This is a genomic window from Arcticibacter svalbardensis MN12-7, from assembly GCF_000403135.1.
GTDB classification, from domain to species: domain Bacteria; phylum Bacteroidota; class Bacteroidia; order Sphingobacteriales; family Sphingobacteriaceae; genus Arcticibacter; species Arcticibacter svalbardensis.
Genome location: NZ_AQPN01000145.1, coordinates 1 through 57671, shown reverse-complemented (window position 1 = coordinate 57671; position 57671 = coordinate 1). Strand labels below are relative to the sequence as shown.

General features: G+C 39.0%; 56 protein-coding genes, 1 tRNA gene and 2 pseudogenes (1 of these 59 running past the window's edge). 28 read left to right on the top strand and 31 right to left on the bottom strand.

All coding sequences use genetic code 11. The annotated features are described in order from the left end of the window. Positions 1-1071: the 5' portion of a DUF4861 family protein gene (locus ADIARSV_RS19380; RefSeq protein ID WP_016197378.1), read on the bottom strand. It extends 60 nt beyond the left edge of the window; the window shows 1071 of its 1131 coding nt (coding positions 1-1071); it begins with the start codon at positions 1069-1071; its stop codon lies off the left edge, out of view. A 321-nt stretch (positions 1072-1392) separates the two neighbouring features. On the opposite strand from ADIARSV_RS19380, the gene ADIARSV_RS19375 reads away from it, so the two are divergent. Together ADIARSV_RS19375 and ADIARSV_RS19370 are read left to right on the top strand one after the other, a co-directional pair. Continuing rightward, positions 1393-1686, top strand: coding sequence for a hypothetical protein (locus ADIARSV_RS19375; RefSeq protein WP_016197377.1), 294 nt, complete (start codon positions 1393-1395; stop codon positions 1684-1686). A gap of 162 nt (positions 1687-1848) precedes the next feature. Next, on the top strand, positions 1849-2148 hold the full coding sequence (locus ADIARSV_RS19370; RefSeq protein WP_040300716.1) for a hypothetical protein: 300 nt from the start codon (positions 1849-1851) through the stop codon (positions 2146-2148). A 113-nt stretch (positions 2149-2261) separates the two neighbouring features. Here ADIARSV_RS19370 and ADIARSV_RS19365 read toward each other — a convergent pair whose 3' ends face one another. From ADIARSV_RS19365 to ADIARSV_RS19340, 8 genes are all read right to left on the bottom strand, one after another. Continuing rightward, on the bottom strand, positions 2262-3095 hold the full coding sequence (locus tag ADIARSV_RS19365; protein ID WP_016197374.1) for an alpha/beta hydrolase: 834 nt from the start codon (positions 3093-3095) through the stop codon (positions 2262-2264). 172 nt (positions 3096-3267) lie between these two features. Then, complete coding sequence (locus ADIARSV_RS19355; protein ID WP_016197373.1) at positions 3268-3603, bottom strand: hypothetical protein; 336 nt, start codon at positions 3601-3603, stop codon at positions 3268-3270. A gap of 88 nt (positions 3604-3691) precedes the next feature. Continuing rightward, positions 3692-3829 carry a hypothetical protein gene (locus ADIARSV_RS22010; RefSeq protein WP_016197372.1) on the bottom strand — a complete coding sequence of 46 codons (138 nt, stop codon included), beginning with the start codon at positions 3827-3829 and terminating at the stop codon, positions 3692-3694. Next, positions 3808-3933: a transposase gene (locus ADIARSV_RS23275; protein ID WP_394331158.1), complete on the bottom strand. Its 126-nt coding sequence runs from the start codon at positions 3931-3933 to the stop codon at positions 3808-3810. The genes ADIARSV_RS22010 and ADIARSV_RS23275 overlap by 22 nt, the downstream gene beginning before the upstream one ends. Positions 3934-4375: 442 nt before the next feature. Then, positions 4376-4537, bottom strand: coding sequence for a hypothetical protein (locus tag ADIARSV_RS23095; protein ID WP_016197371.1), 162 nt, complete (start codon positions 4535-4537; stop codon positions 4376-4378). Between the two features lie 65 nt (positions 4538-4602). Next, on the bottom strand, positions 4603-4905 hold the full coding sequence (locus ADIARSV_RS23090; RefSeq protein ID WP_016197370.1) for an RrF2 family transcriptional regulator: 303 nt from the start codon (positions 4903-4905) through the stop codon (positions 4603-4605). A gap of 53 nt (positions 4906-4958) precedes the next feature. Then, complete coding sequence (locus ADIARSV_RS19345; protein WP_016197369.1) at positions 4959-5651, bottom strand: precorrin-2 dehydrogenase/sirohydrochlorin ferrochelatase family protein; 693 nt, start codon at positions 5649-5651, stop codon at positions 4959-4961. A gap of 3 nt (positions 5652-5654) precedes the next feature. Beyond that, positions 5655-7748, bottom strand: a complete 2094-nt coding sequence (locus tag ADIARSV_RS19340; protein WP_016197368.1) for a HEPN domain-containing protein — start codon at positions 7746-7748, stop codon at positions 5655-5657. Positions 7749-7895: 147 nt separating this feature from the next. On the opposite strand from ADIARSV_RS19340, the gene ADIARSV_RS19335 reads away from it, so the two are divergent. Continuing rightward, entirely contained in the window at positions 7896-8858 is a 963-nt protein-coding gene (locus ADIARSV_RS19335; RefSeq protein ID WP_016197367.1) for an isopenicillin N synthase family dioxygenase, read from the top strand. 220 nt (positions 8859-9078) lie between these two features. On the opposite strand, the gene ADIARSV_RS19330 is transcribed toward ADIARSV_RS19335, so the two are convergent. The 4 genes from ADIARSV_RS19330 to tilS all read right to left on the bottom strand — a co-directional run bounded on the left by ADIARSV_RS19330 (position 9079) and on the right by tilS (position 12778). Beyond that, complete coding sequence (locus tag ADIARSV_RS19330) at positions 9079-9885, bottom strand: hypothetical protein (RefSeq protein ID WP_016197366.1); 807 nt, start codon at positions 9883-9885, stop codon at positions 9079-9081. A gap of 28 nt (positions 9886-9913) precedes the next feature. Continuing rightward, a complete protein-coding gene (locus ADIARSV_RS19325) occupies positions 9914-10708 on the bottom strand; it encodes a hypothetical protein (RefSeq protein WP_016197365.1) in 795 nt (264 codons plus the stop codon). Between the two features lie 250 nt (positions 10709-10958). Next, positions 10959-11441: a hypothetical protein gene (locus ADIARSV_RS19320; protein WP_016197364.1), complete on the bottom strand. Its 483-nt coding sequence runs from the start codon at positions 11439-11441 to the stop codon at positions 10959-10961. Beyond that, a complete protein-coding gene (gene tilS / locus ADIARSV_RS19315; protein WP_016197363.1) occupies positions 11438-12778 on the bottom strand; it encodes a tRNA lysidine(34) synthetase TilS in 1341 nt (446 codons plus the stop codon). The genes ADIARSV_RS19320 and tilS overlap by 4 nt, the downstream gene beginning before the upstream one ends. A gap of 81 nt (positions 12779-12859) precedes the next feature. Here tilS and ADIARSV_RS19310 point away from each other — a divergent pair, with 81 nt between their 5' ends. Then, entirely contained in the window at positions 12860-15208 is a 2349-nt protein-coding gene (locus ADIARSV_RS19310) for an OstA-like protein (RefSeq protein ID WP_052017060.1), read from the top strand. 81 nt (positions 15209-15289) lie between these two features. On the opposite strand, the gene rdgB is transcribed toward ADIARSV_RS19310, so the two are convergent. Next, positions 15290-15865 carry an RdgB/HAM1 family non-canonical purine NTP pyrophosphatase gene (rdgB, locus tag ADIARSV_RS19305; protein WP_016197361.1) on the bottom strand — a complete coding sequence of 192 codons (576 nt, stop codon included), beginning with the start codon at positions 15863-15865 and terminating at the stop codon, positions 15290-15292. After that, positions 15865-16362 carry a hypothetical protein gene (locus ADIARSV_RS19300; RefSeq protein ID WP_016197360.1) on the bottom strand — a complete coding sequence of 166 codons (498 nt, stop codon included), beginning with the start codon at positions 16360-16362 and terminating at the stop codon, positions 15865-15867. The genes rdgB and ADIARSV_RS19300 overlap by 1 nt, the downstream gene beginning before the upstream one ends. A gap of 219 nt (positions 16363-16581) precedes the next feature. Here ADIARSV_RS19300 and ADIARSV_RS19295 point away from each other — a divergent pair, with 219 nt between their 5' ends. The 3 genes from ADIARSV_RS19295 to ADIARSV_RS19285 all read left to right on the top strand — a co-directional run bounded on the left by ADIARSV_RS19295 (position 16582) and on the right by ADIARSV_RS19285 (position 20181). After that, positions 16582-17949: a peptidylprolyl isomerase gene (locus ADIARSV_RS19295; protein WP_016197359.1), complete on the top strand. Its 1368-nt coding sequence runs from the start codon at positions 16582-16584 to the stop codon at positions 17947-17949. After that, the gene (locus tag ADIARSV_RS19290) at positions 17946-18908 is read left to right on the top strand and encodes an AAA family ATPase (protein WP_016197358.1); all 963 of its coding nucleotides are present in this window, start codon (positions 17946-17948) and stop codon (positions 18906-18908) included. The genes ADIARSV_RS19295 and ADIARSV_RS19290 overlap by 4 nt, the downstream gene beginning before the upstream one ends. A gap of 115 nt (positions 18909-19023) precedes the next feature. Next, a complete protein-coding gene (locus ADIARSV_RS19285) occupies positions 19024-20181 on the top strand; it encodes an iron-containing alcohol dehydrogenase (protein WP_016197357.1) in 1158 nt (385 codons plus the stop codon). A gap of 80 nt (positions 20182-20261) precedes the next feature. On the opposite strand, the gene ADIARSV_RS19280 is transcribed toward ADIARSV_RS19285, so the two are convergent. Genes ADIARSV_RS19280 through mutL form a run of 6 tightly spaced genes read right to left on the bottom strand, consistent with a single transcriptional unit; the run spans position 20262 to position 27210 of the window. Then, positions 20262-21113 (bottom strand): Cif family virulence factor, encoded by an 852-nt coding sequence (locus ADIARSV_RS19280; protein WP_016197356.1) that lies wholly within the window; start codon positions 21111-21113, stop codon positions 20262-20264. Positions 21114-21152: 39 nt separating this feature from the next. Then, the gene (cysS, locus tag ADIARSV_RS19275; protein WP_016197355.1) at positions 21153-22613 is read right to left on the bottom strand and encodes a cysteine--tRNA ligase; all 1461 of its coding nucleotides are present in this window, start codon (positions 22611-22613) and stop codon (positions 21153-21155) included. A 26-nt stretch (positions 22614-22639) separates the two neighbouring features. Then, positions 22640-23764, bottom strand: a complete 1125-nt coding sequence (locus ADIARSV_RS19270; protein ID WP_016197354.1) for an endonuclease/exonuclease/phosphatase family protein — start codon at positions 23762-23764, stop codon at positions 22640-22642. Continuing rightward, positions 23761-24615: a rhomboid family intramembrane serine protease gene (locus ADIARSV_RS19265; protein WP_040300712.1), complete on the bottom strand. Its 855-nt coding sequence runs from the start codon at positions 24613-24615 to the stop codon at positions 23761-23763. Before ADIARSV_RS19265 ends, ADIARSV_RS19270 begins: the two co-directional genes overlap by 4 nt. Then, positions 24612-25334: a rhomboid family intramembrane serine protease gene (locus ADIARSV_RS19260; RefSeq protein ID WP_016197352.1), complete on the bottom strand. Its 723-nt coding sequence runs from the start codon at positions 25332-25334 to the stop codon at positions 24612-24614. Before ADIARSV_RS19260 ends, ADIARSV_RS19265 begins: the two co-directional genes overlap by 4 nt. Before the next feature lie 22 nt (positions 25335-25356). Beyond that, on the bottom strand, positions 25357-27210 hold the full coding sequence (mutL, locus tag ADIARSV_RS19255; RefSeq protein WP_016197351.1) for a DNA mismatch repair endonuclease MutL: 1854 nt from the start codon (positions 27208-27210) through the stop codon (positions 25357-25359). Positions 27211-27439: 229 nt separating this feature from the next. Between mutL and ADIARSV_RS19250 the strand changes: the two genes are divergently transcribed. Further along, on the top strand, positions 27440-29380 hold the full coding sequence (locus tag ADIARSV_RS19250) for a serine hydrolase domain-containing protein (RefSeq protein WP_016197350.1): 1941 nt from the start codon (positions 27440-27442) through the stop codon (positions 29378-29380). A gap of 91 nt (positions 29381-29471) precedes the next feature. Further along, positions 29472-30611 (top strand): N-acetyl-alpha-D-glucosaminyl L-malate synthase BshA, encoded by a 1140-nt coding sequence (gene bshA / locus ADIARSV_RS19245; RefSeq protein ID WP_016197349.1) that lies wholly within the window; start codon positions 29472-29474, stop codon positions 30609-30611. 118 nt (positions 30612-30729) lie between these two features. Here the strand turns inward: bshA and ADIARSV_RS19240 are convergent, their stop codons facing one another. Continuing rightward, positions 30730-31848, bottom strand: a complete 1119-nt coding sequence (locus ADIARSV_RS19240; RefSeq protein WP_016197348.1) for a lactonase family protein — start codon at positions 31846-31848, stop codon at positions 30730-30732. Positions 31849-32088: 240 nt separating this feature from the next. Next, positions 32089-33918 (bottom strand): pseudouridine synthase, encoded by a 1830-nt coding sequence (locus tag ADIARSV_RS20865; protein WP_083936620.1) that lies wholly within the window; start codon positions 33916-33918, stop codon positions 32089-32091. Between the two features lie 211 nt (positions 33919-34129). Here ADIARSV_RS20865 and ADIARSV_RS19230 point away from each other — a divergent pair, with 211 nt between their 5' ends. The 3 genes and pseudogenes from ADIARSV_RS19230 (at position 34130) to ADIARSV_RS19220 (ending at position 39458) form a co-directional block, all read left to right on the top strand. After that, a complete protein-coding gene (locus ADIARSV_RS19230) occupies positions 34130-34966 on the top strand; it encodes a lytic transglycosylase domain-containing protein (protein WP_152439954.1) in 837 nt (278 codons plus the stop codon). 143 nt (positions 34967-35109) lie between these two features. Continuing rightward, positions 35110-37954 (top strand): annotated as a pseudogene (uvrA, locus tag ADIARSV_RS19225) (excinuclease ABC subunit UvrA). A 10-nt stretch (positions 37955-37964) separates the two neighbouring features. Further along, on the top strand, positions 37965-39458 hold the full coding sequence (locus ADIARSV_RS19220; protein ID WP_016197342.1) for a bifunctional ADP-dependent NAD(P)H-hydrate dehydratase/NAD(P)H-hydrate epimerase: 1494 nt from the start codon (positions 37965-37967) through the stop codon (positions 39456-39458). Between the two features lie 31 nt (positions 39459-39489). Here the strand turns inward: ADIARSV_RS19220 and lipA are convergent, their stop codons facing one another. The 4 genes from lipA to ADIARSV_RS19200 all read right to left on the bottom strand — a co-directional run bounded on the left by lipA (position 39490) and on the right by ADIARSV_RS19200 (position 42239). Then, on the bottom strand, positions 39490-40374 hold the full coding sequence (gene lipA, locus ADIARSV_RS19215) for a lipoyl synthase (RefSeq protein ID WP_016197341.1): 885 nt from the start codon (positions 40372-40374) through the stop codon (positions 39490-39492). A gap of 111 nt (positions 40375-40485) precedes the next feature. Continuing rightward, complete coding sequence (ytxJ, locus tag ADIARSV_RS19210; RefSeq protein ID WP_040300711.1) at positions 40486-40815, bottom strand: bacillithiol system redox-active protein YtxJ; 330 nt, start codon at positions 40813-40815, stop codon at positions 40486-40488. Between the two features lie 192 nt (positions 40816-41007). Beyond that, positions 41008-41499 (bottom strand): 6,7-dimethyl-8-ribityllumazine synthase, encoded by a 492-nt coding sequence (gene ribH, locus ADIARSV_RS19205; protein ID WP_016197339.1) that lies wholly within the window; start codon positions 41497-41499, stop codon positions 41008-41010. A 62-nt stretch (positions 41500-41561) separates the two neighbouring features. Then, positions 41562-42239, bottom strand: coding sequence for a tetratricopeptide repeat protein (locus ADIARSV_RS19200; protein WP_016197338.1), 678 nt, complete (start codon positions 42237-42239; stop codon positions 41562-41564). 110 nt (positions 42240-42349) lie between these two features. Between ADIARSV_RS19200 and recF the strand changes: the two genes are divergently transcribed. Then, complete coding sequence (gene recF, locus ADIARSV_RS19195; RefSeq protein WP_016197337.1) at positions 42350-43462, top strand: DNA replication/repair protein RecF; 1113 nt, start codon at positions 42350-42352, stop codon at positions 43460-43462. Beyond that, positions 43446-43736: a DUF721 domain-containing protein gene (locus ADIARSV_RS19190; protein ID WP_016197336.1), complete on the top strand. Its 291-nt coding sequence runs from the start codon at positions 43446-43448 to the stop codon at positions 43734-43736. Before recF ends, ADIARSV_RS19190 begins: the two co-directional genes overlap by 17 nt. Positions 43737-43776: 40 nt before the next feature. On the opposite strand, the gene ADIARSV_RS19185 is transcribed toward ADIARSV_RS19190, so the two are convergent. After that, positions 43777-44196 (bottom strand): nucleoside-diphosphate kinase, encoded by a 420-nt coding sequence (locus ADIARSV_RS19185; RefSeq protein WP_016197335.1) that lies wholly within the window; start codon positions 44194-44196, stop codon positions 43777-43779. A 150-nt stretch (positions 44197-44346) separates the two neighbouring features. Here ADIARSV_RS19185 and ADIARSV_RS19180 point away from each other — a divergent pair, with 150 nt between their 5' ends. The 9 genes from ADIARSV_RS19180 (at position 44347) to ADIARSV_RS23270 (ending at position 52803) form a co-directional block, all read left to right on the top strand. Then, positions 44347-45357 carry a DHH family phosphoesterase gene (locus tag ADIARSV_RS19180; protein WP_016197334.1) on the top strand — a complete coding sequence of 337 codons (1011 nt, stop codon included), beginning with the start codon at positions 44347-44349 and terminating at the stop codon, positions 45355-45357. A 14-nt stretch (positions 45358-45371) separates the two neighbouring features. After that, the gene (locus tag ADIARSV_RS19175) at positions 45372-46343 is read left to right on the top strand and encodes an FKBP-type peptidyl-prolyl cis-trans isomerase (RefSeq protein WP_040300710.1); all 972 of its coding nucleotides are present in this window, start codon (positions 45372-45374) and stop codon (positions 46341-46343) included. Positions 46344-46420: 77 nt separating this feature from the next. Further along, positions 46421-47464, top strand: a complete 1044-nt coding sequence (locus tag ADIARSV_RS19170) for an FKBP-type peptidyl-prolyl cis-trans isomerase (RefSeq protein WP_040300709.1) — start codon at positions 46421-46423, stop codon at positions 47462-47464. A 145-nt stretch (positions 47465-47609) separates the two neighbouring features. After that, positions 47610-49520 (top strand): molecular chaperone DnaK, encoded by a 1911-nt coding sequence (gene dnaK, locus ADIARSV_RS19165; protein ID WP_016197329.1) that lies wholly within the window; start codon positions 47610-47612, stop codon positions 49518-49520. Positions 49521-49600: 80 nt separating this feature from the next. Continuing rightward, entirely contained in the window at positions 49601-50365 is a 765-nt protein-coding gene (locus tag ADIARSV_RS19160) for a TatD family hydrolase (RefSeq protein WP_016197328.1), read from the top strand. Positions 50366-50415: 50 nt separating this feature from the next. Continuing rightward, positions 50416-51462, top strand: coding sequence for an asparaginase (locus ADIARSV_RS19155; RefSeq protein ID WP_016197327.1), 1047 nt, complete (start codon positions 50416-50418; stop codon positions 51460-51462). Positions 51463-51523: 61 nt separating this feature from the next. Next, positions 51524-51611 (top strand) — tRNA-Ser (locus ADIARSV_RS19150). A 581-nt stretch (positions 51612-52192) separates the two neighbouring features. Beyond that, positions 52193-52324: a hypothetical protein gene (locus tag ADIARSV_RS22955; protein WP_016197326.1), complete on the top strand. Its 132-nt coding sequence runs from the start codon at positions 52193-52195 to the stop codon at positions 52322-52324. Between the two features lie 140 nt (positions 52325-52464). After that, a complete protein-coding gene (locus ADIARSV_RS23270) occupies positions 52465-52803 on the top strand; it encodes a transposase (RefSeq protein ID WP_016197325.1) in 339 nt (112 codons plus the stop codon). A 23-nt stretch (positions 52804-52826) separates the two neighbouring features. Here ADIARSV_RS23270 and ADIARSV_RS19135 read toward each other — a convergent pair whose 3' ends face one another. From ADIARSV_RS19135 to ADIARSV_RS19130, 3 genes are all read right to left on the bottom strand, one after another. Continuing rightward, positions 52827-53822, bottom strand: a complete 996-nt coding sequence (locus ADIARSV_RS19135) for a LacI family DNA-binding transcriptional regulator (protein ID WP_016197324.1) — start codon at positions 53820-53822, stop codon at positions 52827-52829. 691 nt (positions 53823-54513) lie between these two features. Next, a complete protein-coding gene (locus ADIARSV_RS21340; protein WP_316929521.1) occupies positions 54514-54663 on the bottom strand; it encodes a transposase in 150 nt (49 codons plus the stop codon). 22 nt (positions 54664-54685) lie between these two features. Next, positions 54686-54967 (bottom strand): hypothetical protein, encoded by a 282-nt coding sequence (locus ADIARSV_RS19130; RefSeq protein ID WP_040300705.1) that lies wholly within the window; start codon positions 54965-54967, stop codon positions 54686-54688. 275 nt (positions 54968-55242) lie between these two features. Here ADIARSV_RS19130 and ADIARSV_RS23265 point away from each other — a divergent pair, with 275 nt between their 5' ends. The 5 genes and pseudogenes from ADIARSV_RS23265 to ADIARSV_RS19115 all read left to right on the top strand — a co-directional run. After that, positions 55243-55344, top strand: a complete 102-nt coding sequence (locus ADIARSV_RS23265) for a transposase (RefSeq protein WP_394331157.1) — start codon at positions 55243-55245, stop codon at positions 55342-55344. Positions 55345-55429: 85 nt separating this feature from the next. Further along, on the top strand, positions 55430-55651 hold the full coding sequence (locus tag ADIARSV_RS20860; RefSeq protein ID WP_016197321.1) for a hypothetical protein: 222 nt from the start codon (positions 55430-55432) through the stop codon (positions 55649-55651). A 15-nt stretch (positions 55652-55666) separates the two neighbouring features. Next, positions 55667-55855: pseudogene (locus ADIARSV_RS21335) on the top strand (transposase); the annotation flags it as partial. Positions 55856-56385: 530 nt separating this feature from the next. Then, positions 56386-57273, top strand: coding sequence for an inositol oxygenase family protein (locus tag ADIARSV_RS19120; RefSeq protein WP_016197318.1), 888 nt, complete (start codon positions 56386-56388; stop codon positions 57271-57273). A 23-nt stretch (positions 57274-57296) separates the two neighbouring features. Beyond that, the coding region (locus tag ADIARSV_RS19115) for a carboxypeptidase-like regulatory domain-containing protein (RefSeq protein ID WP_040300704.1) at positions 57297-57671 on the top strand (375 nt) is incomplete at its 3' end.

Sequence of the window (57671 nt, the reverse complement as noted above, 5' to 3'; positions counted from 1 at the left end):
ATATTTTACCCATGCGTTGTTATTGGTAAAAGTGCTTTGCCGGTTCCAAGTTGCACCAGAGTAATAAGTAATTGCTCCTTGTTCATCGGTTTTTGCAAATGTTAGAAGTTGCCCTTTAATTTCTGCCATTTTTTGAACTGCAGAAGGGAATAGGCATGATAAGGCAGTAACACCATCTGGGCCATGTTGTGGTTCCCAATAGCTCATAATTCCATTTTGTTCGTTAAAATATTTTACACCAGGTTCCGGGCGGCCAATAATACCTGCCACCACTGGTAAATTTTTAACATTGCTCCCCGAATAATTTACCTCAATCTTGTTTAACCAATCTCCAGCATCTAATGAGAATGTTTTGGTAACTTTAACTTTCTGATCACCAACTTGCCATTCGTTATAAAATAATTGGAATGAAGTACGTAGTGGCCCATTATCTAATACTTTATATTCTACATAGTTTTTAGAGTAATAAATAGAATCGTTTAAATAGGGCATCATATTACCGGCCCCCAGGGTGAAACCTACATGGTAATAATCCATCCCATCTCCATGGTCTATATGGTAATCACCTCTTTTGTACCTTTCGTTCAAAATCAGTCTGTCAGTACGCTTAACCCATACATCCATTCCATAAGCGTTGTCTTTGGGCGTAGTTTCTAGTGCTTTTCCGTACATACGATATGCTATCTTATCGTTTTCCCATGCAAAATCGTCTAATCTTTCTGGTACGTATCTACCATAGGTTTTACTAGCAAATTTTTCTCTTTGCCCGGTAGTAATTAAAATGTTTTTATTTTGATAAGAATTTAAAGAAATCTGAATCAATAGATTTACTACATTTGAAGTGCCCTTTTTTTCTAGTTGAAAAGGGATTTGCATTTTTGTGTCCGATTCAATCACAATCAACTTAGCAGTGTCAATTTTGTTTATTGTTTTCCATGGAACTTCAATAACCTTATCAAAATAAGTTAAGCTGCTAGGATTGCTAATTTGTAAAGTAGTAGTGGTTTGTGCATTAGCAGTTAAAAGATTCCCTGCACACAAAATGAGTAAAAAGAAGTTCGAAAATCTCATAATTTGGTTTCCTTAATTTTTATTCTAAGCTATCGTTTCGGTTTTTTTTTGGATAGAATAGGAAAGGTTATATTCAGCTAAATAACTAATAAAATATTTAAAAACCAACAACTAATTATAGATCCAAACGATTTGATACGATATTTGAAGCTTTCAATTGTCGTATCTATTGCCTTTAATCATTTTAACACTTTATATAAAAAAATTATTTGGTTAACGTGTTGTGCGATTAAAAAAAGAGTATATAATGAATAAAAAGGTTGTGCATAATAGTGCAAATCTGTATTTTAAAGAGGGGTTACGACTAAGTAATTCCTCTCTATGCACAACCTTTCGACCAATTTTAATCAATTCTTAGAAATAACCAAATCTGTTTTTAAATCCACTATCAATAAGGATAATGACTTTATATTTTATCTTGGAAAGTCTAAACTATCTGATTGTGAGCTTATTGCCTTGGTTTTAACCGCTGAATCTTTAGGTATTGACTCAGAAAATTACTTGTTTGGGAAACTTAAAAGCGATTATTCATCTGAATTTCCACAGTTAATACATCGTTGCAATTTTAACCGGGAGAAGAAAAGTAATCTTTCCCTGGTTGCAGCAGCTCAATGACACCTGGCCAGACAAATGAATGAAGGTGAAAATGTATTTATTGTGGATTCTATTCCTGTTCCAATCTGTAAAATCGTTCGGGAAAAATCCTCAAAGATAGGCAGGGAAAACTTCGATAAAGCTCCTGATAAAGGATATACCTGACCTCATCTTACGATAGTCTTGCAGGCGAACAGCTGCCAGCAAGACTATCCCGCGGCAATTATTCAGCAAGTATCTTCTGTTGTTAATGGTAAACCGGTCCTAAGCGTTGTCAATGTACTGTTGCTTCTTGTCCTGTTCATTCCGTATACCTCATATAAATTGATAGCTGAGTTGTCACCAATACAGGCAGCGGTTATACCATTGCACCCACAACAATTGCAACCATTGGTGGTAGTAAGTACAACAGTAGCAACTATTGGCACAACCATTATAGGTGGAAAGATAACTTCTTTAATCATGAGTAACCCTGGCGGATAACTACCCATAATATATCAGGTACCCCATTGATGGCTATTTCACTTATCAGCTACTAATGGATGGGGCAAAAATAGAATTAGAGTTAGGCGAAAAACCCAACTCAAATTGGTGAACTACTCCTTAGGCTTTAAGTAACCTAAAGATTGTAAAAATAGATCAGCGAAATTAACAGTGCTGGTATAGTTTTCTTTACTGGTTGATTGGTTAAAAAAGCCATGTTCGGCATTAGGGTATAAATGTAATTCGCATCGGCTACCTATTTTTTCCATCACCAATTTATAATATTCCATAGCCACAGTTGGGATATGTTTATCCTTAGTCCCTAAAAATATAATGGTTGGTGGCGCTCCTTTTTTAATGTTATGTAGTGGAGAAAAGCTTTTATAAGCGTCACCAATTCTTTCATAACCATAACCTGCTGGTCCATTGTCAATAACGGGATTAAAAAGAACCAAGGCATCAGGTTTGCAACTGATCGTTAAATCATCTGTTTTTTCGTTATAATCATCAATTAAAGCAGTTGCAGCAGCCAAATGCCCACCGGCAGAACCACCCGATCCGATGATTTTATCGGGGTCAATCCCAAATTTAACTGCGTTTTTACGAATATAACGCATGGCTGATTTTGCATCTTTTACACATTCAAAAGGAGTGGTTTTATTTTTATTTTTTGTTCGATAATCAACCAGAAAACACACCAATCCTCTTTCCGAAAAATATTTTGCTTGATCTAAAAACTGGGAGGTAGTGCCACCAACCCATCCTCCACCAAAAAAGAAGACCATGGCAGGCTTCGGTTTTGAAGCATCAGCGTGTTTTGGGTAATAAATATCGATAAATAATTTTGTGGTATCTATTTGTTTGTAAAGTACCTTTTCTTGAGCGAAGCCATTAGATATGCCTAATGTGATGCTCAAAAAAAAGATGTAGAGAAATGTTTGTTTCATAAATTTAGTTTAAAATTTCTTTTACCTGGTTCCACTCCAAACCAATGTGACATTTTTTGTTTTACTTCTGGAGTACTACGACCATCTATAATATATTTTTTAATAAAGCTTTTAGTTCCGTTACTTTTTGTGGATTTGAAGCTTCCAGATTTTTGGTTTCTGAAGGGTCGCTTTATATATTGTATAATTGGATGCAAAGTAAGCCTGCTTCTAGTTTGCTCCCCAGGTATTGGATCGCTCCAGCCGCCAGAACCTGGGCAAATTTATAGCATCCAGTCGCCTTTTCTGATAGAGAAACTACCATCAATAGAATGGTGAACAAACTGTCCTCACCTTCATTGTCTGCCAATTTATAATTGGCGACAGCGGCAGCAGGTGCAAAAAAATCGGTTGTGCAAATTACTTCACCATTTAAGCTTCCTTTTTTAATTTTTGCGGGCCATTTTGGGTTGGTAATTGAATTGAAATTTTCAATAAAAATAGGTAAAAATTCAAGATTAAATATCATTGCTGTCCGATAAAAATTAAACTTAATGAAAATAAGCCTTTTTAATAGGTTTGCATGCAGTTTTTGCTCTTTATTGGAAAAAGAACCCCTACCCATCAAAAATAGATGCTTGCATTGCCGGTTTATTAGTGTTTTTTCTGCGCCATTCTATCTCTTTTTCTCGATCAGATCGGTCATTGTGATGCAATGAATGGATCTTCTCATTTACCGCATAGATCTGTTCCATACCATCTTGTTTCTAAACTCAACAAACAGGGAGGCATCGAAAGGGGTTTCATTGCCGAAACTTGAATAGCCAAGGAAGTATTGCATATACATATTTTCACTGATCTGGCTGCGGTTTCCCTGTCATCAAGATTGCACATATGCTTTATGTTTATCGAACCATTAACAACCCTTGGGCTAATAGGAGGCCTTCCGTTGCTGCTCAAACCAACATGTTTGGTGTAAATATTACAGATCTCAACCCAGGGAATCTTCCCTGCCAGTACAACCCAACGGTTATCTGAACTCAGCTTTCGAGAAAAGGGAGTATCAAAACCTGCTAGCGTTAATTGTGAGGGGCTAACAAAACCAGGGGCTGATGCAGGCCTATTTACCTTTTTTTTATCTTTCCCTGCACTATCTATCCCTAAAATCCGAATAACTAACTGACTATCAAAATGATTTTACTTTTTCAACAGAACCTAGTAGTTTGGTTTTTCAAAAGGGGTAGCTAGAGCTGCCGCTTTGTGGTATCTATTCATTCAAGAATTAGAATTTGGGGTTGCTTTTAGGATATTACTTCTCCTAAGTTACCCTTTAAGTCTTCTTCTGATTTGTTTTTGGACTGTTCTTCCAACAATAGTGCTTTCAAACGGTCTTCTCTTTCGATCATATCCGCCAGACTGGTTTCGCCGAGAATCTTCAGTGTAGCATCCCTCACGTCTATCATTACATCGCGAATCCCGCAATATATTTCACTGGTACATTCGTCACATTTTTCGTAAAAGTTCAAACTCACACAAGGCACAGGGCAATAGGACCATCAATGATCCGAATAATGGCAGCAAGTTTAATATCTTCTGCCTTTTTCATCAGGTAATAACCACCTCCTGCACCTTTTTTACTGGCCAAAAAACCATTGCGCTTCATCTCTAAAAGTATTGCCTCTAAAAACTTCTTTGGAAGTTGTTCATTTGTGGCAATAGATGAAATGAGCATGGGAGCATTACCTTTATTCCTTGCTAAAGCCATTAAGGCCTTTACTGCATATTTGGTTTTTTTGTTAGCAAAATAAATGGTATGTAAAGTCTGTGTCAAAGATAATATTTAATTATTAGCAACGTGCAAACTCTATAGATATTATAGAAAGACTACAACAATGCGGAAAGGATATAATATCCAGCAATCATGAGAAACAGAATAGCGATGATATAAGACAGCATATAGAGGAATGTCCGAAAGACCGATTTTTTATTCTTATTATCGATTAAAACACTTGTGATGGCATCGAGCTGTTTTACTTTTTCCGTAAAATCTCCTTTTAAGCCATTGCGGATGCGTTGCATATTGTTAAGCAGATCTTCCATTTCATCCGGAATGGTCTCATTCAGCATCTCTTTAATTCGCTTTGCAATAGTAGGCGACTTACCATTTGTCGATATGGCAATTTTGAGATTCCCTTTTTGAACAACCGACCCTAAATAGAAATCGCAAATCGCAGGTTGATCCGCTACGTTTGTGAGCACCTTGCGCTCTTTGCAAGCAGCGGCAATCTTAGAGCTGATCTGGCCATCATTTATAGCAACAATTGCCAGGTCAACATCTTCCAGATCCCTCACCTCAAAATCCCGTTCTTCAAAAGGAATGTTATGCTCCTTTAAAACGGCATGCACATCATTACTGATTATGCCCGCCACTAGTTTTATTTTAGCATCCGGACTGTTAATCAGTAAAGTAGCTAACTTTTCTAATGCCACATACCCTCCACCTACAAGAAGCAGATTGAGGGTATGTAATTTGACAAATATTGGAAACAGCGGATTCTTTGCTGGAGTTTCAACCATATTTTAAGCTGTTTGGAGCGTTCTGTAATCTTTCAGCTGTTGGTTAAATAAACTAGACTGCTGAAAGTAATAGGTAGCAAAGTCCTTACCCGGTTCTTGTTGATTCATTTGATAAACCAACTCATTGAAACTGGAAGGAAGGGTAATTTTGCTGGTATCAACAAAAGTAGTATCAAAATCTCTTATAATTCCAGCTTGCGTATTTGTCTTCACTCCTTCTGATACCAACAGTGCCTTAGCTGAGTTGACAAAACCAGTATAGGAATGATAAATGGAATCTGCATATTCACCAGCTTCCAATGCCTCATCAGCCCACTGAATTCGTTCCTCTGCTTCATAAAGTAAAGTGGCAACCAGGTCAATCATTACACTGGCACATTCACCCACTCCAATTGCAGTAACGTAGGGCTCGGTATGTTCCCAGTCAATGAAATCATCCGGAGTAATATCTTCAGGTTTCGCCAAAGGATTCAGCAGGTCATAGAAATAAATCTTTCCTTGTCTGATGTAATAGTCATTGTACAACTCACCTTCCTGACTATTATCAAAATAATCGTCCAGGATAGCACGCAGCACCTGCGGACCTCTTTTGCTAGGAATTTTAATAATCTTTTCAGAAGCAACACCTGCGCCGTCGCCAGTAGATCCTCCACCCAGTAACACCTGTAAAGCAGGAGCAACGAGTTTGCCAATCTTCATACTGGAGCCATGAAAACCTATAGCTGCCAGGGCATGTTGACCGCAAGCATTGATGCAACCACTTATTTTAATGGTAATATCTTTATTATAAATAAGTTCAGGATATTCGGCTGTCATCACCTTTTCCAGCTCTCGTGTAATGCCGGTACTGTTTGAAATACCAAGATTACAAGTGTCTGTTCCAGGGCATGAGGTAATGTCAAGCACACTGCCAAAACCAGGTTCAGCTAAATAAAGCTCATCCAGTTTTTGAAATAAGTAAGGCAGGTTTTCTTCCTTCACATAGCGAAGTAAGATGCCCTGTGTATTCGTCAGGCGGATATCATCAGCTGCAGTATCACGAACTATTTCTGCCAGTTTACGTGCTATAGGCGTTTTAATATCCCCGTTTTGAACACGGATTCCAACGGAAACATAACCTTCTTGTTTCTGAGGGAAGATATTCGTCTTTCTCCATTGCTCATATTTAACCGGATTAAGAAGCTCTATAGCCGGCTGAATGACAGAAGCCGGTAAAGTGAAATCGAAATCGCGACTTATTTTGAATGTTTTGTTCTTTAATGCCAAACGCTCTTTCTCTGCCAATTCAAGAAAGGCCTTTTTGCCCATTTCCTGGATCAGATACTTTAAGCGGGCTTTATTTCGTTTCGCGCGTTCACCATGACGGTCGAACACACGGATCACAGATTCTGCAAAAGGAATGATGAGATCTTCGTGCATGAAGTCAGTCACGAATTCTGAAATATGTGGCTGAGATCCTAAACCTCCTCCCAGATATACTTTAAACCCACGTACTTCAACGCCATTTTCGATCTTTACCTTAGGAATAAAACCGATATCATGCATATAGGCATAAGCCGTGTCTGATTCAGAAGAAGAAAAGGACATCTTGAACTTTCTTCCCATATCCTGACAGATCGGGTTTCTAAGAAAATACTCAAATGTAGCCTGTGCATACGGAGTAACATCAAAAGCTTCATCCGGATCTACACCTGCTTCTGGAGATGCCGTTACATTACGGACGGTATTTCCACAAGCCTCACGCAGAGTTACGGAGTCTTTTTCCAGTTCGGCCCATAACTCAGGAGTGCGCTCTAAACTCACATAGTGGAGTTGTATATCCTGACGGGTAGTAATGTGTAAATTTCCTGTTGCGTATTCATCGGATACATCAGAAATACGATAAAGCTGTTGAATACTCAGTTTTCCATAAGGAAGTTTGATCCGGATCATCTGTACCCCTGGTTGTCTTTGGCCGTAAACGCCTCTTGCCAACCTTAAGCTCCGGAACTTCTCTCCATCTAATTGACCGTCTCTAAATAACCTTATCTTCTTCTCCAGGTCAATTATATCTTTCTGTACCAGCGGATTCTCTAGCTCTGTTCTAAAACCTTGCATTCTCTATAGAGTTAATGTTATAACCAAAAATAGCAATTCCTGCCCGGTATCTAAAATATTTTTCCCTCTCATATCGTTTGACTAATGTAAATTTACCTTAGCAAGTGAATTCGCTATTCATCTATAATAAACTTAAACTCCCCCAATATGACTGAAATTAATATTCCCCGTCTTGATCTGAATGATTATGTGCATGGATCTGATGAGCAGAAAGCTGCCTTTTCTGATCAGATCGGTCAGGCTTTTACAGAAACAGGTTTTGTGACTATTGCCAATCACGGCATGACAAAGGAACTTATGGACGAGCTTTACGTGGAGGTGAAAAAGTTTTTCAGTCTGCCTGATGAAGTAAAACGCAAATATGAAATCCCTGAACTTGCCGGTCAGCGTGGTTATACCGGCAAGGGAAAAGAAAAGGCGAAAGGAGCTCCGGTGCCGGATTTAAAAGAATTCTGGCAAAGGGGACAAACGGTTACAGATGGTGATCCGGTTAAAGCGCAGTATCCGGACAATGTGGAGGTAGAAGAATTGCCCCGTTTTAATGTGGTAACCCGGGAAGTATACGAATGCCTGGAGCGTGCCGGAAAGCATTTGCTGAAAGCGATAGCCGTTTACCTGGGTCTGGATGAAAATTATTTCGACACCAAAGTGCATAACGGTAACTCCATTTTGCGTGGAATTCATTATTTCCCAATTCTGGATCCTGATGCTTTAGCTCCTGATGCGGTGCGTGCAGGTGCTCATGAAGATATTAATTTAATTACCTTATTAATTGGCGCCAGTGCGGATGGGTTGGAAGTGCTTACGCGCAATGACGTCTGGTATCCGGTGAAAACTCAGGTAGAAGATATTGTGGTTAATGTGGGGGATATGTTGCAAAGGCTTACCAACAACAAGCTAAAATCGACTACCCATCGTGTAGTGAACCCGCCACGTGAATTGATGAAAGCATCGCGGTTTTCAGTGCCATTTTTTCTTCATCCTAAACTAGAGGTAGATCTTAGCTGTCTGGATGTTTGTATTGACGCTGCGCATCCAAAAGCGTATAGTGATATGACTGCAGGGGAATACCTGGATGAAAGGCTCAGGGAAATCGGATTAAAAATGTAACTATCCACAGACAGTGACGTAACTGCGATAGGTCAGCTTCGCTGCTTGACCCTTCGTTGTTCGTTGGTGCTGGCTTGGCGGTTCGTGTCTGAAGCCGAAAGTAAGGGACAAGCAAGCGTTATATAAGGGTGATGTTGCCTTCATGGCTCTATGTTGGTTATGTTAGATAGCGTTTAAAGAGCGCTCAGTAATTTCTTTTGAAAGTATTAATGCTTGTAAATTATTGAGCTAACGTATACCTGATGTTCGTAATCGCTGATCCTCCAGCAGTATACCCAACTTCATCCGGATCATCGTAAGATATTACTTCAACTACGGTAAATGACTTTTTAGCTTTCAGTGCAAAGATGCGTGCCAACCCTGGGTTGTAAACGGTTAATGGTTGAATCTCTCCGGAGGTGCCGTCATATTGATAATTTCCATAAATGACTGTATAATTTACATTTTCACCTTGTATGTTGGGGGTGAGTTCAAAACCAAATTCTGTACAGGGTTTTGACAGTACAAAGGTAAAGGAGCCATTATCTGTGGAATTGAACAATACTTCAGGGTTTTTCTTTTCCACATAAGGTGGGATGTTCCATTCGGAACTCCAGCCAAGGGGAGTCGGTTTGTTGGCCTTAAGCTTTTGCATGCAAATTCTTTCCTCATCCCTGTCGAAAAAAGCCACAGAGAAACTTTTAGTGCCGATCTGATGGTAAAAATATCCTGCTTTTAGTTTTGAAATATCCAGCAGGCAAGTTTCCTTCAGGTAATCAGGATTTAGGAATTCGATCCACGTGTGTTCTCCTGTACTTCCGTCCCCTGTATCGTCTGGTACAAGAGGGTAATTTATAGGAGGTAAATTTAAGTGGATGGTTAAAGTGTCATTATGGGTTCCTGTACCTAATGGGATGGTGTAGATTGAAGTTTGAGCCAGATCATCTTTCTCCGGAACGACATCTGTAAAGGTTTCTTTTTTAGAACAGCTGGATAGGGTTGTGGCAATTAAGGCCACCAATAAAAAATTGTGGGAAGATTTTTTCATACGTATCATGCTTTAAGATCTTTGATGACTACTCAGCTAGCGTGTACCTGATGTTTGCTATTGCAGATCCTCCTGGGGTATAGTTCTCTGCATTTGCATATTCACCCCAGTGAAGGGTCACTGTAGTAAAAGGCCTTGTTGATTTTATTGCAAATAAACGTGCTCCAGAAGGGCTAAAGGTTGTTAATGCGGAAATTTTGCCGGAACTGTAGTCCCAGTTTCCATTTCCATAAAAGCCTATGAAATTTGTGTTTTTATTTTTAATGTTGGGGGCAAGCTCAAAACCAAATTCTGTACAGGGTTTTGATAACACAATAAGAAATTCTCCACGGAAATCAGGATTGAACAAAATATCGGGGTGTTCCTTTTCTACAAAGGGGGGCCTGTTCCAATGGCAGTTCCAGCCATAAGTGGATGCACTTCCCTTTAGTTTTTGAAAGCTGAGTTCTTCGTCAAAACGAGTAAATAAGGAAAGGTAAAAGTCTTCTGTGCCTATTTGGTGATAAAAACTTCCAGGTATAAGTTTTGATATATCTACTAGCTTGGTTGCCTTAATATATTCAGCTGATGGAACGGATATCAGAGTAAAGATTCTGGTTGTTCCAATTAATGGTTTTGCTGTCAATTTTGGAACTTTCAGCGGGCTTAAACCGAGTTTTATTAATGAAGTTTCATTGAAATTTACTGATCCTAATGGTACAGCATACTCAAGAATAGTACTCTTGTTTGTGACGAGGTTTGCCAGGTCTTCGTTTTTTGAACAGCTTGATGATAAGGCAGTAATGATAACGAGGAACAACGATTTAATGTCAAATTTTCCCATAGAGTGATTTGATTTAAAACCTTAAATTAGGTTAAATCGATCAGTTAGGTACTCAGATTATCACATTGTATATTCGCATGTATACTAATGTGAAATTGATTGTTTTGTCGTTGTGAGTCAAGATGTTTGCAAATTTATAGCTAAAAAACAGCTAATATGGATAGCTGAATATTGCAGCTATAAACGCATCATGAGAAATAGTGAGAAAATTAAAATTGCTCAGTTTCTGCTGATAAAACTTGGATTTTTTTTAACTATTCATTTCTTTTTTGACCGCTTCTTCAAACTCTTCGGGGTGTTGTGTCCCGATCAAATATTCCAAACCATCCCTGTCTATCAGTGATAAAGCTTCTTTACCTCCTGCATAGAAGCGGATCTTTCCTTTGGAGTGAAGATTGTATACCGGATTGTTGACGATGTAATGGCTGTATTTTGTGCGGGCAACTTTTACAATACTATTCAGGTCAATTTTAACCAGGCGGGTTGTCCAGAGACCATCAATAATGATACTTTTATTTTTGATAGTGGTTCGGTAGTGTACCATAAAAAGCATCAAAACAGAACCAACCAGAATACCTGCTCCTACCATAAGCAGCAGTTCGGCGGTATTTTGTTTTTGAGCGCTCAAGTAATAGGCCCCGAAACAGAAAAGTGCCATAGTGATCCGAATGCTGATCCTATTAAAGTCTCTGCCTAAATATTGTTTTTCTGTAAAGGTTGCCTGGTTGATCATTTATTTAAAATTTCTATAATGAAAATATCCTGCGTCTGGATTGTTACCTTGTATCTATCGTCAGAACGGTAACCTGCAACCCAGATAATGTCGCCATTACCGTTTTGCAGTATCCCTGTTTCTTGTTTCTCAAAGCGATTCAGTTTTTGATTGGTAAAATAATCGCTGATCTTCTTTTTCCCTTTCATCCCTAAGGGGATAAAATAGTCGCCTATATTCCATAGACGTAATTTAAGGGGGAAATGTAACAATTCGGCGTCTAAATATGCGATTTTATTATTGCCTTTATAGGGAAAAGATAAAAAATCTACATGCGAAATAGAAAACTCTTGTCCCATCCAGGAGAATGATGTCATGTCGGGCGTAATGATTACTTCCGTTTGCAGGATCTTTGACTTTTGCTTTAAAATAAGTAAAGACCTGTCCAGTAATAAGGTATGACTGCTCGATTCAAATGTTTTCCCGGATTGGCTGTCCCACACATTTGTCAGATCGCGCAGACTGGTTTCATTAAAGTGATAGGGTTTAAAAAGTTCATAAAGAAGAAAATCCTGTGGTATTAATGGTTTTAAATCGGCAATCTGAATTTCTATCGTATCGAAAGAGATCTGTTTGAATAGGGAAGACCGAAGCTTTTGTATCTGCAGGTGCAGAAAAGTCTCGAGGTCGGCAAAACGTTTACTATTTTCCTGAAAGGTATTGTCGAGGTCTTTGTTAAGCAGCTTTAATTGCGGGATCACATCCAGGCGGATCTTATTCCGTTTATATTTCACGGAGGCATTGGAGGCGTCTTCCCTGTATTGGATGGATTGAGCTGCAATGATGGAGCTGATTTCTTCGCTGTGCAAGAATAAAAGGGGACGGAGAATTCGGTTTCTTTTTGGCAGGATACCATGCAAGCCTGAAATCCCTGTTCCCCGAACAAGATTAAGCAAAACAGTTTCTGTAGCATCACTTTTATGCTGCGCTACCGCAAGATACTGATAGTCGTTGGCTTTCCTGATATTTTCAAACCAGGCATAGCGTAAGTCACGTGCTGCCATCTCGATGGAGATATGGTGTTGCTGTGCATAAGCTGTGGTTTGGAACTTAATGGTATAAAAAGGGATGTTAAGCTTGGTGGCAAGATCTTTGGTAAAAACTTCGTCTTCATCGGATTCTTTATCCCTGAGGCTGAAGTTACAATGTGCGATACCGAAATTAAATCCTGCTTCGTGAAACAGGTGAGCTAGTAGCACAGAGTCTTTTCCACCACTTACACCTACCAGTATTTTATCCGAAGGGTCGAATAGTTTATTTTGTTGTATAAAAGCAATAAACCTTTCTGTTGGGAGCATAGGCAAAAATATTTAAATATCTGTAAATAATGCTTAAAGGATACATATGAATTACATGCGTAAATAAACTAATTTTGTAGGGTGAAAAAATTGCTTTCCCTTTTTATACTTTTTTTAAGCGTTTACGATCTATCCGCACAACGGAGAAGTCAGATTCAGTTAACGAGTTCTACCGAGATAAAAGCGGTAGATGGGGGTAATGGTCAGTTTGCCAGGGTTATCAATCCTGTATTTGTACACGATGGCTCTACGCTGAGGGCGGATAGTTCAGACTATAATCAGGCCGGCAATGCTTTTGATGCCTATGGACATGTGGTGATTACTCAACCCGATGGGACAACAATATATTCGGATGTACTGAATTATAATGGATTAACGAAGATTGCTATTCTGACCAATAATGTGAGGATGATTGATAAATCGGCAGTTTTAACTACAAATCACCTCACGTATAGGATGGCCAGTAAATATGGTACCTATATTGGAGGGGGAAAGATTGAAAATGGAAAGGATGTTTTAACTAGTCAGAATGGCTATTATTTTGCTACTAATCATGATGCTTTTTTTAGGTTTGACGTGGTAGTGAATACTCCCGATGCGTTAATTAAAACCGATACGCTTAAATACAATACGGAATCAAAAATTGCTAAATTCTTTGGACCTACGACCATCAATGGTAAGGGAGCGAATGTAGCCTCGAAATTATATACAGAGAACGGCAGGTACAATACAGTTACCGATCAGGCTTGGTTTGGTAAGAAAAACTTATACACAGAGGGTTCAAAATCATTGAAGGGCGATAGCCTTTATTACGATGGGAAAGCCGGTATGGGGAAAGCGATTAACAATATCACGTTTTTAGATACGGTGCAAAAGGTGATCCTGAAAGGGAACCAGGGGATTTACAGAAAGTCTGATGAAAGTGCCTTGGTGACTAAGAATGCTTATGTGGTGATGCAGGTGGACAAGGATTCTTTGTCTGTGGATTCTATTTATATGACAGCAGATACTTTGATGACTAAGCTGATCCGTATGGGTGATTTGATACCAGCTAATCCGGAAACGTTGAAATCTGATGAGGAAATTAGTGACGATCCGTTAGGGGAGAGTGGTGAAGATCAGGGTATTGCGGTCCCTAAAAGGGTAGCTCCTGTAGAGGCAGTGGTAGCTGTGCAGGATAAGGATAAAAAATCGTCCAAAAAGAAGAAATCTTCCAAACGGAATAAGGATTCTGAACAGGTGAAAGATGTGCCTCCGGCTGTGGATAGTACAAAAACAGAAATTCCTATAAATGAATTAGGAGCGCTGGTTATCCCGAAAAAGGCTTCAAAGGCGGACAGTTTAAAGGCAGATTCCTTGTCCGGGAAAAAAGGTACTCTGGCTATCCCTAAAAAAACAGCTTTGCTGAAGAAGGACTCTGTGTTGCTTAGTAAAGATGCATCAATACTATCGAAGGACTCCTTATTGGCCAAGAAAGGTGGGTCGCTAAAAGTGGATTCCTTGAAGCGTGATCGTACAGGTAAGGTGATACCTGCCGTTGTTAAGAAAATTGAATTGGTTCCTTTTAATCCAATGGATACCGTTCTAACGAGGGTGATACATGCTTATCATAAAGTGAAGATCTTTAAATCTGATCTTCAATCGCGCTCTGACTCTACGTTTTATAGTTATGCCGATTCCATCATCAGGTGTTATATTAATCCAATTATCTGGACCCAGGGGACACAGCTTACTGCAGATACTATATTTCTAAGGTTAAAAAATCAGAAGCTTGACAATATGCTGCTTCAAAATAATGGTCTTATTGTGAGTGCAGAAGGTGATTCAACTAAGTTTAACCAGGTAAAAGGTAAAGTGCTGACGGGTGTTTTTAAAGACAGTAAGTTGGAAAGCATGTTTGTGGATGGGAACGCGGAGAGTATCTATTATACGCTGGAAGATAGTGTTTATACCGGTTTTAACCGGTCGTTAAGTAGCAGAATGAGGCTTGAATTTGCAGATAGTAAGTTGAAGCGGGTATTGCTGGTGCGCAAACCTGAAGGTAAGTATTACCCAATAGAGAAGGCCCCAAAGGATATGGAGATTCTGGATGGCTTTATTTGGAAGCCGAAAGATCGTCCGAAATCTAAGGAAGAAATAATTCCTACATTAAGAAAGAAAAAAACATCGGTAAGTGCTAAAGCTGTTGCGACTAAAGCTAAGAGTGGTAATGTGGTTAAAAAGCCTGTAGCGATTAATGGGGCTAATTTAATAGCGCCACTTGTTAAGGAAATTACTGGTCAGAAGATTCCTGCTGTTACAGATTCTGCTATTTTAAAGGTTCCTGCTTTAATAGATTCAAACGTGTTAAAGATTCCTGATTCAACGGTTCTAAAAAAGGTCTCTGCCATAAAAGATTCAACGGTTAAAGCTGCTGCAAAGGGGCTTTAACCGTTGATATGTTTGAAGCTGCTTTTTTGATGCAAGTTCTGCATTAAAGATTTATTTTTTTTCATATTACAGTCAGCTTTACTATAAGCTATTTAAAAATGCAACTAGCTTTTCTACTGCTTTAGCACGATGGCTGATTCCGTTTTTCTGAGTAGAGGTCATGTCGGCAAATGTCATGTTATAACCCTCAGGCTGAAAAATGCCATCATATCCAAATCCTGCCGTACCTGAACGTACCTGGGTGATTGCCCCTTCTACGCTTCCTTCAAAAATATGTTCTTGTCCGTTAATAATAAGAGAGATGATGCATTTAAACCGGGCTGTGCGGTTTTCCATCTTCTTCATTTTCTCTAAAACTAGCAGCAGGTTAGTTTCCGGGTCACGCGATCCTGAATAACGTGCAGAATAAACTCCTGGCTCGCCATTTAAGGCATCTACCTCTAATCCTGAATCGTCAGAAAAACAGTCTTCTTTGAAATTGTTGAAGATATAATGGCTTTTTTGAGATGCATTTTCAATAAAGGTATGTCCGGTTTCAGGAATCTCTTCTGTGCAGCCTATCTCATTTAATGTTTTCAAGAGGAATTTATCGCCAATCAGCGCCTGTACTTCTTCCAGCTTATGTAGATTATTTGTAGCAAATACTAATGTTGTCATTAAAGTTTTTTCATTTGGTTCCAGAATTCCCTTTTTTTATCCTCATCGACCATCATGTCAGTGAAGCTATACGTTGCCAGGATTTGCATTCCTTCGAATTCAGTGATCGCATTGAGGGGAAGTTTTCGTATTTGAATGGCAGTAGGTTCAATGCCAAACAGGACTATGCTGCTGCATGCAAAATAGTTTTTGAGCTCTTTCCATCCATTTTTGGGGTATTTACGTTGATTAACGATGGCAATATCTTTCAAACTCATCCTTTTTGCATTTAAGATCTTTTGAAGTGCTTCCAGTTCCTGGGACTGCAGGTTGGAATGGGTTTGGTCGTTTATTAAAAGCAAAAGGAATTTATTGTTTTCCCCCAGGTACTCAAAAGTACTATTTAGTTCCTCTTTTTCGTTAGTGATCTCAGGCAGTGGATCTTCTCTGACGACATAAATATCATCGGTCATCAGGTAACGAAGAGCTGAAAGATCAGTTGCTTTTAAATCGCTCATGAAGTCAAAAGTAATAATCCTTTGTTAAAAATAGTTAAAACAATAGCATTAGCTATAGAGGAGTTAAAATTAAACTTACCTTTATACAGGTGGAATTCACCTAATTTCTTAAGCAAATCAAATATTATATCATTAGTTTTGCGAGATTTTTAAATTTAAACACTACATCAGTTGTAGCAGATCCATGGCGGACTGATATGCATAACGTACTAAAACATAATGAAACAAACCGTAGGGATACTTTTTTTTCTTTTAACATCTGTTAACCTTTTCGCTCAAAATATTTCCATCAATAAAATTGCTGCTGTAGTGGGTGATAATATTATCCTTCAGTCTGATATTGAAAGAGAATATGCCAACTATATCCTGCAGGGAAATCCACAGAATGCAGATGTGAAATGTGGCGTACTGCAACAAATGCTGACACAGAAACTTCTTTCGCAACAAGCTATTATTGACTCTGTACTGGTTACTGACGATGAGGTTAGTAATGAAGTGGATAGAAGAATGCGGTCGTTTGTACAGCGTGCAGGTGGAACTGAAAAGTTGGAACAATTTCTGAACCGTTCGGTGATCCAGTATAAAGATGAGATTCGTCCGGATGTAAAGGAACAGCTTGTAGCCAATAAGATGCATAGTAAGATTACCGAAAATATTGGAATCACACCTTTAGAAGTAAAGCGGTTTTTTGACTCTATTCCAAAGGATAGTCTTCCTGATTACCCTACAGAGGTCGAAGTTGGAGAAGTTGTGGTTTATCCTAAACTGACTAAACTGGAAAAGGAACAGTTTAGAGACAAAGCAGAGGCGCTTCGTTTAAGGGTCAAGGCAGGTGAAGATTTTGCTACTCTAGCCCGATTATATTCTCAGGATCCAGGATCAGCTGCTGAAGGAGGGGACCTTGGTTTCTTCGACAGAACGGCTATGGTTAAAGAGTTTACTGCCCTTGCGTTTAAGCTGAAACCAAATGAATTATCTCCGGTATTTGAAACTGATTTTGGTTTTCACTTTCTACAGGTATTAGAACGTCGTGGAGAGCAGGTAAAAGCCCGTCATATCTTAATAAAGATGGAAGCACCCGCTGCCAGTTTAGTGCGTACTAAAGTAGCAATAGATAGTATCTATCAGAATGTGGTAGATAAAAAGCTGCCTTTTTCTACAGCAGCATCACTTTACTCAGACAATAATGATACTAAGTATAATGGAGGAATGTTATTGAATGCAGAAGATGTGCAGTCACGAACTACTTTCATTCCTACGGATAAATTAGACCCTTCCGTTTTCTTCGCTATTGATACCATGAAAGTGGGCACTTATTCAAGACCTTATGAGTTTACCGCAAGGGATGGCAAAAAAGGTTACCGTTTTGTTTACTTGAAGTCTAAGACAGGCCCACATAAGGCAAATATGGATCAGGATTTCCCTAAGATAAAAGAAATTGCATTTCAGGACAAGACTCAGCGTGAAGTGAGTAACTGGTTTGAAAAACGCAGGGTGTCAACTTATATTAAGATTGATCCGGAATACCAGTCTTGCTCCGGTTTGAAAATGTGGTTACCTACAGAAACTGCTCAAGTTCAAAAATGAATTACAACTCAGATGTAGAGGGTTTAGACGCTTTAAGCTTATCCTATAATAGGATAAGTAAAGAGATTTCACGTGTCATTATCGGGCAGGATGAGGTAATTAAAGCGGTTCTGATCTCTATACTGAGTAATGGGCACTGTTTACTGATAGGAGTGCCCGGACTGGCAAAAACCTTACTGGTCAATACCGTTGCCCAGGTTTTAGATCTTCATTACAATCGGGTTCAGTTTACGCCTGATTTAATGCCATCCGATATTGTAGGCTCAGAGATTCTTGGGGAGGACCGGTCATTTAAATTCTTAAAAGGACCGGTATTTGCCAATATTATTCTGGCAGATGAAATCAACCGTACACCTCCTAAAACACAGGCTGCATTGCTGGAAGCCATGCAGGAGAAAATGGTTACTGTAGCTGGTAAAAGCTACCCTTTACCGAATCCCTTTTTTGTATTAGCTACTCAAAATCCGATTGAACAGGAGGGAACTTATCCTCTTCCTGAAGCTCAGTTAGATCGTTTCATGTTTAATGTGACGCTATCTTATCCTTCTTTTAAAGATGAGATTGAAGTAGTAAAAAGTACAACTTCAAACAATAAACCTGAGCTTCATAAAATATTAACTGCTGATCAGATTCAGTATTTTCAACAACTGGTACGGAATGTACCAATTGTGGATCATGTGCTCGAATATGCGGTATCGCTGTCTGCAAAAACCCGTCCGGGAACAGCTTTAGCTACTCCTGAAGTGAATAAGTATTTGAGTTGGGGTGCAGGTCCCCGAGCCTCCCAATACCTGGTTATAGGGGCAAAATGTCATGCTGCCATATCAGGAAAATATTCCCCTGACATTGAAGATGTGCATGCTGTTGCCCTTCAAATCTTACGACACCGTATCGTTCGGAATTATAAAGCTGAAGCAGAAGGTATTACTGCGGACGAAATTATTAAAGGGATTTTTTAGGCTTCTTTAACCTACTGTTGAGTATCATCAATTTCAGTAATCACCATCATTTTTTTTTATCTTCTGAAAGTTAAATTTGTGAAGATGCCGATCTAAGCATCCTAAATACAAAGTTATGGAACCTTTCAGAAGAATATATTTCCCGGCCATTAATCTTATTGGCCCTGGAGCAGTCCAGGAGATTGCAGTTGAAATTAAAAAACTTGGACTTACTAAACTATTAGTTGTAACCGATAAGGTATTACAGGCTGTTGGCGTAGTTAAACAAGTTACTGATGTATTGGATGCCGGTGGAATCAAATACGTCGTGTATGCAGAGGTTAAGCCTAATCCTACTACTAAAAATGTATATGATGGATTAGACTTGTTTAATTCAGCAAATTGTGATGGTTTACTTTCTATTGGCGGAGGCTCACCTCAAGATGCAGCTAAAGCAATTGGCATATTAAAGACCAATGGCGGAAAGGTTCCCGATTATGAAGGAATTAACAAGTCGTCTAAGAAATCAGTGCCTATTGTAGCCGTTAATACCACTGCTGGTACTGCTTCTGAGGTAACTATTAACTACGTGATTACTGACGAAGTAAGAAAGATAAAGATGGTAATCATCGATTCAAATTCATTGGCATCAGTAGCTGTGAATGATCCTATCCTGATGTTAAACAAACCAGCTGGACTTACTGCTGCAACAGGAATGGATGCTTTGACTCATGCGATTGAATCTTATATTACTAAAGGTGCTTTCCGTTTATCAGAAACTCTTTCTCTTGAGGCAATTCGCCTGATCAGTGAAAGCTTGGAAGACGCAGTTAAAGACGGACAGAATTTAGAAGCACGTTCTAAGATGGCATGGGCATCTTATATAGCCGGCCTTTCCTTCTCTAATGCTGGATTAGGTATAGTTCATTCAATGGCCCATCAGTTAGGTTCAGAATATGATCTTCCGCATGGTGTTGCAAATGCATTACTTCTTCCTTATGTAGAAGAATTTAATTCTGTAGTTTGCGAAGAAAAGTTTAAGAATATCGCACAGGCACTGGGAAGAAATATCGACGGTATGACTGTAACTGAAGCTAAACAGGAAGCTATAACAGCTCTTAAAGAAATGGCTGTGAAGTTGCATATTCCTTTGTTAAAAGAAACTTCTTTTAATCCTGCTGATGTGGATAAACTAGCTGCTCAGGCAATGGTAGATGTTTGCACAGGTGGCAATCCAAGAGATGTAACAGCAGAAGATATCAAATCAATTTATATGAAGGCTTTCCGGGGATAATCAAAGTTTTGCCCACCTTTGATCCCTGGGTTTTGGTTGTTGTGTAATCCTGCAGTTCATATCTGCAGGATTTTTTTTTGTTAAAGTTCTTCGGTGAATACTTCAACTATAACATTCCATTTGTAATTGGGCTGAACTTCCCATACACGGATATAATTATATTTCTTTGCCAGGATAGTTGATGTACCGTAGGTATAAGCAATTTCACCACTTACGGAACGATCTGCCTTAATTGGATAGGTCAGTGCTTTATATCCTTGCTTTTTCCAGAATTCCATGATCGCCTTTTTATTGGTCATAGGCTCAAAGCCTGGAAATAGTAGCCAGCTGTCCTCGGTAAGGAATTCCGTCTGGGCAATCTTATTATCAGCCTTCATAATGGTAGACATAAGCTTATCGGAGCTATATACAATGTCTTCACGTTGCTGAAGTCGTTTATCTGACTTCTGATGGATATAACTGGCATCAGAAGGGGTGATAAATTTCTTTGGTATCGTTTTTACTGGTTTTTTATGTGCAACACCTGCATCCATGGCAAGTCGCCATACTCCTCTGTTATTCTTTTTCCAAACGGAAATATAAGTACCATAGAAAGATCGATCATCTGATTCACTTTGCTTATAGGTATACGGTCCGGCAGTAAATCCCCAATCATTACTCTTTGATATTTTAGCAAGTACAGGGTTAAGTCGCAAATACCCAATACTATCAGGTTGTTCTTTATAATATTTTAATGCAAGAAGAGGACTTGGTCTGAAGGCAATAGTGTTGTTATCAGATACTGAAATAAATGCTTTTTTCAATCCTTTCTCCTGTACCTTCAAATTAAAATAATTCTCTGCTGCAATAAGCTGATCTACGCCTTCAGGTGCTTGGGCAAATGATGAGGTGTAAAGAACAATAGCACATAGAAAGCTGAATACTTTTTTCATTTATTTGATTTTCTTTTATTTAATGGGATGGATAAGGAATTACATTTTGCTCCATGAAGTGCTTTCTTTATTGTCCTTTAGCTGGATGCCAAGATCAAGTAGTCCATTCCTGATTTTATCAGATGTAGCATAATCTTTATCGGCACGTGCCTGCAAGCGCAGATTGATGATGAAATCTACCAGAGGGCCCATTTCATCGGTTTGTATGGTTTCTTCCTTAAGTCCTAAGATATCATATACAAAGTCATGAATAAGAGTAGATAAAAGCTCAAGGTTAACCTGGTCAATGCATGTTTTACCATCATGGATACTGTTGATGAGACGTGCGGCTTCAAAAAGCTCTGCAATGGCAACGGGACTATTAAAGTCATCATTCATTGCATCATAACAACGCTGACTTATTTTCGCAATATCAACATCGGAATGATTGGATGCTTGAAGTTTTTCAACTAAAGCACAGGCATTCATTAAACGTCGGAAGCCTTTTTCGGATGCTTCAAGTGCTTCATTGGAAAAATCAAGTGTACTGCGGTAATGTGCCTGAAGCATAAAAAAGCGAACGGTCATCGGAGAAAATCCTCTTTTCAAAAGATGATGATTACCTGTAAAAAGTTCAGCGGGCAGGAAACCGTTGCCTGCAGATTTGGACATACGTGTGCCATTCACTGTAAGCATATTGGTATGCAACCAATACTTAGCTGGTTCGGTATGATGGCAGGCTTGCGATTGTGCAATCTCATTGGTATGATGTGTGGCAGCAAGGTCCATTCCTCCTCCATGAATGTCAAAGGTATCGCCCAGGTATTTGCTGCTCATGGCAGAACATTCGATATGCCATCCCGGGAATCCCCATCCCCATGGAGATGGCCAGCGCATAATATGTTCTGGTTTTGCTTTGATCCATAAAGCAAAGTCCAAACGGCCTTTCTTTTCATCCTGACCTCCCAGATCACGACTGTTTGCTATCAAATCTTCAATATTGCGATTTGTTAGAATCGTATAATTGTATTCTTTACTGTATTTTTCTACATCAAAGTATACCGATCCGTTTATTTCATATGCAAAGCCATTGTCGATGATTTCATTAACCATCTCAATCTGCTCAGCAATATGTCCTGTCGCTGTCGGTTCAATATTCGGTGGAATTGTATTGAATATTCTCAACACGTCATGAAAGCCAATGGTATAGCGTTGCACTATCTCCATAGGCTCAAGTTTTTCAAGTCGCGCTTTTTTTGAGAACTTATCATCGCCTTCATCCCGGTCGCCTTCTAAATGTCCGGCATCCGTAATGTTTCTTACATACCTGACTTTATATTTAAGATGTACTAAGTATCTGTATATTAAGTCAAAGGATATGAATGTGCGGCAATTTCCTAAATGAACGTCGCCATAAACAGTAGGTCCACAAACGTACATTCCTACAAATGGTGCATTTATAGGTTCGAAAACTTCTTTTTTCCGTGTTAAAGTATTATAAACAACCAGGTTGTTATTCATTCTGCAAACTTAATAAAATTGATCAGTTAAGGAGTGAGTTCCAGATCACTTCTTACAGGATAGTGATCGGAGAGTTTTTTATTGATGGTTAGATAGCTTTTAACCTGGAAATCTTTAGATACCAGGATGTAATCAATCTGAAAGTTAGGAAATTCTCCATTATAAGTCATGCCAAACCCACTTCCTTTTTCACGAAAGGCGTTTTTAAGTCCGGATGATAACTTATTTACAGCAAATGAGGCGGGTGTATCGTTGAAATCTCCGGTAACAACCACTGAATTCGGATAATCCTTCATGTGACGGGAAAGGATTATCACCTGTTCACTGCGCTTAATAAAGGCCCTTTTGAGTCGACTTCCAATACGTCTGGATGACTTTACATCCGTATTAATTTCATCTTTGACTGTTTTGATATATTCATAATCTTCAGGCTTAAAGTTAATGGACTGCAGATGGATGTTATACACTCTGAATTTCTTTTTTTTATATTTAAAATCAGCGTATATGGCTTCATTACCACCATTAGAGTTTGGGAATTTAACAGATCCGGTATCCGTAAATGGAATTCGGGAGAATATAACCATCCCTTTAAGTTCCCATGGATTACTAAACTCTTCATAAACATGATAATGATCAGCATCGAGGATTTCTGCAATTAATCTTTTGATATTTGATTCTCCCCTGCGCTTGGAATAATATTCCTGCAGACAAAGGATATCTGGTTTTTCATTGCGGATAACTTCCAGCATCTCATCTCGTACCGGCCTGTTATTTTTTAAGTCGAAAGGTTTAAATTCATGTACATTCCAGGTCATCACGCGAATCATATCATGGGATGTCTTTGGAACCTCTATTGCATTTGATTCGCGAAAACCAATCGTACCTGTAAGAAACTTCCAGCCTACTATAATAGTCATCATGGAAATTAAAGCATACACCGGTTTACTCAGGAGCCAGAAAATGATAAAGGCAATATGAATACATAAAAAGAAAGGGTAGGCTAATCCTAGAAAAGCAAGAGCCCATAACACAGAAGGGCTGGTAATGGAAGACAGGTAGCTGAGCAGGATTAATACGACAAAGACCAGGTTCAAAAACAATACTGATTTCCGTGCTAGTCCTATCCCTCCATCCTTTCTTTTTCTCCTCATTCTTTATTACTCGCTTTGAACAATTCTTCCTTCTCTTTGCGACTCAGGCTATCGTAACCAGACTTGGAAATCTTGTCCAGAATGGTATCAATAACATCCTGATCAGGCAGTCCAGCCGGAACTTTAGGATTATAGGTCTTCGTAGCAACCTTTAGTTTCTTCTTTTTAGCGAAGATCCGACTCCAGTCATTTCCACTTTGAAGCTGTTTAATGAAAATAAAGCCCATCAAAGCGCCACCTAAATGGGCGATGCTACCACCTGCATTTAGTTCTGCTATACCAATAATATCAATAATGATGAATACCAGTACCAGGTATTTTAATTTAACATCACCAAATAACAGTAAACGAATACTATAATCCGGAAGTAATGTAGCAGTTGCCACTACAACAGCCATTACACTCGCAGAAGCTCCTATTAAAGTAGCAACCGGTAGTATGTCTGAAAATGCAGGGAAAATATTGTAGAACAAAATATAAAGCAAGGCACCTGCAAAACCACCACTGAGGTAAGCAAAAGTAAATTGACGCCCGCTTAAAAAATCTTCAAAGATCTGCCCAATCCAATACAGCCATAACATGTTAAACAGGAAATGGAAAAAACCTGCATGCCCAAACATATAGGTAAGCGGAGTCCAGAATTTATACATCAACTCCGGCAGATAAGCGGGCATTGACATATACTCTTTAATCAAAGTGGCAACAGAAGTATTCCGGGTAAATAACCATTCAGCAACGGAAATGAACCCTATTGTCACAAATATAATGCTGTTTATTCCTATAAACAGATTCAGGCGGCTTCCAGAGAGAGCCACTTTATACCACAGTTCGCTGATAACCGATTTTCTCATATAAATCCTCCCGGACGATGAATCCTCCAATATTTTATTAAAATGAAACCAAATAATGCACCCCCTAAATGTGCAAAATGGGCAACAGAATCGCCTGCAAATTGTCCCACCCCAAGGAATAATTCTATAACGACATAAAATGGAATAAAATATTTCGCTTTTATCGGAACAGGAATAAATAGTAAATATAATTCAACATTGGGAAATAACAAACCAAAAGCAACTAAAACGCCGAAGATTGCACCAGATGCTCCAACCATTGGTCCCATATAGATTTGCCTTAACGTATTCAGATCTGTAGGACTCGAAGAAGTAAAAGTATCCAGATTTAATGTAATGCTCCCGGCAATGGCATGTACTTCATAAGCCTGTACAGCCATTTGCAAAGCCAGTGCTCCTAACCCCGTAATCAGGTAGAAGTTTAGGAAACGTTTCGAGCCTAAAACATATTCCAGAGAGGTGCCGAAACTGAATAAAGCGAACATATTAAACAGAATATGAAAAAAAGACTGATCGCTATGCATAAACATATAGGTAACCGGTTGCCAGATTCTAAATTTCGGAGAATCAAAATAAAATACACCTAAAATATCAGTCAACTGCGATTGCCCGTCTTTCATAAATAACATGGTTGCCAGATAGACAATACCATTGATGATCAATAGGTTTTTAACTACTGGTGAAATATTTGAAAAAGGAGAAGTATTGTAACTATTCATCTGTGCTATAAAGGGGTGTTATCTATTTGTCAAATTTTTGTAAAAGTTCTTCAATCGAATATTTTATAATAACAGGCTTGCCTGTCAGGGAAGAGTTTGGCCTCTCACATGCAAACAGCTGATCGATCAGGTTATTCATTTCTTCCTGCGATAGATGGGTTCCTGCCTTTAAGGCGGCATTCCGGGCAAGTGTACGGGCCAAATTGTCTCGTTTATCCAAGCGCAAAAGTGTCAAATTGTTTTTAAATCCTTCAATAAGATGTTCCAGCATTTCTACCTCACTTACGTTAGTACTAATGTCCGCCGGAATTCCCTCTACCACTACGGTGTTTTTCCCAAATTCTCTGATCTGAAAGCCAAGAGCTTGAATATCTGGTAATAACTCCTTTACCAATTCGAAATCTGCAGCAGACAACGTAACGGTTTGTGGAAACAAGCTTTGCTGACTAGCACCCTGATGGTTTTCAAGCTGGATAATAAAACGCTCATATAAGATCCTTTCATGAGCAGCTTGCTGATCAATCAGCATGAACCCGGATTTAATAGGCGATATAATCAACCGATTATGCAGTTGAAAGAAATGGCGTCCTTCCTTTTTAATCTGCGCATTCTCGCTTTCTTCGATATCCAGGATCGTCTGCTGCTGCTTATCCCTTGCCTGATCAACGATATCATACAATGAGCCCCAATTTTTATTCACATCACGCTGGTCTTCACCAAAAGGACGAAAGTAAGCAGAGGTATTACGCTCCGGTTTTTTATCCGATTCAAATGGATTGAAATCCGGATTAAAACTAATTTGTGGTTGTACAATTTCTTCCGGTGCTTGTTGCGTAATCATACTACTAAAGCCTGTTTCCTGATCAAAATCGAGAGTAGGGGTAATGTTATACTGACCAAGAGAACGTTTTACTGCCGAGCGTATAATCGCATAGAGGGCTTTTTCATCCTGATACTTGATCTCGGTTTTAGTAGGATGTACGTTAATATCAATTTTTGATGGGTCAATATCAATAAAAAGCACATATAACGGATAACTATCGTCCGGAAGCAACTCTTCATAAGCCGCTAATACCGCATGATTCAGATAGGGATCTTTAATAAACCGTTTATTGACAAAGAAAAACTGCTCTCCGCGGGTCTTACGCGCAAACTCTGGCTTTCCTATAAAACCTTTCACTACAATGATGCTGGTATCTTCTTCCAGAGGAACGAGTCTTTGATTGTAGGCATTACCCAATAAATGAACAATGCGCTGCTTTAAACTAGCCTTGGGAAGATGAAACAGCTCATTTCCATCATGATGAAAGGTGAAATAAACCTCCGGGTGAGCCAATGCGATACGTTGAAACTCATCGATAATATGGCGCAATTCTACCGGATTACCTTTTAAGAAATTGCGTCTTGCAGGTGTATTATAAAACAGGTTTTTAATACAGGTACTAGTTCCTGCTGTGCAGGAAACAGGTTCTTGCTTAATTATCTCAGAACCCTCTATATGAATCAGGGTGCCAAGTTCATCCTCATGTCGCCGTGTTTTAAGCTCCACCTGAGCGATAGCGGCAATAGATGCCATTGCCTCTCCCCTGAAACCCATCGTACGGATCGCAAACAGGTCATCTGCTTTCCTGATTTTTGATGTAGCATGCCGCTCGAAGCACATCCGCGCATCGGTAACAGTCATGCCGCATCCATCATCAATAACCTGTATGAGGGATTTTCCGGCATCTTTTACAATTAACTGGATTTTTTCCGCACCAGCATCAATAGAATTCTCTATGAGTTCTTTAACTGCCGATGAGGGTCGTTGTACTACCTCGCCTGCTGCAATTTGATTAGCAACTGAATCTGGTAAAAGCTGTATTATATCAGACATAATTCTATTTGCAAAATTAATCAAAAAAAATCAGCATCATTCCTATGTTATTTGCTTCTCACTTTTTACACAAAATGTGAGTAATATTTGCGGAACCGGATTATTATTCGGACTTTAAGACCTACAAACTCTTAATCAACATTTAACATTAAGTTAACCGTTTTAGCAGATTGAAATCATTTAAGCTTGCCTCGTAAAAGCTCCGATTGAATTTTTATCTATCCCTAAGATGGAAAAAAAGCTCAAACTAACCAATGCCTGGGGGTTTCCTCCAGGCTTTTTTTATAAAGACATTTTTTATTCGGAAGTTTGCTTATCCGTAAAGGAGAACTTACTTATGAGATTTAAATCATTCCACTCTTATCTTTTTATTACTTTCCCTATTCTCATCCTGTTTATCACACTTACATCTTTTGGTTTCTCATGTCATCGTGCCCAGATAGATTCGCTGCAGGAAATGAAGGCTGCATCAGGCACTACTGTCTTGTTAAACAATTCCCCATTAATCATTCCTTTACTGAATCTGGAGAATAATCGGATTGCCAGTGTAAACATGGGATCTGCCTATGGGCAGGTTTTTGATAGTATTGCTAATAAATATACAACGGTAGACCCCTTTGTTTCGAAATCATATACCTTAAATGCGGTCACCCATCCACTAATTTCAAGGCTCAACGCGTATAAAACTGTGCTGGTATTGGTCAATGATGAAGCGGTAAACGATAATAAAACGCGTTTATTCCTTCAGGACCTGCAAAAAAGCAAACAGTTAATTGTCGTATTCTTTGGGAATGCCATTAACCTGGGAAGGCTCGACAGCATTCATGCCCCAGTCATCTGGTCCTCTCATAACTCTGTGGCAGCTGCAAGTTTTACTGCCCAGCTCATCTTTGGAGGAGCCTCTTCTACAGCAAAACTTACCTCTACTTCATCTGCTCACTATAAGTTAGGCGATGGTTATCAAACCGCTGTGATGCGTTTATCTTATACTGTTCCAGAAGAGTTAGGAATTAAAAGCGCTGACCTGGAAAAGCCTATTGACGAAATCATGTTTCCGGTCATCGCGCAGCATGTTACTCCAGGAGCAGTCATCATGGTGGTTAAAGACGGTAAAGTGATTTTTGATAAAGCTTACGGAGCCCATACCTACGACAAAACTACCCCTACACGGATAGATGATATTTTCGATCTGGCCTCAGTAACTAAAATTGCCGCTACTACCATGGCTACGATGAGGTTATACGAACAAAACAAGATCAACCTTGATTCTTCTGTAGCTACTTACCTCCCAATTTCCAGAGGAACCAATAAGGCAGGGATTCAGGTTAAAGATCTGATGCTTCATCAGGCAGGACTAATTCCCTTTATTCCATTTCAGAATTACATTAAGCCGGGAGAACACAGTGCAGACTCCTCCATCTTCTTTCCCTTGAAAGTGGCTGACAATTATTATATCCGTCCTGGTTTTTATCAGGATGTGATGCTTCCAAAAATGCTCAGTTCGACTCTACGCCCCAAAGGCAAGTACGTTTATAGTGACCTGAGCATGTATTTCATGAAAGAAATTATTGAGCGGCAAACGGAAGAAAGGATGGATCAATATGTGAGCGAGCAGTTTTATCTCCCGCTAGGCATGAAGTACACCGGCTTTAACCCACGAACAAGATTTGATAAGATCAATATTGTCCCCACTGAAAATGATAACTACTTCCGCCATACACTTATAGGCGGATATGTACACGATCAGGGGGCTGCACTAGCTGGTGGAGTTGCTGGTCATGCCGGTTTATTCTCTACCACAAATGATCTGGCGATCCTGTTTCAAATGATCCTGAACGGAGGGACCTATGGAGGAAAAGCGTATTTTAAACCATCCACCATTCAAATGTTTACATCCAAATACTCTGACATCAGCAGGAGGGGATTAGGTTTTGATCGTTGGGATCCCGATCCTGCAAATCGGTATCCATCTGAACTGGCATCACCACAGACCTATGGACACACTGGCTTTACTGGTACCTGCGTATGGGTAGACCCCAAAAGCAAGCTGATATTTATATTTTTATCCAACCGGGTGTATGATCAAAGTGCAAATAAGTTAAGCAGTTTGCGCGTCAGGCCCAAGATTATGGACGTAATTTATAAGGCCATTAGCAAGGCTGAATTATAAGATTAACCACGCTGAACTATATTATACTATTGCAACGTTTAATTTACCGGAAGTAAACAAAATCTTCATCTTTTTCTAATAATTTTGCGGCATGAAAATCGGAATTGTATGCTACCCTACGTTTGGTGGAAGTGGCGTCGTAGCAACAGAGCTAGGTAAGGCATTGGCAGATCATGGCCACCAGGTTCATTTTATTACTTATAGCCAGCCGGCCAGGCTTGATTTCTTTTCTGAAAATTTATATTACCACGAAGTTGCAGTCTCGCAATACCCTCTTTTCGATTATCCACCCTACGAACTGGTTCTTGCGAGCAAGCTGGTAGATGTGGTACGCCATGAAAAACTGGATATCCTTCATGTTCATTATGCCATACCACATGCATCTGCCGCTTATATGGCTAAACAGATCCTGGCTACTTTCGGAATTCATATTCCTGTTGTAACCACCCTGCATGGTACAGATATCACGCTGGTAGGAAAAGATGTGACCTTTAATCCCGTTGTAACCTTTTCGATTAATAAATCAGATGGTGTTACCGCTGTTTCGGAGCACTTAAGGAAAGCAACGTATGATCATTTCGATATCACGAATGAAATAGAGGTCATTCCGAATTTTATAGATCTTAACCGATTTTCTCATAAAGGGAAAGATCACTTCAAAAAGGCAATAGCTCCTAACAACGAAATGATCATGGTGCATACTTCTAACTTCCGTAAAGTGAAAAGGGCTACAGATGTGATCCGCATCTTTAAAAAAGTACATGAAACTATCCCCTCTAAATTATTAATGGTAGGGGATGGTCCCGAACGAGTAAACTGTGAACAACTTTGCCGGGAGTTTGGCATCTGCGATAATGTTCGTTTTTTGGGTAAACAGGATGCTGTGGAAGAAATACTATCGGTTGCCGACCTTTTTCTAATGCCTTCAGATACCGAAAGTTTCGGATTAGCGGCATTGGAAGCTATGGCTTGTCAGGTACCTGTTATATCCTCAAATGCAGGGGGGCTGCCTGAATTGAACATTCAGGGTGTAACCGGCTTTATGAGTAATGTAGGCGACGTAGCAGATATGGCAAAGAACGCTATCTATATATTGGAAGACCGTGAGCGTCTTGCTGAATTTAAAGCTAATGCGCTTAAGAGAGCAAAAGAGTTCGATCTGAGTATCATTTTGCCTTTATATGAAAACTATTATAAGCAGATCTTAGAGAAAAGCTTGTCTGTTTTATAACAGGTATCTCATCCTAATATAGCTATGCAAATCTACTTTTATAGTTATGGATTAATTAATTTAGGAGCAATTTACAGCGTATGCAAATAGGCAGATCTTCAAAAACGAATTTCAGGAATTACTTACTGAATTTCAGACAAACAGGAGCGTCGAGCGCTACCTTTTCTCCAGTCGCTTTTAGCAGTCCTGTTACTTTGTTCCTTTTAAACACGATGATTTCGTTGCTATTGTTATTGGCAACCAGCAAAAAGTTGCCTTTTGGATCAATTACAAAGTTTCTTGGCCCTTTACCTAAAGTTGATTGATGTCCTTTCAATGTGAGCATTCCTGTTGATGGATTTATGGAGAATATTGCGATGTCATTTGCATCACCTCTGTTTGAGCTGTATAGAAATTTTCCATCAGGGGATACATGAATATCTGCAGCACCAGTCTGCCCTGTAAATCCTTTGGCAACCATAGAGATGGTTTGGATTTTTTCCATCTTGCCTTGATCATTAGAGAACGCCAATACATTTCCTGTCATTTCCATGAGCGCATATACATATTTGCTATTGGGATGAAAATCCAGATGTCTTGGTCCGTCACCAGGCTCTACAGTTACGTAGGGAGGTTCTGCTGCTTTTAATGGTTCCGAAGAGCTGTTATTGTCAAAAGAGTAAACGGAGATCTTGTCGGTGCCCAAATCGCTAACCAATAGGAATTTCTGATCTGGGGATAAAATAGTCGAATGAACATGTGGTCCTTCCTGTCTGGATTTATTTACTCCACTTCCGGTATCTTGTATGGACTGAAGCAAATTGCCCAACGAACCATCGGGTAAAACTGAATATACGACGAGGTTACCCTGACCATAGTTGCCTGCAAAAACATACTTATTTGTAGCATCTACAGCAATATAGCAAGTACCACCTCCCTGAGCAGTTTTCTTATTGAGGAACTTTAATTTGCCGCTTAACTTGTCAAAGGCAAAAGAACTGATTGAACCATCATTGTCTTCATTTGTTGAATACACAAACTTACCATTGTTACTTGGTGTGAGATAAGAAGGATTCGAAACACCTGTAGCTTTATTCTTGGGACTTAACTTTCCTGTTGTGGAGTCAAAGTTGTAGACATAAATGCCTTCACTGTTTCCCTTGTTGGTATAGGTTCCTACTATCAGGTTCAGGTTTTGAGCAGATGCTTGATGTAGGGCGATTAGTGACATGATGATTAATAAAAAGGTGTTTCTCATAATAAGGTAGAATATGATGGTTAATGTATAAAGTTAACACATTAAGAGAATAATCAAATTTGTTTTATAACTATTTAAGCTGATGAGATTAACAGCTTCTGCTAAAAAAGTTCTGGCGAATTGCAGTACATTGAAAGAGTCGCTCCCGTAATAATTATAAGACAAAAAGCCCTCAAGATAACCCGCTTTTGAAAGCTTATATCTTGAGGGCTAGACACAGAATCCAATAATGGATTCTATTTATTTTATAAGATGTTTCAGTTGGATGATTTCTTTTTCGTCAAGGTATCTCCATCTTCCACGAGGTAAGTCTTTTTTAGTCAGGTTGGCATACACCACTCTGTCAAGCTTCACCACTTCGTATCCAAGGTGTTCGAATAAACGACGTACAATTCTGTTTTTCCCACTATGAATTTGAATTCCGATTTCTTTTTTAATTCCACCGGCAACGTAGCTGATTTCATCAGGCTTCATCATACCATCTTCAAGTTCAATACCATACGCAATCTTGTTCATATCGCCCTGGCTAAGATTCTTATCCAGTTCTACATGGTAAATTTTGGTGATGTTATGACGGGGATGAGACAGCTTATCAGTAAGATCGCCATCATTAGTCAGCAGGATTAAACCTGTTGTATTTCTGTCCAATCTGCCAATAGGATAGATCCGCTCTTTAGAAGCTTTGTCTACCAGTTGCATGATCGTTTTACGTTCCTGAGGATCATCAGTAGTGGTTAAATAATCTTTAGGCTTATTTAAAAGCACATAAGTCATTTTCTCACGTTTCAATGTTTCGCCGTTGTAACGGATTACATCCGTCATGGGATTTATTTTGAAACCAAGCTCATTGATGGCTTCACCATTCACGGTAATTACACCTGCTTCGATTAATTCATCCGCTTTTCTGCGTGAACATATACCAGCATTAGCAATATATCTGTTTAATCTTATTGTTGAATCAGCAGGTTGAGAGGGAGAATATGGTTTTTTCCTTGCACGAAGGTTTGAGCCTTCGATCTTTTCTTCAGAAGTCCATTTTCTATTTTCTCCACTATCTGTTTTGCGTTCTGTATTTCTTCCGTCATCAGCAGGTCTTCTGTCGTATGAACGGTCGCTTTGTGTTACGCTACCCGGAGTACGTGGTTTTCTATCTTCACCGTAAGGTTTTCTGTCCGCACTGTATGGTTTTCTTTCTCTCTTATCATCACCAAAAGCCTTCCTGTCATCACCAAAAGGTTTTCTATCCGAACTGAAAGGTTTCTTTTCGTAAGGGCGGTCGCCTTGTGGGCGGCTACTTGAAGGTCTATCTTCACCAAATGGTTTTCTGTCAGAGCTGAAAGGTTTTCTTTCGTATGGACGGTCGCTTTGTGGACGGCTGCCTGAAGTTCTATCATCTCCGGAAGGTTTCCTGTCAAAACTGAAAGGCTTTCTATCTGAACTGAACGATTTCTTTTCGTAAGGACGGTCGCCTCGTGGACGGCTACCTGAAGTTCTGTCTTCACCGTAAGGTTTCCTGTCAGAACTGAACGGTTTCTTTTCGTAAGGGCGATCGCCTTGAGGGCGGCTACCTGAAGTTTTGTCTTCACCGTAAGGTTTTCTATCTGAACTGAAAGGTTTTCTTTCGTATGGGCGGTCGCTTTGAGGACGACTACCTGATGTTCTGTCCTCACCGTAAGGTTTTCTGTCAGAGCTGTAAGGTTTCTTTTCAAATGGACGGTCGCTTTGTGTGCGGCTTCCTGTAGAAGTACTTCTTCTATCAGAACTGAATGATCTTTTGTCTGAAGAACGTTCTCCTCCGGCATTAAAGTCACGGCTTCTTTCTCTGGAATCTGTTGATCTATTTGCGTAAGGAGGGCGGTCATCTGTTCTCTTGCGATCACCTCTTTCATCAGACGATGGGCGATCTGATCTTCCCGGACGGTCACTTGTCGGTCTTTTACGATCACCGTCAAACTTTCTTCTTCTTTCTGTGTTCGTCTTGTCCGGACGTTCTGTTTTTGATGTTTTATCAAAACGATTGGTATTGAAGGACTTGTCGTCGCGACTTTTCCGATTATTATTCTCTGGCATACTATACTGCTAACCTATTTTTAATGGGGGGCAAAGTTAGTTAAAATAAATAGTTAAAGCCGTAATAGTGCAGATTAATTATTTATACAAAATTGCTCAGAATGAAGGCAATAAACGCCTGATTTCTAGGCAGTAGTGTGTAAGTGCTTGGTTATTAGATATATATTATGTATCTTTGTAATCTTTTTTATTTAAACATAGTAAGGAACGCATGATTAAGAAACATTTGATGGCGTGTTTTGCAGTTGTTATGATTATGATTTTAGCAAAAATCGGGGTCAGCAGAACTTCAGTAACATACGTTAATTCGTTTCCACAAAAAGTGGATGTCCCTTCTCCCCAAGAGGAAAAAGATTCATCTCCAGCATACTCGTATGAGTTTGCGAATGAAGTGATACCAGTTGAACGTTTAAAGGTATTCAGGAGAATGAATAAGTATTTGAAAGCCAATAGTTATGAGCATATTCAAACAGATCGGTTACATCATCAGGCAGCCCGTTGGTTTCCTATTATGGAACCCATCTTAAAAAGGTATGGCATTCCGGATGATTTCAAGTATTTGCCGCTAGTTGAAAGTGGTTTAAAGCGTGGTACCTCTGTTAAGGGTGCTGCCGGATACTGGCAGTTTATGCCAGGAACAGCACGAAGTTATGGACTGATTGTCAACGGTGATGTGGATGAAAGACATAATATGAAAATGTCCACTGCTGCCGCTTGCAGGTACTTAAAAGAATTGCATAATGAATTTCATAATTGGACTTTGGTTGCAGCTGCTTATAACTTAGGGGAAAATAAGTTACGTAAACGAATTAATACGCAAGGGCACAAGAGCTATTTTAAGCTCAAGCTGAATAACGAAACCGCTTCTTATGTATACAAATTAGTATCCATGAAAGAAGTGATTGAAAATCCGATTAAGTATGGATTTGCAAGCCGGAATAAAGAGCTGCTTGCCAAGGAAACAAGGCCTGAGCCAGTATATATTAATCCGGTAATAGAGCAAAATGCAATTTCAGCATTAAATCTGCTGCAAAAGCAGGAGTTATAGATTTATTTATTGAAGACCAACATGCGAAATCTGGGGAGAGATCGGCTTAAGGTCTTCAAGTAAACTGTAAAATTCTAAATCCAAGGCTTTATTTAATTTCTATTAAACGATCTTTACACCTTAATTTCAAGAGGTATTAATTAATGGATAAAAGCACACCTGATCTTGGCGAGCAAAGCGAAGTAGAGGTTTACGGAGCCCGGGTTCATAATCTAAAAAATATAGACGTTTCTTTTCCACGTAATCAGTTGGTTGTAATAACCGGATTAAGTGGCAGTGGTAAGTCCTCTTTGGCCTTTGACACCATATATGCAGAAGGTCAAAGACGATATATGGAAACCTTTAGTGCCTATTCCCGGCAGTTTCTGGGTGGCATGGAGCGGCCTGATGTGGATAAAATTTCCGGATTAAGTCCGGTTATTGCTATCGAACAAAAGACTACTTCTAAAAACCCACGTTCTACTGTGGGAACAATTACTGAAATTTATGACTTTATGCGCCTGCTTTTTGCCAGGGCAGGGGAAGCGTATTCTCATGTTTCGGGTAAAAAAATGGAGCGCATGTCCGAAGGACAGATGCTTCAAAGTGTATTACAGCAGTTTGACGGTAAGGCTATTGCTGTGCTGGCCCCGGTTGTAAAAGGCCGAAAGGGTCATTATAGGGAGCTCTTTGAGCAGATTCGCAAACAAGGGTATTTGAAAGTGAGAGTCGACGGCAAGATTGTTGATCTTACGCCTAAGATGCAGCTTGACCGTTATAAGATCCACGATATTGAAATGGTTATTGATCGGTTATATGTATCCCAAAATGATAGTAAGCGATTAAATACCTCCATACAGTCTGCCTTAAAAACATCTAAAGGAATTATCAAGATTGCGGATGAAGAACATAATGAATTCTTTTTCAGTAAATTCCTTATGGATCCTGAATCTGGGATCTCTTATGATGAACCGCAGCCTAATACTTTCTCTTTCAATTCACCTTATGGTGCATGTGAACGCTGTGATGGTTTAGGTACCATTTTCGAAATTGATGAATCGTCAATTATTCCTGATCCGAAGTTGAGCATCATGAAAGGGGGACTTGCTCCTTTAGGTGAATACAGGGAAACCTGGATGTTCCAGATGTTGAAAGCACTGGCAAAGAAGAAAGAGTTTTCTTTGTCTGATCCAATAGAAAAGCTTCCAAGGGAAGTTTTGGAAATGGTATTAAATGGATCGGATGAAATGATCACCGTTCCGGTGGCCTATAATAAGTGGAACGTTCAAAATTATCAGGTTACTTTTGATGGGATTATCAAAATGCTGGAAGAGCAGGCAGATAAAGGTGTAGATGATACGTCGAAGGATCTGGAAAACTTCCGGGTACTTCGTACTTGTCCGCTATGTCATGGTGCCCGCCTGAAGAAAGAGTCTTTAAACTTTCGCATCAGCGATAAAAACATCTATGAGCTTTCCTCAATGAGTATTATCCAACTGGGTAAATGGTTTGAGGATATAGAATCGAAGCTTAATGAGCGTCAGAATATTATAGGGAAAGAGATCTTAAAGGAGATTCGTTCCCGGATTGGTTTTCTGCTGGATGTAGGATTGAATTATTTAACCTTAAACCGGACGGCTAAAACGTTGTCGGGTGGGGAGGCACAGCGGATTCGTTTGGCTACGCAAATTGGGTCGCAACTCGTTAACGTGTTGTATATTTTGGATGAGCCAAGTATAGGACTGCATCAGCGGGACAATGCACGCCTAATATCTGCATTAAAAAATCTCCGTGATATAGGCAACTCTGTCTTGGTTGTCGAGCATGATAAGGATATGATTCTGGAAGCAGACCATGTAATAGATATGGGACCGGCAGCGGGTGTCAGAGGTGGCGAAGTAGTGGCACAAGGTACACCAGCAGAGGTGCGAAATGCAAAAACGCTGACTAACGCCTATCTTAATGGTGAAAAATCTATCGCTATTCCTGCGCAGAGACGTAAAGGGAATGGTCAGGAATTGGTATTGAAAAATGCGACCGGAAACAATCTGAAAAATGTAACCGTCAGATTTCCCTTAGGTATGCTGATTTGTGTTACCGGTGTTTCAGGTAGTGGAAAATCGAGCTTAATTGGTGAAACGTTATATCCTATTCTGAATCATCATTTTTTTCAGGGCAAAGAAAATACCAATGCCTTATAAGTCACTCGAAGGGCTTGAACATATTGATAAGGTTATTGAGATTGATCAAAGTCCTATAGGGCGTACGCCACGTTCTAATCCTTCTACCTATACAGGGGTGTTTTCTGATATCCGTAATCTGTATGTGGGTTTACCGGAAGCAAAAATTCGTGGTTACAAACCCGGACGTTTTTCTTTCAATGTGAAGGGTGGACGTTGTGAAACTTGTCAGGGTGCAGGCATGAAGGTCATTGAGATGAATTTCTTACCTGACGTACATGTGCCTTGCGAAGAATGTAATGGCCGGCGATACAATAGGGAAACCCTTGAAGTGCGTTATAAAGGCAAATCAATCAGTGATGTGCTGGATATGAGTATTGAAGAAGCTGTAGATTTCTTTGAACTTATTCCTTCTATTCATCGAAAGATTAAAACGCTGTTTGATGTAGGTTTGGGGTATATAAAACTGGGACAGTCCTCTACCACCTTATCAGGAGGAGAAGCGCAGCGGGTGAAGCTGGCGACTGAACTATCTAAAAAGGACACCGGACAAACATTCTATATTCTGGATGAGCCAACAACGGGACTTCATTTTGAAGATATTAATGTGCTTCTGGGCGTATTGAATAAACTGGTCGATCATGGAAATACGATTTTGGTGATTGAGCATAACCTGGATGTGGTAAAGGTATCAGACTGGGTAATCGATCTTGGTCCGGAAGGAGGAGATGCAGGGGGGGTAGTCCTTTTTGAAGGAACGCCTGATGATCTGGTAAAGGTTAAAAAGAGCTTCACCGGACAATTTTTAAAGATAGAAATGGGAAGATAAATATTGAGCTATGGAAAATATTTTAAGTGCAGCCCAAATGCGGGATACAGATGCCCATACCTGTACCACATTTAACTTATCCTCATTGCAATTAATGGAGCAAGCCTCACAATCTTTTGTAAAGGCTTTTTCCAGAACATATCCGGAGCGTTATCTTAAAATAGCGGTTTACTGTGGTACAGGAAATAATGGTGGGGATGGACTGGCTATTGCCCGGTTGCTTTACCAGGAGGGTTATAATCACCTGGATGTTAAAATAGCTCGCTTTTCTGATAAAAGCAGCGATGATTTCGACGCTAATCTCGTTGATATAGAATCAAGTCATATTCCTGTTGCTGAATTGAAGCATGCAGCTGAATTAGATGTGGAAGAGGCGGAACTCATTATAGATGCGCTGATAGGATCAGGCCTGAATAAACCTCTAGAGGGTGAGTTAAGGATGTTGGTGGAGAAGATCAATAAGCTCGATAAAGTAGTTGTTGCTGTAGATATTCCTACCGGTTTTAAATCAGAGGGTGCTATGAAGCTGTCAGATACAGTTCTGGTTGCCGATCTGGTTATTTCTTTTCAGCGGGCAAAAGTGAACTTTTTTTTGCCAGAATCTGCTGGTTTTATCAGAGAGATTAAGGTGGTGGATATTGGTTTAAATGAGCATTATATTCAGTCACTGCAAACGCCTTATTACCTGATTACACAAAAAGATATCACATCCCGTTTAAAAAGAAGAGCTAAATTTACACATAAGGGAACTTATGGACATGCGCTAATCATTGCTGGGGCGCCTAAAACGATGGGTGCCGCACTTTTGAGTGCAGAAGCCTGTATGTGTACCGGAGCCGGTTTAACTACAGCCTGTGTCCCCGAAGAGGGTTTAACCGCCTTGAATACCAGGGTGCCTGAGGTTATGGCTATTTTAAACGAAAATGTGAATGAGGATTTGACATGGAAAACCTATCAGGCTGTTGGTATTGGCCCTGGAATAGGTTCCTCTCCAGAAAGTCTGGCCTTACTTACAAAAACATTAAAAGAGTATAATAAACCGGTAGTGATTGATGCAGATGCGCTTAATTTAATTGGGCAGCATCACGAATTGATGCAGATTATTCCTGAGGGATCTGTTTTAACGCCTCATGTAAAAGAATTTGACCGGTTGTTTGGGGAGCATGTGAGTTGGTGGGATAGGGTCGTAACAGGCATAGACAGGGCGAAGACTATGGGTTGCACCATACTGCTTAAAAATCAGTACACGATGATTTTTACGAGAGATGGAAAGTGCTTGTTTAATCCTACAGGCAGTCCGGCAATGGCCAGTGGAGGTATGGGCGATGTTTTAACAGGGATAATCACCTCCTTTATCGCCCAGGGTTACAGTCCGGAAGACGCCGTAATATTAGGCGCTTATATTCATGGGGCAGCTGGAGAAGAAGGAAACGATTATGTTGTTCCTGCTTCAAGTTTGATCAAAAGGCTGCCTGCCACTATTGCAACGAATTATAGTACCTGATCAAAAGACTACCAGCCTTTATCGTAGCAAATTATAGTACCTGATCAAATAGGTGTTTCTCGGCGTGATAAGAGGAACGGACAAGTGGGCCGCTTTCTACATACTTGAATCCCATTTGCTGTCCTATTTCTTTATATTTAGCAAACTGATCGGGGTGGATCCAATCCATTACAGGGTGATGATTTTTGGAAGGCTGAAGATACTGACCTATTGTAAGCACATGAACGCCTGTATCTGCAAGATCCTGCATGGTTTCAATTACATCAGCTTCTGTTTCGCCTAAACCTAACATGATACCCGATTTTGTACGTAATCCAAACTCAGAAATCCTGTGCAGGGCTTCCATACTTCTGTCGTATTTGGCTTGAACACGAACCTGTTTGGTTAACCTTTTAACTGTTTCTATGTTATGGGAAATCATTTCAGGGCGTTCTTCGCATACTCGATATAAGTTATCCCAAATTCCTCTGAAGTCTGGAATCAAAGTTTCCATGGTAGTGGCAGGACTTTCTCTTCTTATCGCACGTATGGTTTCAGCCCAAATGATTGAGCCTCCATCTTTCAGATCATCGCGGTCAACAGAAGTAATAACGGCATGTTTGACGCTCATCAATTTGATAGAGTTGGCAACCCTATTGGGCTCATCCAAATCAACAGCAAGAGGTCTTCCTGTTGAAACGGCGCAAAATGAGCACGACCGGGTACAGATATTACCAAGAATCATAAAGGTAGCAGTACCGGCACCCCAGCACTCACCCATATTAGGACAATTGCCACTTTCGCAGATGGTGTGAAGTTTATGAGTATCAACTAATCCTCTTACATTTGCGTATTCTTTTCCAACGGGTAGTTTAACCCGTAGCCAGTTTGGTCTCCTTTGAGATTGGTTGGCAGGTATTACCGGCAATTCGATCATGTTGCAAATGTAAATATTTAGACCTTAGATAATGGTCATCCCTCAGTGCAATTTGACAATTGAGAGAGATTTGATTGTGATTTATGTGAAGCCGCTATGGGATGTAGGGGGTTAATCGATATGTGCAGCTGCTATTTCACCAGAAATTTCCCCATGCGAGGCGTGATAAACACACTTTCCGTCCTTAATAAGAAGCAATTGTGGGGACTCGTGATACACATCAAAAGTCTTAGCTATTGCTGCAGAAAGGTCACGGTGTTTAATTAAGTCCAGAAAATATAAAGGAGTTTCCTGGGGAAGGGCATCCTTGTCGAGCTCAAATCTTTTCTTAGCCATCATGCTAATTGGGCATCTGGTACTGTGCTTAAATAAAATACTATAGCCGCTAATGTGTTGTAAGTCCTGTAGTTGTTGTGTGGTTTCTAGTTGTATCCAGTTCATAGGTATAAAGTTAAAATACAAGGTTGAATTTTATCTGCGTGATTTTGGGTAAGAGTTATATGCTGGGCATATTTTGTTTGAACACGATTGAAAAACTGTGCATGCAGTAATTAATAATAAGAATAGTATTGTAACTCTTTTCATGATGTTAAAATAAGAAAACTATCTGATCAACAGTATTCTAATTGATAATTATTTAAGTAAACGTTGCAAATCGGCCATAAGTATAGCAGAAGCTGCTGCTTCGGTTCCTTTATTGCCATGTTTACCACCCGCTCTTTCTTGTGCCTGTTCTAAATTCAACGTAGTTAACACGCCGAAGATCACCGGTATAGCATGTTTAATGCCTACATTGCTGATGCCATTTGCTACGGCATTGCAAATATACTCAAAGTGAGGAGTGTCGCCCTGAATAATGCAGCCCAAACAAATTACGGCGTCTACTTGCTGTGTGTTTAATACCATTTCTGCAGCTACAATCAGTTCGAAACTGCCGGGTACAGTAAAGGAAAGGATGTTTTCTGGGATTGTACCTTGTTGAATCAGCATATCATATGCACCCTGATACAAGGCACCGGTAATATCCGCATTCCATTGTGCGGTAACAATAGCAAACCTGAACGATTCAGCGGATGGAATTGTGGTATGTGAAAAGTCGGAAAGATTCTTGAGATGAGTTGCCATAGGAAACAAATGAAAATGGCTACCTTTTAGATAACCATTTAGTAATTTATATTGCTCAGTGTTTATAAACGAGCTTCCGCACGTGCAATGTAAGTATCTATAACAGAGGCTTCAAAGCTAGTGGAGTAATTTTCTTTAATCTTTTTATAGGTATCAGCAGCAGATTTAAATTCTTTCTGCTCTTCGTAAACAAGACCTAGCTTTTTTAAGAAAAGAGGAGAAGTAAAGTTGTTGTCAGATTTGCTTGCTGCTTTTTTGTAGTAGGTAATTGATTTATCATACTGCTTTAATTCAGAGTAAGCATCACCTAACATGCCTAAAACCAATGGATCGATGACGATACTACCCGTGCTGCTATAGTTACCTAATGCATCAATAGCTTTTTCGAATTCACCCTTTTGAAGGTATAAACCACCCAGATAAGCGTTGGCAAGATTAGCAGATTTAGTGCTGGAGTATTCGTCAGCTATCGTTTCAAAGCCCGGATAAGAACCATCACCTTTAATAGCTCTGTCTGCTAAAGAATCAACTGCTAAGTATTCTTCTGCTTTAAACATTTCATTTGCAGCCGTTTCTGCACGGGGTGCTAAGTAGAATTGTTGATACCCGATGTAAAGTAAAATAAGTGCTACTATTGCTCCGCCGATAACAGCCAGACTTTTCTTGTTCTCCTGCACAAAGTTCCCTGGGTTTGTCAGCATATTTGATTGAGTTTTAGTATCCATTTGATTTGTCGCCATTTGCGTAAAATTGAAGTTTGCAAAAATACGTTTTTAAGGGTTACTTACAAGTGATTGTAGAAAGAAAAAACTTAAATTGTTTTTGAAAGATTAACTTTGTCACTGATAGTATGTGGCTGGAAAAATTATCCCTATTAAATTTTAAGAATTATGAAGAGGCCGAATTGGCCTTATCGCCTTCTGTTAACGCCTTTACGGGTGATAATGGAGCAGGTAAAACCAATCTTCTGGATGCGATTCATTATCTTTCACTTTGCAAAAGTTATTTTAATCCTATAGACTCACAGCAAATCAAAAATGCTTGTGATTTCTTCATGATCCAGGGTGTTTTTGACATGGATGGCTCAAATGAGGTGATATCCTGTTCGCTAAAGCGCAATCAAAAAAAGCAATTTCGTCGGAATAAGAAGGAATATCAGCGATTGGCCGATCATATCGGTCTCTTTCCATCTGTCATGATTTCCCCTAATGATGTCAGCATTATTATAGAAGGAAGTGAAGAGCGTCGTCGTTTTATCGATAATGTGATTTCTCAAACCGATGGACATTATCTGGATGAATTGATTATTTATAATAAAAATCTGCTCAACAGAAATGCTTTATTAAAAAGGATTGCGGAGAGAGGTCAGTATGATCCGGAGTTAATGGAGGTTATTGATGATCAGATGATCGCATCAGGAGAAAAGATATTTGAAAAACGCAAGGCTTTTATGTCTGTGTTTATTCCCGTATTCGAAAAGCATTATAAATACCTGACGGAAGACGCTGAACAGGTTGAGTTAATATATGATTCTCCCTTGTTTCATGATGAGTTTGCGGGATTGTTGAAAAAATCAGTGGAGCGTGACCGTTTTCTTCAGCGTACCACAATGGGCATCCATAAAGATGATCTTAGCTTCAGCGTAAATGGGATGCCAATGAAGAAATTTGGCTCACAAGGGCAGCAGAAGTCATTTCTTATCGCTTTGAAGTTAGCTCAGTATAGTTTTTTGCAGTTGAAGAAAGGATATAAGCCTTTGCTTTTGCTGGATGATATTTTTGATAAGCTGGATGACAAGCGGATTAAGAAGTTGATGCAGATGGTGTCGCATGATGATTTTGGACAGATCTTTCTGACTGATACCAACAGGGATCGTATTGAGGGGATCTTTGAAGGTATTGGAGTTGGGTTAACTATATTTGAGGTAAGGAAAGGAGTGGTACAAAATGAGGAAACCGAATGATAAGCCAATTAAAGAGGCAATAGAACAGATGTTGCGGGTATATAAGCTAAAAAGGAAGTTTGATGAAACCTCACTTGTAGCGGCATGGCCGGAAATGATGGGTCCAGCTGTAGCTAATCGTACCCGTCAGTTATATATACGTGACAAAAAATTATTTATCCGTGTTGAGTCTTCTGTATTGAAGAATGAATTGTTGATGATCCGTTCTCAGATATTGGATAAGATGAATGAGCGGGCAGGTGCGGATGTGCTGGAGGAAATTGTGTTTTTATAAAACAAGGCCCTTTGCCAGACCTTGTTTATACTAGTTTTTTTTAGAAACGCTCAAACTGAGAGAAGAAGAAGTTTCCTTCAATAGCTGCATTTTCATCAGAATCGGAACCGTGTACGGTGTTCGCTTCAATAGACTTGGCATATTTATTACGAATTGTGCCGGCATCAGCTTTAGTAGGATCAGTAGCACCAATCAGTTTACGGAAATCTTCCACTGCATTGTCTTTTTCAAGAATAGCCGCTACGATAGGGCCTGAAGTCATAAAAGTTACGAGATCATTATAAAAAGGACGTCCTTTATGCACGGCATAGAATTCGCCTGCATTCTCTGCAGTTAATTTAGTGTATTTTAATGCGATAATTTTAAAGCCCCCTTTAGTGATATCATTCAGAATAGCACCAATATGGTCGTTTGCAACGCCATCTGGCTTAATCATGGTAAATGTTCTGTTTGTTGCCATTGTGTTTTTAAGTTGCTGTAAAAATATAATTTAATTTGTAGCAAAAGAAGCATTTGACGAAAAAGAGAGTGAGGTATGCGCGAAGATATGAAATAATTGCATTTTGTTAGATCAAGGTTTTTAATAGCTTTGCAATTCTTTTTATAAATGATGTTAGAGTTAAACACCCTTAAAGAATTGTTAGCGCTACCCAGGCGTATTGTTATTACCACTCATCACAAGCCTGATGGCGATGCAATGGGTTCATCTTTGGGTCTTTATAATTATTTGATCCAAAAGGGACATCATGTAAAGGTTATTACCCCATCTGACTACCCCGTTTTCCTTCAATGGATGCCCAATAATACAGAAGTCCTTATTTATCCCCAGCAAACAGAACAATCCAATACGTTTATAGCAGAGGCAGAACTTGTGTTTTGTCTGGATTTCAATGCATTGAACAGAATCCATGAAATGGGCGTTCAGATACAGGAATCACCGGCTAAAAAAGTGATGATTGATCATCACCTGGAACCGCAGGATTTTGATGACTACCGGTATTGGTCGATTAATGCTTGTTCTACTGCACAGCTTGTTTACGAGTTTATTATCCAGGTGATGGAAGAGCCTGACTTGATCAATAAGGACGTGGCTACCTGTTTGTATACTGGTATTATGACAGATTCGGGATCTTTCCGGTTTCCGACTACCACACCAAGGGTACATATTATTGTTGCAGACCTGATTACACGGGGTGCAGAAAACTGGAAAATTCATCAGTTGGTATACGATAACTTCTCTGAAAGCCGTTTACGTTTTCTAGGTTACTGTTTACTTAATAAGCTTGTTGTGCTTCCTGAGTATAAGGCTGCATACTTTTCAGTGTCTGCAGAAGAGCTGAAGCGGTTTACAATTACAACAGGCGATTCGGAAGGATTGGTTAATTATGCATTAACCATAAATGGCATCAGGCTGGCTGCTCTTATTATCGAGCGTCCGGATACTGTAAAGCTATCCCTTAGATCAACAGGTGATTTTCCTGCCAACGAAATCTGTAAAAAATATTTCAAAGGAGGAGGTCATAGAAATGCGGCAGGAGGACAATCTGATCTGTCACTGGATGACACCGTCTTGAAATTTAAAGAAATTCTAATTGAATATAAAAGTTTATTAATACAGTAACTACAAAAAACAAAATGAACAAGAGCTTAATTATGTTGGGAATTGCAGCGTTAGCGTTTACTAGCTGCAAACAGTTTAAAAAAGGTGAAGGCGATATGCAGTACATTATCCATGAGGATAAAGATGGTGCTACTATCAAGGAAGGTGACTTTATCGCTTTACATGCCATTCAAAAAACTGAAGAAGATTCTACTTTATCTAATTCGTATGACTATGACAGGCCTATGTTTGTCGCAGAACAAAAATCTTCTTTCAAAGGAGATATCTATGCTGCATTAGCGATGTTAAGTGAAGGCGATAGTGCAACTTTCAAAATAAATCTGGATTCTTTGCAGGCAAAAATGAACATGCCAAAGCCAGCAAACACAAAAGGAAAGTACATGGTCTTTACATTTAAGATTGACAAAGTAATTCCAAAAGGTACATTAACAGATAGTTTATTCCAGGGTAAAGTAGACCAATTTTTAAAGGCAGAAGTTGCTAAGGCTAAAAGTCAGGAAGCCGGTAAGATCAGCAGATTTATTGCCGCTAATGATTTGAAACCTACAGTAACTGCTACAGGTTTAAATTATATCGTTGAAAAAGAAGGTAATGGTATAAAACCAGCAATTGGTGATACCGTTAAGTTAGATTATACAGGTAGTTTCCTAACAGGAAAGGTATTTGATACCAGTATTCAGGCTGTAGCTAAAAAAGAACCAGGTTTATTTAATGCAATGCGTCCTTATCAACCTATGAAGGTTCCTGCAGGCGTACATGCTACAATTCCAGGTTTCGATGAAGGCTTGATGTTATTATCAAAAGGAAGTAAGGTTAAATTTATTATCCCTTCTAGTTTAGCTTATGGCGAACAAGGAAGTCAGATTATTCCTCCTTTCATGCCATTAGTATTTGAAATGGAAGTGTTGGAAATTATCAAACCTAAGCCAGGTTCTCCAGCTCCGGTAACAGCTCCAGCTCCAGTTGGTGCTCAGGGTAAAAAGTAAAACTTATTTCTTATATTAAAATATAACGAACATCCGGCTGATGCATATTCAGCCGGATGTTTACTTTTAGATCACATATGAAAACTGTAAATTTAATCATCGCATTGCTGATGGTGTTGAGTGTTCCCATTTTTGGACAAGTTAAGCCCGATTTAAAGCAATTGCCCAATGGTGTTCAATATCAAATCTATACAAAGGGAACAGCAGCCAGAGTAAAATTAAATGATGTTATTACCTTTAATTTTACTCAGAAAACGGATAAGGACTCTGTTTTATTTAGCTCATTTGCAGCAGGGAAACCGGTTACAATAGCAATAGAGCCATCCAAAAGTATTTCCGATTTGATGTATTTCTTTCCCATGCTTGGATTAAAAGATAGTGCATTGGTAAAAATACCTAGTGATTCTTTATTTAAAGACGGCCAGATGGAACGTCCTTCTTTCTTTCCTCCAGGAAGTACACTTCAGTTTGTATTGAAAATTGAAAATGTTCAGTCCATGGAAGAAGCAATGGCTGAACGTCAAAAAATGATGGATATCCAGACTAAAATGGCTGATTCATTAAAAACAAATGAACTGCATATTGCAGATGCTTTTGTAACAGCAAATAAGTTAGTAGTCAAACAAACACCTTCAGGTTTAAGATATTTAATCCTGACTCCCTCTATGAAACTGAAACCTACTGCAGGCGATACAGTAGAAGTAAATTATATTGGGAGGACATTAAATGGTAAAATCTTTGATTCCAGTATTGAGGCAGAAGCGAAAAAGGCCGGATTGGAACAACCAGGTCGTAATTATGAACCTATTAGTTTTGTAGTTGGGCAGGGAGAAGTAATTCCAGGATGGGATGAGGCGCTATTGATGATGAATGAGGGTTCAAAAGGACGCTTTTTAATTCCTTCTGAACTTGCTTACGGACCTAAGGGTGCAGGACAGGATATTCCTCCATTTAGTACACTTGATTTCCAAGTAGAGCTAGTGAAAGTTAAACCGGCTAAAAAAGCTGTAGTCCCTAAAATACCTGCAGTTATAGTGAAAAAACCAGTGGCAGTTAAGAAAGTAGCACCGAAGACAAAACCTACTGTTAAAAAGAAGGTTGTGACTTCAAAGACAAAATAAGCTGTCATCTTGTCATTGTAAGCAAATTCATTTATGTCTGCTAATTACTTTTCTCTATGTCAAACAGTTTAATTATAAGCTTGGCATAAGCATTGATAAGTAAGAAGTAGTTATTGATTTAAGAAATAATAAAGAAGAATATAATATGTCAAAGATTATTGGTATCGACTTAGGAACAACAAACTCTTGCGTTGCCGTAATGGAAGGTAATGAGCCCGTAGTTATAGCCAACAGCGAGGGAAAACGCACAACTCCATCTATTGTTGCGTTTGTTGAAAACGGAGAACGTAAAGTAGGAGATCCTGCAAAACGTCAGGCAATTACAAATCCAACAAAAACGATCTACTCCATCAAGCGTTTCATGGGAAACAGCTTTAATGAAGTTACGAAAGAAGCATCACGTGTGCCTTACACTGTACTGAAAGGTGATAACAACACACCACGTGTTGATATCGACGGTCGTAAATACACTCCTCAGGAAATTTCAGCAATGATTCTTCAGAAAATGAAGAAAACAGCAGAAGATTTCTTGGGCCACGAAGTAACAGAAGCGGTTATTACAGTTCCTGCTTATTTCAATGATGCTCAACGTCAGGCTACTAAAGAAGCTGGAGAAATTGCAGGTTTAACGGTTAAAAGAATTATAAATGAACCCACTGCAGCTGCATTAGCTTATGGTTTGGACAAAGCACATAGAGATATGAAAATTGCTGTGTTCGACTGTGGTGGTGGTACACATGACGTTTCGATCCTTGAATTAGGTGATGGCGTGTTTGAAGTTAAGTCAACTGATGGTGATACTCACCTAGGTGGTGATGACTTTGACCATGTAATCATTGACTGGTTAACTACAGAATTTAAGGCAGAGAATGGAATGGACCTTGCAAAAGATCCTATGGCTCTTCAACGTCTAAAGGAAGCTGCTGAAAAAGCGAAGATTGAATTATCTAGCTCTACTCAAACTGAGATCAACCTTCCTTATATCACTGCAGATCAAAATGGACCTAAGCACCTTGTACGGACTTTAAGCCGTGCTAAGTTTGAGCAATTGGCTGACAGTTTGATCAAACGTACTATTGAGCCTTGTCGTTCAGCTTTGAAAAACGCTGGATTGACTATTGCAGACATTGACGAAGTGATTCTAGTAGGTGGTTCTACTCGTATTCCTGCTATTCAGGATGCAGTGAAAGCATTCTTTGGTAAAGAACCTTCTAAAGGTGTTAACCCGGATGAAGTTGTAGCTATTGGTGCAGCTATTCAGGGTGGTGTATTAACAGGAGAGGTGAAAGATGTATTGCTTCTTGATGTTACTCCACTTTCTTTAGGTATCGAAACTATGGGTAGTGTAATGACTAAATTAATCGAGTCTAACACCACTATTCCAAGTAAAAAATCTGAAACTTTCTCTACTGCTTCAGACAATCAACCATCAGTAGAAATTCATATTCTGCAGGGTGAACGTCCTATGGCAAACCAGAATCGTACTATTGGACGTTTCCACTTAGATGGACTTCCACCAGCACCTCGTGGTATACCTCAAATTGAAGTAACTTTTGATATTGATGCAAATGGTATCTTACATGTATCTGCTAAGGATAAAGCAACAGGTAAGGAACAGAAAATTCGTATTGAAGCTTCTTCCGGTTTAACAGAAGATGAAATTAAGAAGATGAAGCTGGAAGCAGAAGAAAATGCTGATTCCGATAAGAAAGCTAGGGAAGAAATCGACAAGCTTAATGCTGCTGATGCACTTATATTCTCAACTGAAAAACAGTTAAAAGAATATGGTGATAAAATCCCTGCTGAGAAAAAGGCTCCAATTGAAAGTGCTTTCACTAAGTTGAAAGATGCTTATGCAGCTAAAAGCTTTGCTGATATTGATGTAGCTCAGGCAGAATTGCAAGAGGCTTGGAATGTAGCTTCTGAAGATATGTACAAGGGAACGCAAGATGCAGGTGCTCAGGGTACTCCTAATGCAGGACCTGATGCTGCTAATGGAAATGCAGCCGGCAATGGTGACACAGTTACTGATGTTGACTTCGAAGAAGTAAAATAATTAAGTAATTTTTAATTTAAAAAGCCGTTTCAGTTTTCTGAAGCGGCTTTTTGTTGTTGTAATAAACGATATTTGCAGTAATGACCTTTACGGATACACATACACACCTCTATTATGAGACGGACACTGAGAATCGTAAATTGCTAATGGAGCGATGTTTCTCTAATGATGTTACCCGGCTTTTTCTTCCTAATGTTGATTTGGAGACGGTTCCATTAGTTATAGCACTGACAAATGCATACCCTGAAAACTGCTTTCCCATGTTGGGGCTTCATCCTTGCGATGTTAAGGACGATTATATAAAAGAACTTCAAGCAATTCAAAATGTAAATTTACCTTCCATAGTTGCCATAGGTGAAATAGGAATTGACCTCCATTGGGATAAAACAACGCTGGCTTCTCAACAGGATGCATTTATTAAGCAGATTAGATGGGCAAAAGAGTTGGATCTTCCTATTGTGATACATTGTAGAGAAGCTTTCAATGAGGTGTATGAAATACTGGTTGCAGAAAAAAATCTTAAATTAAGAGGCATATTTCATTGTTTTTCCGGAACTCTGGAACAAGCACAACGTATAATAGCGTTAGGCTTTTATTTAGGCATTGGCGGGGTGGTTACCTATAAAAATGCTGGGTTAGATAAAATACTTGTTGATATTGATATAGAAAATATAGTGTTGGAGACTGATTCCCCGTACTTAACTCCAGTACCTTATAGGGGGAAACCTAATGAAAGTAGCTATTTACCCTATATTGCTGCAAGGGTTGCAGTAATAAAAAATTTACGGATAGATGAGGTCGCAGATCTTACCACTAAAAATTCTAAACTAATATTTGGTGTCTGAGAGTTGCATTCCTTTTCTATCTTTATCAAAAATAACAGAGCTGAGTTAAAATGACAAAGGTACTCATCATTTATACCGGAGGAACCATAGGCATGGTACATGATAGGGTCACGGGTACATTGATGCCTCTTGACTTTAACCTGATTACCGAAAATGTTCCAGAACTTAAGCGCCTGAATTATGAAATAACAGTTTATTCATTCCCTGAAATAATAGATTCCTCTAATATGACACCGGATGTATGGATTGAACTGGCGGAAATTATTGAAAAGAACTATGCTATTTATGATGGCTTTGTAGTGCTACATGGCACGGATACTATGGCATTTACAGCATCTGCGTTAAGCTTTATGTTGGAAGGCTTAAACAAGCCTGTGATTTTTACAGGGGCACAACTACCGATAGGAGAGATTAGAACTGATGCAAAGGAAAATTTAATAACTGCACTTGAAATTGCATCTGCCAAGCAGAATGGTAAAGCCAGGGTGCCTGAAGTATGCATATACTTTGATTTTCAGCTTTTTAGAGGAAATAGGGCATTTAAGTATAATTCTGCTAAGTTCGAAGCTTTCCGGTCTCCTAATTATCCGGTGCTTGCTGAAGCAGGTGTGCACTTAAGATTCAATGATTCAAGCATCAGAAAATGTGATGATTGTATTTTTAAAGTGCATAAAAAGCTGAATAATTCTATTGCTGTACTAAAATTATATCCGGGAATAAGTGCTGAAACGGTTAAAGCAATTGTAAATTCGGAGGCTAATGCTATTATTTTAGAGAGTTTTGGTGCAGGTAACACCTCTACTGAAGAGTGGTTCCTGAACTGTCTGCAGACTGCGCTTAATAAGGGTAAGGTCATCTTAGATATATCGCAGTGTAAGGTAGGTACAGTAGAATTGGGAAGATATGAAACCAGTCGCCCATTAAAAGATATGGGAGTAGCGAGTGGCTTTGATATGAGCTATGAGGCTGCTGTAACCAAGCTGATGTTCCTGTTAGGAAGAGGCTATACCGTCGATCGTATTTCCCATTTACTGGAAACTAATTTGCGCGGAGAGTTAAGCAAATCTTCTCCTGTAGCGACAAAAACAGTTTTTTAATATTTATTTTCCAAAGGGTAGTATCTTGCGACATAAATTCTTAGTTTTGCATTCCCATAAAGGATAGGTGTCTGAGTGGCCGAAAGAGCACGCTTGGAAAGCGTGTATACCTCAAAAGGGTATCGAGGGTTCGAATCCCTCCCTCTCCGCTGGTAATAGTTAAAACCCGTTGATTTTCAACGGGTTTTATTGTTTTAAATTCTTTAGGGGAATGATTAGGGGAGTGAATTACAAGTTGTATGATCAAATGGGCTCTAATATCTAAAACTTATTCCATGCAAACTTCATCAATTAGGATTGTTGCCGAAAGTCATTGGATTCTATTCAACAATTAATATTCTTTTAAGACTCTAAATGTTTCTTTTTATTCACTCACTTGGCTTCGATATCTAGGTAGGGAATTAAGATATGAACTTCAATTCTACGATTGGGAATCTTTATGGCAACAAGTCCTCATATCTACAGTCGAGTATTTTTGTTAATTTGACTACCATATTAAGATTATACTTTGCTCGATCCTTTAAGCTTTCCACATGGCCTAGTTCATTCTTGGCGGTATTCCCTGCAAAGTATCCAGCGGAGAAAACGCTATCAAAACCCAGTTTAATGTACTTTAATTGCTGTTTTTTGTTGAAATATTCTTGCAAATATCTCTTGAAATACGTATTTTTAAGTAATGAAACAAGGGGAAAAAGCTGCTCAAAATGAGAAATCAGAGTTATTATAAAAATTGGATATCCTGCGTGAGCAAGCTAAAAAGGCTTCCCTTCAGGAACAGGAAAATCAGCACCTGAAAAAAGAACTCCATAAAGAGAGAAGAATAACCAACTCCTGGATGAGCGGAATAATGACCTGGCCCTGAAATGGGAAAACAGCGAAAGGGAAATAGAAAAGCTCAAGTTTCTACTGTTTGAAGCCAATTACCAGATCACCCAGTGGAAGAAGCGTTTCTTTGGAAGTACCCAGGAACGTTTTGTTCCTTCTTATGCTGATCAGCTGGTGTTGGACCTTGAATTACAGTCCCTTACCCCGGATACGGTTACTAGGGAAAGGAATCCAATTAAAGGGAAATTCGGACAGGCAAAAACCGCTTACGGTTTGGACAATATCAAGGCCCGCTTGAAAGAGACCAGCGAATCCTGGATTGCCTGCATCTTTATGGTGCTTAACCTGGTCAAGTTGGCCTGGGAGTTATACTTTTGGCTAAAAATCAAAAACATGAACAGGCATTTTTCAGCAATGATCGAGATTCATGCAAAACGATTAGTAAAAATAATGGCTGGTGTATCAAGTATACACCAGCCATTATTTTTGAAAGTCAAAATTATACCGTTGATTTAGTCTTTTGAGTTTTTCAGCAGACCCTAACTAGATGAACCCCTCTTTACTAAAACCGAAGGAATTACAATTTTGTTATCCGAAATATTATAGTCCTTTTTTTCTATTCTTTTAAAAAGTAAATCAGCAGCAGTTTTGCCTATTTCAAATGCAGGTTGCGAAATGGTAGATAGAGGAGGATTTAATATAGGGGCATAATCTAAAGTAGAAAAAATCAGAACTTTTAATTCAGTTGGTATAGATAAGCGTATTTCATAACTAATCGTGTAAATTATTTTTATCAGTTTTTCTACTGAGGCAACTATGCCATCTGGTCTGTGTATACCTGTTAACAGATTTTGAACCTGATTATATTGTTCAAGTTCGTTTCCATTACATATAAAAATAGGATCATATTTGAATTCAAAGTTCATCTCTTGCAAAGCAACTTTAAATCCTTCGGCTCTTTTTGTACAAATCCCTAAACTTGAGGAAATAGATAAAAAAATAGGCTTTTCACATCCAATAGCTATAAGATGTGAGGCCGCAAGATAACCAGATTCAAAGTCGTTTGTGGTAACACTTGCTATGTCGAGCCCTTCAAACTCTCTATCAAAAAAAACGATAGGTATGTTTTCTTCCTGAAGTTTTAGTAAATGATCTGGATTGGTAGTTTCACTGGCAATAGATATTAAAACCCCATCCACTCGTCCACTAGTACACTCAGAAACGATTGCTATTTCATTGGCGAATTTTTCGTGAGAAAGATAAATAAGAACATGATACCCTTTTTTTTCAGCGATAGACTGAATACCATTAATGGCTAAGGAGAAGAAACTATCGGTAATTTCGGGAAGTATAACTGCAATTGTTTTGCTTTTTTTGTTTCTTAAACTACTTGCATACGGGTTCAAAGTATAATTAAGTCGTAAAGCAGCTTCGCGAACTCTACTTTTCATCTGTTCACTAATTTCATAACTATCATTTAGTGCTTTAGAAACAGTAGCAATCGATACATTTAGCTCTTTTGCAAGCACTTTCATATTTACTTTTATCATTCTTAAGATCCTCTGTTGAGTATTTATTTGAAGTGATTGGTTTTAATTTTCAAAAGTCGAAATCAAATATAAAACCTTTGGGAAAAATATCATTTGAAAATTTCAAAGCTACAATTTCTAAAGGGGGTTCTAATAACCTATCATAATTCATAAGTACAAAAAAACGATTATAAATGATTAAATTTCTTCTATAAACCTTTATGTACAAGACATTTTCTATCGGGTTATCCTAGTCACATCTCGTTTTGTACGAATTTCCTCTGCAAGCTTAGCTTAAGTCTGTGTGCTTTGAGATAACTTGGTCATTTTAGAAGGAGGGTTGTTAGCCAACATAAATTTAACCGACCTTTACGGAGCTTATCTTGCTGTTTACTGTCATTTCCAGTACGCTAAATTTGCCCAATTCTTTTTCATAATACTTCTTTCTTGTCAGCAGTTATTCATGCGTAATTACAGGTTGTTTGTTAATGTCGTAGGGCTGCCTGTATTTGAGTATGTTCCACACTACAGTGAGCTGTTTGCTTGCCATGGCAATCAGTGCCTTTTCTTTCCTTTACGATAGCTAGTTGATTGTATTTGTTGTAGTAGCTACTGGTTTTTGTCCGGCTGCTTGCCCAGACGATTTGTACGATAATCCTTCGTAAATATTTGGTGCCTTTGGTGATGGTCTTGTTTTTTATTTACCTGCGCTTTCGTCGTTTCGGGGGCACATTCCAGCCCAATTGCTCAATTTGTTACTAGTTTCAAAGGCAGCCATATCAGCTCCTGTTTCTGCGATTAGTTGCATGGCTGACTGGTCATCTTTACCCGTCATGCTTTTGAGCAGTTTTCATTTCTTTAGCGTAGTGTTAGTTGCATATGGCTAACATTTGGTTTTGCAACTCTTCTGCTTGTTTGTAATAAAGACGGTATTGTTCTAATTGCTGACTTAGCAAAAAACGGTGTTCTGGTAATATGAACCCCTCCAGGCTTTGGGCGACCAAATCATCTTTGCGGTTTTTTGTCCCAAGTACTTTTTCAAGTAACTTATTAATCTCTGTTTCTCCTTTGATGATCAGTTCTATAATGTTTAACACCGTTTTACTCTCAATCATGGATACCATGCTGTGATGCTTTACTGCCGTTAACATATTCCCTGCAATAGGCCCACAGGGTGCGGATCTGCTGGCACGGGATCAGACTGCTTTTAAGCATATGGACTTGATTTTTATCCAGTCGGTGTATTCATGAAATTATTATGTATTTTTAGGTATGAAAAAACGGGAAAGAACTCTCTTTGATTTTTATGGGATCATCAGGATAAATTAGGTAATTATAAAGACCCTTTAAAAACACTTGATGAGCATATTGATTGGGAGGGATTTCGTGAATTAATCAAGAGTGGTTTTTCTGTAATAGATTACAATTGAGGGGCCGCCCACCTTATGATAAACTGATGCTGTTTAAGATCTTGGTACTACAGAGCTTGTACGGTTTATTGATGCCCAGACTGAGTTTCAGATCGTAGACCGTCTGACTTTCATGCATTTTTTAGGTTTAGGAATGAATGACCAGATCCTGACCAGAACACTATTCATAATTTTATAGAAGCATTGATTATTAACAATGTACTTGATTCCCGGTTTGCAGCCTTTAACAACAGGCTGGAAAAAGAAGGCATGTATACTAAAAAAGGAAGTATGGTAGATGCCAGCTTTCTCACTGCTCCCAGGCAACGTAACAGCAGGGAAGAAAACGAGCAACTGAAAGAGGGCGATCTTCCGGAATACTGGAGCTTAAACAAGATGCGTCATAAGGATACCGATGCGGACTAGACCAAGAAGAACAATCAGGTCTGTTTCGGCTATAAGAATCATGTGAAGGTTGATATTGGCTCTAAACTGATCACCAGTTTTCAGACCAGTTCTGCCAGTGTGCACGATAGCGAGATTCTGCAGGATCTGTTAAATGAAGAAGATAGGGAAAAACCCTTATATGCGGACTTGCATACCGGAGCGATAAACAAGAAGCCATTCTAAAGGACCGGGGAATTAAAAGCGAGATCCATGAGCGGGCTTACCGCAATACACCATTGAGCCAGAAGCAAAAGCTGCACAGGGAGAAGTCAAAAGTAAGGGCCAGTTGAAACATGTATTTGCCTGGATGCACAGACAAGGTCATGAGTTAAAGGTGATGACCATTGGTATAGAGCGCGCAACAGCAAAGATTACATTGATGAATATGGTCTACAATATGGCCCGAGCAATTTACATTATTCAATCCGGTAGGCGAAGTGTGTCCATACTATAAAAAATGGCAAAAATGAAGATGCTAAATGCCTTTTTGTGATTATGCTCAAGATTTAGTATATAATTCATTTTAAAATAATTTATGTACTAAATGAGAAATATTTTAAAAAAAATGGGGGTATTAGCCCCCCTTAAACGGTTTCGTAAATAAACCTTTACCCTTTTCTATAATTGCTAAAAATTAAACAGACATTTATAGGGTCATTTATTAAACCGAAACCATTTTAAACCTAATTAATAATCATAAAAAAGAAATTATTATGAAAGAAAGGGATTCAAATCTTAAAAAGGAGGAGAAAAATCCATTAAAAAACCTTGATGAATGGGAAGAAAATATTCTGAAAAGGTATCCCAGTTCGGATATAACGAATAAACCAAAAGAAACGTTTAGAAATTACAACGACGCACAGGTTAAAGAAAATGTCAAGGAATTTTACCGCCTTAACCATAAACACCAAACGTATGATTTTGTAACTCAAAAAAGAGAGGATTATTTAAAGTTTGATAAAAAAGAGATGCCTATATGGCAAGCCTTTGATTTTCTAAACCAGTTGGTGGATGACTCAGACCCTGATACAGATATGGATCAGTTACAACATCTGCTACAAACTTCTGAAGCAATAAGAAAAGATAACCACCCAGACTGGATGATACTGACAGGTTTGATGCATGATATGGGGAAAGTTCTATGTTTATTTGGCGAGCCACAATGGGCCGTTGTGGGGGATACTTTCCCAGTAGGTTGTGCTTATTCTAAAAAGATAGTTTATTCTGATTTTTTTAAAGATAATTCTGACTATAACAATCCGAAATTTAACTCGAAATATGGAGTTTACGATAAAGGTTGTGGTTTAAGAAACATAAACATGTCTTGGGGGCATGATGAATATATTTATCAAATGCTAAAAAATCATCTTCCTGAAGAAGGTTTATATATGCTGAGGTATCATTCTTTTTATGCTTGGCACCGTGAAGGAGAATATAATTATTTTTTAGACGATCATGATAGAAAAATGTTGCCATGGGTTCATCTTTTTAATCCTTATGATTTATATTCTAAAAGTCCAACACCTCCTATGGTAGAAGAATTAAAACCCTACTATGAAGCACTCATTAAAAAATATTTGCCAGAAACACTTAAATTTTAAAAACAAGTTTAATTATTAAATGCATGAAAGTATACTATTTAAAATTCTTATCCTCAAAAAAAGCAAGTTCACTATTAGCTATTGTACTATTGCTTCCGATACTCTTGTTTGCGCAGAGTAAGGCTGCAAAAACTGTTACTGGAAAAGTAATAGATACTAAGGGAAATACCGTAATTGGAGCTACTGTTAAAATTAAGGAGGGTTCTGGTACAACACTTACAGATGTACAAGGAGCTTACTCAATACAAGCTAAAGAGGGAGATATTCTAATTTTTAGTTCTATTGGCTATACCACTGCAGAAGTGACAATCAACCAAGCTTCTGTTTACAATGTAAAATTAGAAGAATCTATTGCCAATTTAGAGGATGTGGTGGTAATTGGTTATGGCAAAGGTAGC

Excerpts from the sequence above, each read along its gene's own strand:
- ADIARSV_RS19375 (WP_016197377.1), top strand. The coding sequence starts at position 1,393 with ATGCACAACCTTTCGACCAATTTTAATCAATTCTTAGAAATAACCAAA.
- ADIARSV_RS19365 (WP_016197374.1), bottom strand. The coding sequence starts at position 3,095 with ATGAAACAAACATTTCTCTACATCTTTTTTTTGAGCATCACATTAGGC.
- ADIARSV_RS19355 (WP_016197373.1), bottom strand. The coding sequence starts at position 3,603 with ATGATATTTAATCTTGAATTTTTACCTATTTTTATTGAAAATTTCAAT.
- ADIARSV_RS22010 (WP_016197372.1), bottom strand. The coding sequence starts at position 3,829 with ATGGAACAGATCTATGCGGTAAATGAGAAGATCCATTCATTGCATCAC.
- ADIARSV_RS23095 (WP_016197371.1), bottom strand. The coding sequence starts at position 4,537 with ATGATAGACGTGAGGGATGCTACACTGAAGATTCTCGGCGAAACCAGT.
- ADIARSV_RS19345 (WP_016197369.1), bottom strand. The coding sequence starts at position 5,651 with ATGGTTGAAACTCCAGCAAAGAATCCGCTGTTTCCAATATTTGTCAAA.
- ADIARSV_RS19340 (WP_016197368.1), bottom strand. The coding sequence starts at position 7,748 with ATGCAAGGTTTTAGAACAGAGCTAGAGAATCCGCTGGTACAGAAAGAT.
- ADIARSV_RS19335 (WP_016197367.1), top strand. The coding sequence starts at position 7,896 with ATGACTGAAATTAATATTCCCCGTCTTGATCTGAATGATTATGTGCAT.
- ADIARSV_RS19330 (WP_016197366.1), bottom strand. The coding sequence starts at position 9,885 with ATGAAAAAATCTTCCCACAATTTTTTATTGGTGGCCTTAATTGCCACA.
- ADIARSV_RS19325 (WP_016197365.1), bottom strand. The coding sequence starts at position 10,708 with ATGGGAAAATTTGACATTAAATCGTTGTTCCTCGTTATCATTACTGCC.
- ADIARSV_RS19320 (WP_016197364.1), bottom strand. The coding sequence starts at position 11,441 with ATGATCAACCAGGCAACCTTTACAGAAAAACAATATTTAGGCAGAGAC.
- tilS (WP_016197363.1), bottom strand. The coding sequence starts at position 12,778 with ATGCTCCCAACAGAAAGGTTTATTGCTTTTATACAACAAAATAAACTA.
- rdgB (WP_016197361.1), bottom strand. The coding sequence starts at position 15,865 with ATGACAACATTAGTATTTGCTACAAATAATCTACATAAGCTGGAAGAA.
- ADIARSV_RS19300 (WP_016197360.1), bottom strand. The coding sequence starts at position 16,362 with ATGAGCGATTTAAAAGCAACTGATCTTTCAGCTCTTCGTTACCTGATG.
- ADIARSV_RS19295 (WP_016197359.1), top strand. The coding sequence starts at position 16,582 with ATGAAACAAACCGTAGGGATACTTTTTTTTCTTTTAACATCTGTTAAC.
- ADIARSV_RS19290 (WP_016197358.1), top strand. The coding sequence starts at position 17,946 with ATGAATTACAACTCAGATGTAGAGGGTTTAGACGCTTTAAGCTTATCC.
- ADIARSV_RS19285 (WP_016197357.1), top strand. The coding sequence starts at position 19,024 with ATGGAACCTTTCAGAAGAATATATTTCCCGGCCATTAATCTTATTGGC.
- ADIARSV_RS19280 (WP_016197356.1), bottom strand. The coding sequence starts at position 21,113 with ATGAAAAAAGTATTCAGCTTTCTATGTGCTATTGTTCTTTACACCTCA.
- cysS (WP_016197355.1), bottom strand. The coding sequence starts at position 22,613 with ATGAATAACAACCTGGTTGTTTATAATACTTTAACACGGAAAAAAGAA.
- ADIARSV_RS19270 (WP_016197354.1), bottom strand. The coding sequence starts at position 23,764 with ATGAGGAGAAAAAGAAAGGATGGAGGGATAGGACTAGCACGGAAATCA.
- ADIARSV_RS19265 (WP_040300712.1), bottom strand. The coding sequence starts at position 24,615 with ATGAGAAAATCGGTTATCAGCGAACTGTGGTATAAAGTGGCTCTCTCT.
- ADIARSV_RS19260 (WP_016197352.1), bottom strand. The coding sequence starts at position 25,334 with ATGAATAGTTACAATACTTCTCCTTTTTCAAATATTTCACCAGTAGTT.
- mutL (WP_016197351.1), bottom strand. The coding sequence starts at position 27,210 with ATGTCTGATATAATACAGCTTTTACCAGATTCAGTTGCTAATCAAATT.
- ADIARSV_RS19250 (WP_016197350.1), top strand. The coding sequence starts at position 27,440 with ATGGAAAAAAAGCTCAAACTAACCAATGCCTGGGGGTTTCCTCCAGGC.
- bshA (WP_016197349.1), top strand. The coding sequence starts at position 29,472 with ATGAAAATCGGAATTGTATGCTACCCTACGTTTGGTGGAAGTGGCGTC.
- ADIARSV_RS19240 (WP_016197348.1), bottom strand. The coding sequence starts at position 31,848 with ATGAGAAACACCTTTTTATTAATCATCATGTCACTAATCGCCCTACAT.
- ADIARSV_RS20865 (WP_083936620.1), bottom strand. The coding sequence starts at position 33,918 with ATGCCAGAGAATAATAATCGGAAAAGTCGCGACGACAAGTCCTTCAAT.
- ADIARSV_RS19230 (WP_152439954.1), top strand. The coding sequence starts at position 34,130 with ATGATTAAGAAACATTTGATGGCGTGTTTTGCAGTTGTTATGATTATG.
- ADIARSV_RS19220 (WP_016197342.1), top strand. The coding sequence starts at position 37,965 with ATGGAAAATATTTTAAGTGCAGCCCAAATGCGGGATACAGATGCCCAT.
- lipA (WP_016197341.1), bottom strand. The coding sequence starts at position 40,374 with ATGATCGAATTGCCGGTAATACCTGCCAACCAATCTCAAAGGAGACCA.
- ytxJ (WP_040300711.1), bottom strand. The coding sequence starts at position 40,815 with ATGAACTGGATACAACTAGAAACCACACAACAACTACAGGACTTACAA.
- ribH (WP_016197339.1), bottom strand. The coding sequence starts at position 41,499 with ATGGCAACTCATCTCAAGAATCTTTCCGACTTTTCACATACCACAATT.
- ADIARSV_RS19200 (WP_016197338.1), bottom strand. The coding sequence starts at position 42,239 with ATGGCGACAAATCAAATGGATACTAAAACTCAATCAAATATGCTGACA.
- recF (WP_016197337.1), top strand. The coding sequence starts at position 42,350 with ATGTGGCTGGAAAAATTATCCCTATTAAATTTTAAGAATTATGAAGAG.
- ADIARSV_RS19190 (WP_016197336.1), top strand. The coding sequence starts at position 43,446 with ATGAGGAAACCGAATGATAAGCCAATTAAAGAGGCAATAGAACAGATG.
- ADIARSV_RS19185 (WP_016197335.1), bottom strand. The coding sequence starts at position 44,196 with ATGGCAACAAACAGAACATTTACCATGATTAAGCCAGATGGCGTTGCA.
- ADIARSV_RS19180 (WP_016197334.1), top strand. The coding sequence starts at position 44,347 with ATGTTAGAGTTAAACACCCTTAAAGAATTGTTAGCGCTACCCAGGCGT.
- ADIARSV_RS19175 (WP_040300710.1), top strand. The coding sequence starts at position 45,372 with ATGAACAAGAGCTTAATTATGTTGGGAATTGCAGCGTTAGCGTTTACT.
- ADIARSV_RS19170 (WP_040300709.1), top strand. The coding sequence starts at position 46,421 with ATGAAAACTGTAAATTTAATCATCGCATTGCTGATGGTGTTGAGTGTT.
- dnaK (WP_016197329.1), top strand. The coding sequence starts at position 47,610 with ATGTCAAAGATTATTGGTATCGACTTAGGAACAACAAACTCTTGCGTT.
- ADIARSV_RS19160 (WP_016197328.1), top strand. The coding sequence starts at position 49,601 with ATGACCTTTACGGATACACATACACACCTCTATTATGAGACGGACACT.
- ADIARSV_RS19155 (WP_016197327.1), top strand. The coding sequence starts at position 50,416 with ATGACAAAGGTACTCATCATTTATACCGGAGGAACCATAGGCATGGTA.
- ADIARSV_RS19135 (WP_016197324.1), bottom strand. The coding sequence starts at position 53,822 with ATGAAAGTGCTTGCAAAAGAGCTAAATGTATCGATTGCTACTGTTTCT.
- ADIARSV_RS19130 (WP_040300705.1), bottom strand. The coding sequence starts at position 54,967 with ATGTTAACGGCAGTAAAGCATCACAGCATGGTATCCATGATTGAGAGT.
- ADIARSV_RS19120 (WP_016197318.1), top strand. The coding sequence starts at position 56,386 with ATGAAAGAAAGGGATTCAAATCTTAAAAAGGAGGAGAAAAATCCATTA.